General features: G+C 47.9%; 59 protein-coding genes (2 of these 59 running past the window's edge). 21 read left to right on the top strand and 38 right to left on the bottom strand.

The genetic code is table 11. The annotated features are described in order from the left end of the window. On the bottom strand, positions 1-145 hold the beginning of the coding sequence (locus ACES2G_RS13430) for a hypothetical protein (RefSeq protein ID WP_347357694.1). It extends 221 nt beyond the left edge of the window; 145 of the gene's 366 nt are visible here — the first part of the coding sequence; the start codon lies at positions 143-145; its stop codon lies off the left edge, out of view. A 161-nt stretch (positions 146-306) separates the two neighbouring features. Here ACES2G_RS13430 and wecB point away from each other — a divergent pair, with 161 nt between their 5' ends. Beyond that, complete coding sequence (wecB, locus tag ACES2G_RS13435) at positions 307-1,470, top strand: non-hydrolyzing UDP-N-acetylglucosamine 2-epimerase (RefSeq protein ID WP_347357695.1); 1,164 nt, start codon at positions 307-309, stop codon at positions 1,468-1,470. Here the strand turns inward: wecB and ACES2G_RS13440 are convergent. Further along, complete coding sequence (locus tag ACES2G_RS13440; protein ID WP_374000475.1) at positions 1,467-2,075, bottom strand: hypothetical protein; 609 nt, start codon at positions 2,073-2,075, stop codon at positions 1,467-1,469. The two genes, wecB and ACES2G_RS13440, sit on opposite strands and share 4 nt — an antisense overlap. A 292-nt stretch (positions 2,076-2,367) precedes the next feature. On the opposite strand from ACES2G_RS13440, the gene ACES2G_RS13445 reads away from it, so the two are divergent. From ACES2G_RS13445 to ACES2G_RS13465, 5 genes are read left to right on the top strand one after another with little or no spacing between them, the layout of a single operon-like run. Beyond that, positions 2,368-2,988: a hypothetical protein gene (locus ACES2G_RS13445; protein WP_374000476.1), complete on the top strand. Its 621-nt coding sequence runs from the start codon at positions 2,368-2,370 to the stop codon at positions 2,986-2,988. Continuing rightward, positions 2,988-4,370: a glycosyltransferase gene (locus tag ACES2G_RS13450; protein ID WP_374000477.1), complete on the top strand. Its 1,383-nt coding sequence runs from the start codon at positions 2,988-2,990 to the stop codon at positions 4,368-4,370. The genes ACES2G_RS13445 and ACES2G_RS13450 overlap by 1 nt, the downstream gene beginning before the upstream one ends. Then, positions 4,367-6,154, top strand: coding sequence for a DUF2334 domain-containing protein (locus ACES2G_RS13455; RefSeq protein ID WP_374000478.1), 1,788 nt, complete (start codon positions 4,367-4,369; stop codon positions 6,152-6,154). The genes ACES2G_RS13450 and ACES2G_RS13455 overlap by 4 nt, the downstream gene beginning before the upstream one ends. After that, on the top strand, positions 6,151-7,878 hold the full coding sequence (locus tag ACES2G_RS13460; RefSeq protein ID WP_347357700.1) for a hypothetical protein: 1,728 nt from the start codon (positions 6,151-6,153) through the stop codon (positions 7,876-7,878). Before ACES2G_RS13455 ends, ACES2G_RS13460 begins: the two co-directional genes overlap by 4 nt. 8 nt (positions 7,879-7,886) lie before the next feature. Further along, positions 7,887-9,155 carry a hypothetical protein gene (locus tag ACES2G_RS13465; RefSeq protein ID WP_347357701.1) on the top strand — a complete coding sequence of 423 codons (1,269 nt, stop codon included), beginning with the start codon at positions 7,887-7,889 and terminating at the stop codon, positions 9,153-9,155. A gap of 34 nt (positions 9,156-9,189) precedes the next feature. On the opposite strand, the gene ACES2G_RS13470 is transcribed toward ACES2G_RS13465, so the two are convergent. Continuing rightward, positions 9,190-10,443, bottom strand: coding sequence for a hypothetical protein (locus ACES2G_RS13470; RefSeq protein ID WP_374000479.1), 1,254 nt, complete (start codon positions 10,441-10,443; stop codon positions 9,190-9,192). Positions 10,444-10,609: 166 nt separating this feature from the next. On the opposite strand from ACES2G_RS13470, the gene ACES2G_RS13475 reads away from it, so the two are divergent. The 3 genes from ACES2G_RS13475 (at position 10,610) to ACES2G_RS13485 (ending at position 12,870) form a co-directional block, all read left to right on the top strand. Beyond that, on the top strand, positions 10,610-11,491 hold the full coding sequence (locus ACES2G_RS13475) for a pirin family protein (RefSeq protein WP_374000480.1): 882 nt from the start codon (positions 10,610-10,612) through the stop codon (positions 11,489-11,491). A 70-nt stretch (positions 11,492-11,561) separates the two neighbouring features. After that, a complete protein-coding gene (locus ACES2G_RS13480; protein ID WP_374000481.1) occupies positions 11,562-12,464 on the top strand; it encodes a LysR substrate-binding domain-containing protein in 903 nt (300 codons plus the stop codon). A 73-nt stretch (positions 12,465-12,537) separates the two neighbouring features. Beyond that, positions 12,538-12,870 (top strand): carboxymuconolactone decarboxylase family protein, encoded by a 333-nt coding sequence (locus ACES2G_RS13485; protein ID WP_347357705.1) that lies wholly within the window; start codon positions 12,538-12,540, stop codon positions 12,868-12,870. A gap of 171 nt (positions 12,871-13,041) precedes the next feature. On the opposite strand, the gene ACES2G_RS13490 is transcribed toward ACES2G_RS13485, so the two are convergent. Then, entirely contained in the window at positions 13,042-14,871 is a 1,830-nt protein-coding gene (locus ACES2G_RS13490) for a MutS family DNA mismatch repair protein (RefSeq protein ID WP_347357706.1), read from the bottom strand. An 83-nt stretch (positions 14,872-14,954) separates the two neighbouring features. Continuing rightward, positions 14,955-15,764, bottom strand: a complete 810-nt coding sequence (locus tag ACES2G_RS13495) for a DUF4382 domain-containing protein (protein WP_347357707.1) — start codon at positions 15,762-15,764, stop codon at positions 14,955-14,957. A gap of 257 nt (positions 15,765-16,021) precedes the next feature. On the opposite strand from ACES2G_RS13495, the gene ACES2G_RS13500 reads away from it, so the two are divergent. Together ACES2G_RS13500 and ACES2G_RS13505 are read left to right on the top strand one after the other, a co-directional pair. Further along, positions 16,022-17,527: an MFS transporter gene (locus ACES2G_RS13500; RefSeq protein WP_374000482.1), complete on the top strand. Its 1,506-nt coding sequence runs from the start codon at positions 16,022-16,024 to the stop codon at positions 17,525-17,527. A 126-nt stretch (positions 17,528-17,653) separates the two neighbouring features. Continuing rightward, complete coding sequence (locus ACES2G_RS13505; RefSeq protein WP_347357709.1) at positions 17,654-17,836, top strand: hypothetical protein; 183 nt, start codon at positions 17,654-17,656, stop codon at positions 17,834-17,836. On the opposite strand, the gene ACES2G_RS13510 is transcribed toward ACES2G_RS13505, so the two are convergent. Beyond that, complete coding sequence (locus ACES2G_RS13510) at positions 17,833-18,699, bottom strand: helix-turn-helix domain-containing protein (RefSeq protein WP_374000483.1); 867 nt, start codon at positions 18,697-18,699, stop codon at positions 17,833-17,835. The two genes, ACES2G_RS13505 and ACES2G_RS13510, sit on opposite strands and share 4 nt — an antisense overlap. A 7-nt stretch (positions 18,700-18,706) precedes the next feature. Further along, the gene (locus ACES2G_RS13515) at positions 18,707-19,123 is read right to left on the bottom strand and encodes an EamA family transporter (RefSeq protein WP_347357711.1); all 417 of its coding nucleotides are present in this window, start codon (positions 19,121-19,123) and stop codon (positions 18,707-18,709) included. 103 nt (positions 19,124-19,226) lie between these two features. Here ACES2G_RS13515 and ACES2G_RS13520 point away from each other — a divergent pair, with 103 nt between their 5' ends. Continuing rightward, positions 19,227-19,670 carry a hypothetical protein gene (locus tag ACES2G_RS13520; protein WP_347357712.1) on the top strand — a complete coding sequence of 148 codons (444 nt, stop codon included), beginning with the start codon at positions 19,227-19,229 and terminating at the stop codon, positions 19,668-19,670. 57 nt (positions 19,671-19,727) lie between these two features. Here ACES2G_RS13520 and ACES2G_RS13525 read toward each other — a convergent pair whose 3' ends face one another. Next, entirely contained in the window at positions 19,728-20,252 is a 525-nt protein-coding gene (locus ACES2G_RS13525) for a hypothetical protein (protein WP_347357713.1), read from the bottom strand. 205 nt (positions 20,253-20,457) lie between these two features. Here ACES2G_RS13525 and ACES2G_RS13530 point away from each other — a divergent pair, with 205 nt between their 5' ends. Next, positions 20,458-21,588 carry an AGE family epimerase/isomerase gene (locus ACES2G_RS13530; RefSeq protein ID WP_374000484.1) on the top strand — a complete coding sequence of 377 codons (1,131 nt, stop codon included), beginning with the start codon at positions 20,458-20,460 and terminating at the stop codon, positions 21,586-21,588. Positions 21,589-21,592: 4 nt separating this feature from the next. Here ACES2G_RS13530 and ACES2G_RS13535 read toward each other — a convergent pair whose 3' ends face one another. Continuing rightward, positions 21,593-21,865 carry a hypothetical protein gene (locus ACES2G_RS13535; protein ID WP_347357715.1) on the bottom strand — a complete coding sequence of 91 codons (273 nt, stop codon included), beginning with the start codon at positions 21,863-21,865 and terminating at the stop codon, positions 21,593-21,595. 5 nt (positions 21,866-21,870) lie between these two features. Continuing rightward, positions 21,871-22,767: a trypsin-like serine protease gene (locus tag ACES2G_RS13540; RefSeq protein ID WP_374000485.1), complete on the bottom strand. Its 897-nt coding sequence runs from the start codon at positions 22,765-22,767 to the stop codon at positions 21,871-21,873. A gap of 128 nt (positions 22,768-22,895) precedes the next feature. On the opposite strand from ACES2G_RS13540, the gene ACES2G_RS13545 reads away from it, so the two are divergent. Beyond that, positions 22,896-24,416: an acyl-CoA dehydrogenase family protein gene (locus ACES2G_RS13545; protein WP_347357717.1), complete on the top strand. Its 1,521-nt coding sequence runs from the start codon at positions 22,896-22,898 to the stop codon at positions 24,414-24,416. Here ACES2G_RS13545 and ACES2G_RS13550 read toward each other — a convergent pair. From ACES2G_RS13550 to ACES2G_RS13580, 7 genes are all read right to left on the bottom strand, one after another. After that, positions 24,411-25,256: a hypothetical protein gene (locus ACES2G_RS13550; protein ID WP_374000486.1), complete on the bottom strand. Its 846-nt coding sequence runs from the start codon at positions 25,254-25,256 to the stop codon at positions 24,411-24,413. The genes ACES2G_RS13545 and ACES2G_RS13550 overlap by 6 nt on opposite strands. Positions 25,257-25,258: 2 nt before the next feature. After that, entirely contained in the window at positions 25,259-26,851 is a 1,593-nt protein-coding gene (locus tag ACES2G_RS13555; RefSeq protein WP_347357719.1) for a hypothetical protein, read from the bottom strand. Between the two features lie 26 nt (positions 26,852-26,877). Beyond that, positions 26,878-28,161: a hypothetical protein gene (locus ACES2G_RS13560; RefSeq protein WP_347357720.1), complete on the bottom strand. Its 1,284-nt coding sequence runs from the start codon at positions 28,159-28,161 to the stop codon at positions 26,878-26,880. A gap of 47 nt (positions 28,162-28,208) precedes the next feature. Further along, positions 28,209-28,811, bottom strand: coding sequence for a hypothetical protein (locus ACES2G_RS13565; protein WP_374000487.1), 603 nt, complete (start codon positions 28,809-28,811; stop codon positions 28,209-28,211). Further along, positions 28,811-31,537: a hypothetical protein gene (locus tag ACES2G_RS13570; protein ID WP_374000488.1), complete on the bottom strand. Its 2,727-nt coding sequence runs from the start codon at positions 31,535-31,537 to the stop codon at positions 28,811-28,813. The genes ACES2G_RS13565 and ACES2G_RS13570 overlap by 1 nt, the downstream gene beginning before the upstream one ends. A gap of 25 nt (positions 31,538-31,562) precedes the next feature. Then, on the bottom strand, positions 31,563-32,090 hold the full coding sequence (locus ACES2G_RS13575; RefSeq protein ID WP_347357723.1) for a protease: 528 nt from the start codon (positions 32,088-32,090) through the stop codon (positions 31,563-31,565). Positions 32,091-32,292: 202 nt separating this feature from the next. Beyond that, a complete protein-coding gene (locus ACES2G_RS13580; RefSeq protein WP_374000489.1) occupies positions 32,293-35,256 on the bottom strand; it encodes a hypothetical protein in 2,964 nt (987 codons plus the stop codon). Positions 35,257-35,674: 418 nt separating this feature from the next. On the opposite strand from ACES2G_RS13580, the gene ACES2G_RS13585 reads away from it, so the two are divergent. Next, positions 35,675-36,298, top strand: a complete 624-nt coding sequence (locus ACES2G_RS13585) for a hypothetical protein (protein WP_347358331.1) — start codon at positions 35,675-35,677, stop codon at positions 36,296-36,298. Next, the gene (locus tag ACES2G_RS13590; protein WP_347358332.1) at positions 36,267-37,190 is read left to right on the top strand and encodes an HTTM domain-containing protein; all 924 of its coding nucleotides are present in this window, start codon (positions 36,267-36,269) and stop codon (positions 37,188-37,190) included. The genes ACES2G_RS13585 and ACES2G_RS13590 overlap by 32 nt, the downstream gene beginning before the upstream one ends. 3 nt (positions 37,191-37,193) lie before the next feature. Here the strand turns inward: ACES2G_RS13590 and ACES2G_RS13595 are convergent, their stop codons facing one another. The 3 genes from ACES2G_RS13595 to ACES2G_RS13605 all read right to left on the bottom strand — a co-directional run bounded on the left by ACES2G_RS13595 (position 37,194) and on the right by ACES2G_RS13605 (position 39,126). After that, positions 37,194-38,150: an HTTM domain-containing protein gene (locus ACES2G_RS13595; RefSeq protein ID WP_347358333.1), complete on the bottom strand. Its 957-nt coding sequence runs from the start codon at positions 38,148-38,150 to the stop codon at positions 37,194-37,196. Then, a complete protein-coding gene (locus tag ACES2G_RS13600; RefSeq protein ID WP_347358334.1) occupies positions 38,128-38,703 on the bottom strand; it encodes a hypothetical protein in 576 nt (191 codons plus the stop codon). Before ACES2G_RS13600 ends, ACES2G_RS13595 begins: the two co-directional genes overlap by 23 nt. Before the next feature lie 165 nt (positions 38,704-38,868). After that, positions 38,869-39,126, bottom strand: coding sequence for a hypothetical protein (locus tag ACES2G_RS13605; RefSeq protein ID WP_347358335.1), 258 nt, complete (start codon positions 39,124-39,126; stop codon positions 38,869-38,871). 260 nt (positions 39,127-39,386) lie between these two features. Here ACES2G_RS13605 and ACES2G_RS13610 point away from each other — a divergent pair, with 260 nt between their 5' ends. Continuing rightward, the gene (locus ACES2G_RS13610; protein WP_347358336.1) at positions 39,387-40,217 is read left to right on the top strand and encodes a murein L,D-transpeptidase catalytic domain family protein; all 831 of its coding nucleotides are present in this window, start codon (positions 39,387-39,389) and stop codon (positions 40,215-40,217) included. Positions 40,218-40,277: 60 nt separating this feature from the next. Here the strand turns inward: ACES2G_RS13610 and ACES2G_RS13615 are convergent, their stop codons facing one another. Next, positions 40,278-41,654 carry a mannose-1-phosphate guanylyltransferase/mannose-6-phosphate isomerase gene (locus ACES2G_RS13615; RefSeq protein ID WP_347358337.1) on the bottom strand — a complete coding sequence of 459 codons (1,377 nt, stop codon included), beginning with the start codon at positions 41,652-41,654 and terminating at the stop codon, positions 40,278-40,280. A 158-nt stretch (positions 41,655-41,812) separates the two neighbouring features. On the opposite strand from ACES2G_RS13615, the gene ACES2G_RS13620 reads away from it, so the two are divergent. After that, the gene (locus ACES2G_RS13620; protein ID WP_347358338.1) at positions 41,813-42,805 is read left to right on the top strand and encodes a lysylphosphatidylglycerol synthase transmembrane domain-containing protein; all 993 of its coding nucleotides are present in this window, start codon (positions 41,813-41,815) and stop codon (positions 42,803-42,805) included. Between the two features lie 36 nt (positions 42,806-42,841). On the opposite strand, the gene ACES2G_RS13625 is transcribed toward ACES2G_RS13620, so the two are convergent. Further along, positions 42,842-43,825, bottom strand: a complete 984-nt coding sequence (locus tag ACES2G_RS13625) for an HAD-IIIA family hydrolase (RefSeq protein ID WP_347358339.1) — start codon at positions 43,823-43,825, stop codon at positions 42,842-42,844. A gap of 95 nt (positions 43,826-43,920) precedes the next feature. Between ACES2G_RS13625 and ACES2G_RS13630 the strand changes: the two genes are divergently transcribed. The 3 genes from ACES2G_RS13630 to ACES2G_RS13640 all read left to right on the top strand — a co-directional run bounded on the left by ACES2G_RS13630 (position 43,921) and on the right by ACES2G_RS13640 (position 47,721). After that, positions 43,921-44,445 carry a TIGR03546 family protein gene (locus ACES2G_RS13630; RefSeq protein ID WP_347358340.1) on the top strand — a complete coding sequence of 175 codons (525 nt, stop codon included), beginning with the start codon at positions 43,921-43,923 and terminating at the stop codon, positions 44,443-44,445. 12 nt (positions 44,446-44,457) lie between these two features. After that, positions 44,458-46,413 (top strand): TIGR03545 family protein, encoded by a 1,956-nt coding sequence (locus tag ACES2G_RS13635; protein WP_347358341.1) that lies wholly within the window; start codon positions 44,458-44,460, stop codon positions 46,411-46,413. A 198-nt stretch (positions 46,414-46,611) separates the two neighbouring features. Beyond that, positions 46,612-47,721 (top strand): hypothetical protein, encoded by a 1,110-nt coding sequence (locus ACES2G_RS13640; RefSeq protein WP_374000491.1) that lies wholly within the window; start codon positions 46,612-46,614, stop codon positions 47,719-47,721. Between the two features lie 112 nt (positions 47,722-47,833). Here ACES2G_RS13640 and ACES2G_RS13645 read toward each other — a convergent pair whose 3' ends face one another. The 16 genes from ACES2G_RS13645 to rpsN all read right to left on the bottom strand — a co-directional run. Continuing rightward, the gene (locus tag ACES2G_RS13645) at positions 47,834-48,400 is read right to left on the bottom strand and encodes a TlpA family protein disulfide reductase (RefSeq protein ID WP_374000492.1); all 567 of its coding nucleotides are present in this window, start codon (positions 48,398-48,400) and stop codon (positions 47,834-47,836) included. Between the two features lie 258 nt (positions 48,401-48,658). Continuing rightward, positions 48,659-49,237, bottom strand: a complete 579-nt coding sequence (rplQ, locus tag ACES2G_RS13650) for a 50S ribosomal protein L17 (protein ID WP_374000493.1) — start codon at positions 49,235-49,237, stop codon at positions 48,659-48,661. A 131-nt stretch (positions 49,238-49,368) separates the two neighbouring features. Then, on the bottom strand, positions 49,369-50,448 hold the full coding sequence (locus tag ACES2G_RS13655; RefSeq protein ID WP_374000494.1) for a DNA-directed RNA polymerase subunit alpha: 1,080 nt from the start codon (positions 50,446-50,448) through the stop codon (positions 49,369-49,371). A gap of 20 nt (positions 50,449-50,468) precedes the next feature. Next, positions 50,469-51,095: a 30S ribosomal protein S4 gene (gene rpsD / locus ACES2G_RS13660; RefSeq protein ID WP_374000495.1), complete on the bottom strand. Its 627-nt coding sequence runs from the start codon at positions 51,093-51,095 to the stop codon at positions 50,469-50,471. 10 nt (positions 51,096-51,105) lie between these two features. After that, complete coding sequence (gene rpsK, locus ACES2G_RS13665) at positions 51,106-51,504, bottom strand: 30S ribosomal protein S11 (protein ID WP_374000496.1); 399 nt, start codon at positions 51,502-51,504, stop codon at positions 51,106-51,108. Positions 51,505-51,515: 11 nt separating this feature from the next. Further along, positions 51,516-51,890, bottom strand: coding sequence for a 30S ribosomal protein S13 (gene rpsM / locus ACES2G_RS13670; protein WP_011165331.1), 375 nt, complete (start codon positions 51,888-51,890; stop codon positions 51,516-51,518). A gap of 2 nt (positions 51,891-51,892) precedes the next feature. Beyond that, positions 51,893-52,006, bottom strand: a complete 114-nt coding sequence (gene rpmJ, locus ACES2G_RS13675; protein ID WP_080683743.1) for a 50S ribosomal protein L36 — start codon at positions 52,004-52,006, stop codon at positions 51,893-51,895. Between the two features lie 125 nt (positions 52,007-52,131). Continuing rightward, the gene (locus tag ACES2G_RS13680) at positions 52,132-52,767 is read right to left on the bottom strand and encodes an adenylate kinase (protein WP_347358348.1); all 636 of its coding nucleotides are present in this window, start codon (positions 52,765-52,767) and stop codon (positions 52,132-52,134) included. Continuing rightward, positions 52,767-54,095, bottom strand: coding sequence for a preprotein translocase subunit SecY (gene secY / locus ACES2G_RS13685; RefSeq protein ID WP_374000498.1), 1,329 nt, complete (start codon positions 54,093-54,095; stop codon positions 52,767-52,769). The genes ACES2G_RS13680 and secY overlap by 1 nt, the downstream gene beginning before the upstream one ends. Beyond that, a complete protein-coding gene (gene rplO, locus ACES2G_RS13690; protein ID WP_374000499.1) occupies positions 54,095-54,532 on the bottom strand; it encodes a 50S ribosomal protein L15 in 438 nt (145 codons plus the stop codon). Before rplO ends, secY begins: the two co-directional genes overlap by 1 nt. A 9-nt stretch (positions 54,533-54,541) precedes the next feature. Beyond that, positions 54,542-54,724 (bottom strand): 50S ribosomal protein L30, encoded by a 183-nt coding sequence (gene rpmD, locus ACES2G_RS13695; RefSeq protein WP_347358350.1) that lies wholly within the window; start codon positions 54,722-54,724, stop codon positions 54,542-54,544. A 20-nt stretch (positions 54,725-54,744) separates the two neighbouring features. Further along, positions 54,745-55,200, bottom strand: coding sequence for a 30S ribosomal protein S5 (gene rpsE, locus ACES2G_RS13700; RefSeq protein WP_063204846.1), 456 nt, complete (start codon positions 55,198-55,200; stop codon positions 54,745-54,747). Between the two features lie 10 nt (positions 55,201-55,210). Further along, on the bottom strand, positions 55,211-55,576 hold the full coding sequence (gene rplR, locus ACES2G_RS13705; RefSeq protein ID WP_374000500.1) for a 50S ribosomal protein L18: 366 nt from the start codon (positions 55,574-55,576) through the stop codon (positions 55,211-55,213). Positions 55,577-55,588: 12 nt separating this feature from the next. Continuing rightward, complete coding sequence (gene rplF, locus ACES2G_RS13710) at positions 55,589-56,131, bottom strand: 50S ribosomal protein L6 (RefSeq protein WP_374000501.1); 543 nt, start codon at positions 56,129-56,131, stop codon at positions 55,589-55,591. A gap of 7 nt (positions 56,132-56,138) precedes the next feature. Continuing rightward, positions 56,139-56,528 carry a 30S ribosomal protein S8 gene (gene rpsH / locus ACES2G_RS13715; protein WP_374000502.1) on the bottom strand — a complete coding sequence of 130 codons (390 nt, stop codon included), beginning with the start codon at positions 56,526-56,528 and terminating at the stop codon, positions 56,139-56,141. A gap of 10 nt (positions 56,529-56,538) precedes the next feature. After that, a protein-coding gene (rpsN, locus tag ACES2G_RS13720) for a 30S ribosomal protein S14 (RefSeq protein WP_374000503.1) crosses the window boundary here: on the bottom strand, positions 56,539-56,705 show its 3' portion. Its footprint extends 139 nt past the window's final position; only the last 167 of its 306 coding nucleotides appear in the window; the start codon falls outside the window, past its right edge; its stop codon occupies positions 56,539-56,541.

The following is a 56,705-nucleotide window of genomic DNA, read 5'->3' on the forward strand; positions in this document are numbered from 1 at the left end:
GAGGGAAAACCATGTTCGTGACCATGCAGACTTTTTGATTTGGGACGATTTGCAAAGATTCTTTCGCCAAAGCCTGAGTTCCCATCGCGACAAACATCAAGAACGCGGCCACAACGATAACTCCCAATTCCTTGAACTGCTTCATAAAATATCCTTTCAAAACTTCATTTCGTCTTTCTTATCTTAGGAGCCACCCTCTCTTATTGTGACAAAAAAAGAAACTTTTCCTCACCCGTAACGGCGAGTTTATACATGGTGGCGAGCAGATCCTTGCCTTATTCACATGTTCTGACTAGCTTAGCGGCTATGAAAACCCTTCTTGTTGTCTTTGGAACCCGCCCAGAAACCATTAAACTTGCCTCTTTGATCTTAAAAGCCAAAAGCGATCCCCGGTTCAGAATCATCGTCTGCTCTACGGGACAACATCGCGAAATGATCAAACCGCTTTTTGATTTCTTTGGCATTACACCGGATTACGACCTGGATCTGATGAAACCGGGACAAAGTCTGACGGATATTTCCATGGGCGTGATGGCCGGAGTTCATCGCATCCTGCAAGAGCAGAAAGTGGATGCGGTTCTGGTTCAGGGCGACACGGCCAGCTGTTTTGTTGGAAGCCTGGTGGGCTTCTATCACCGTGTCCCAGTTATGCATATTGAAGCCGGCTTGCGCTCGGGCGATATTTATTCTCCTTATCCAGAAGAGTTCAATCGCAAGGCGACAGGCCTTGTCACGCATTCGCACTTTGCCCCGACAGAGGCGGCCAAAGCCAATCTGATTCACGAGCACTATCCAAGCCAGGATATCTTTGTCACTGGCAACACAGGAATTGATGCCCTGCTGGAAGTCCGTAAAAAACTGGCAGACAATGCCGATCTTGAGAAGAAATTCGCACAGACCTACTCTTTCCTGCAAGGTGACAAGAAACTGATTCTGGTGACCGTCCATCGTCGCGAATCCTTCGGAACTCCGATGGAAGAAGTCATGAAAGGCCTGGTTGAACTTTCCAAGCAGGAAGATCTGGAACTGTTGATTCCTTTGCATATGAATCCGCAGGTCCGTCAATCCGCCGAAAAGATTTTCGGCCAAAGCGCTCAATGGATCGACAAAGGGCAAGCACCTGTTTCAGGACAAAGCAAAATCTGGCTGTGTGAGCCCGTGGACTATGTGCCGTTTGTCTATTTGATGAATCGTGCCCATATGATTATCACCGACTCCGGTGGTGTGCAGGAAGAAGCACCGTCTCTTGGCAAACCGATTCTTGTCGCCCGCGAAAAGACGGAACGACCGGAAGCTATCGACGCAGGAACATCAAAGCTCATCCCATTGGAAGAAAAGGCCTTTGTCCGTACAGCTCTGGAGGTATTAAGAACTCCTGAGGTTTATCAGCGCATGTCCCAAGCTAAAAATCCTTTCGGTGACGGTAACGCCAGCGAAAGAATCCTGAATCTCATTGCCACACGTCTTTAAAGAGGCGTGTACTTAAACGAGTGAATCAGAACCAGCGCATCTTCACTGTACAGCCCGAAGGTGCCTGGATGATCGTACAACTCCTGCCTTGGAGTTCGTCCGGTATAGTCCATGATAAGTTGTCTGTCCTTGTAGACTCGAAACCGCTGTCCCCTTTTATAGAAAGTCCAACGACTGCGTTCGCCCAGATGCAGTTGCGGGCGAGAATACGTGCTTAAGAAGTCCTGGCCAACTTCCTGATAAACTCGGCCAAGCTCAATCCCCGTGCGAGGCTTGGATAGAAAATAGTTCGCCTCTTTTTTTCCATTGTCTCCCATACGATAATTCCCAAAAAACCAAAAAACCTCCCACTCATTGGGATTTTCAGGGCGCAACTGTTTTTGAGAAGTCACTTCGACCTCGACAACATAGTCCTTCAAAGGTCTTTGCTCCGTGGCCTTCAGCGTGACCAGAGCCGCGTAAGTTTCTTTTTCATTCTGTGGATACTTCGGAGAGATAAGTAAATGTTTCTGTGTTTTCGAAGCAAACTCCACAGCCCCATGCCCCGTATATTGCGTGTTCCAATGCTCCGACGTTAGCGGAACCGAGACGAGCTTGTATTTCATGATTTCACTCTCATAAGAGGCGCGTGGAAAGTGAGCACACCCGCCAAGGAAAAGCAGGAAAACAGGCGCAAACCAAACACTCACCCGTTTGGGTGATGCCATATCATTACCCGGTAATTCCTTCGTAAAGAAGCATTCGCTATTGTGAAGAATACCTCGTTCAACTATAACCCGGCCACAGCTAATCATTACAGTACGTAGGTGTTTCATTACTTCAGTCAAATCTTTCCTCTCTTTTGCAACCCTGGTTGTTGCCTGTCTCAACTTACCTTCCGCTAGGGCTGAAGCCTCTGTGGGGGAAGTGTATTCTGAGACGACCTACGTTCCTCAGTACGGACTGCTGACTGAATCTTATCTGCGCTTGATGCTGGTGAAAAAGGAAAAATTCGCAACGTATGTCGGCGCGTCTATTCAAGTGCAAAACAAAACACGCTCCGCACAAGACGATCTCTACGACAAGAACCGCGCAATGGCTCTTGTGGGTGGTCGATTCAACCTGTGGAAGAATCTTTTTGTCCTGGCCGAGCTTCGCACAGAAGAACGCAGCCGTGGCGGACTGTATCTTGGAGACATGTGGCAGTACCCCGTTGCAAATCAAAATATGTTCTCTGAGTTCTATGCCGAAAGCATGATCTTGCCTTCTTTCCACAACGACCCGGTTTCAACCGCTTGGTTCAAACAAGGCCTGCGTTTCAGCCCTGCCCAGAATATCTTCCTGGATGCTTTCGTCGAACTTTACCTGCGCCGCAGTCCAGATCCTGATCTGGGGCGCGACACCGAGCAGGCTCGTGCCGGATTGCGCGGAATCTATCTGATCGACTCCTGGAGCGTAGCTGCTTTGCTTTATCAAAGCTTCCCACGCAACGAAGCTTCTCACGAAGAAGGCCTTCTGGTCATTGGAGGTTCCTTCTAATGCCCATGTTTGAATCTCTGTTCATTATTCTGGCGTTCGTCGTTGTCCTGGGGGCCCTGGTCTTCACCATGGACGACCTCTTTATCGATGCGTATGCTTTGTTCAAAAGAATCAAGCCCGCTCTGATCAATGCGGACCTGATGGCCAAGATCAAATCAGCGCCACAGAAGAATATCGCGATTATCGTCGCTAACTGGAAAGAAGCAGAAGTCATCGCTCCGATGATTCGCGGCAACCTGCGCGGCCTGAGCTATCAAAACTACACTTTCTTCCTGGGCGTCTATCCAAATGATACCGCAACCTGGGAAGCCGCCAGCAAATTGGAAGCCCTGTATCCCCACAAGGTGGTGGTCGTCGTCAACACTCAGCCTGGTCCCACCTCCAAAGGACAAATGCTGAATGAGATGGCCCGTCAGATCTTCAAGTCCGAGCAACATCTTAGCAAAAAATATGACCTGCTTCTGATGCAGGATTCAGAGGACGTACTGCATCCTCACTCACTCAGTCTGATGAACTACTACAGTTCCTTTGCTGATTTCGTACAAATTCCGGTTTTTTCTTTCGACGTGGCTCCGCGCTCGTTGGTCGGGGGCATTTATATCGACGAGTTCGCCGAATCCCACACCAAAGATCTGCTGGTGCGCGAAGCTCTGGGGGCTGCGGTTCCTTCCGCAGGCGTGGGCACTTTGCTTAGCCGTGAATTGGTTTTGTCTCTGCAAGACCTTCAGAAAGGTGATTTCTTGAAGGAAGACACGCTGACCGAAGACTATCACCTGGGCATGATGACCAAAGAGCTGGGTTTTAAATCCAAGTTCGCTTGTGTGCGCTATGAAAAAGACAACGGGCAGAAAGAGTTTATCGCAACTCGTGAATACTTCCCATCCGCGCTGAATGCATCCATGCGCCAGAAATCACGCTGGACACTGGGCATTGCCTTCCAAGGCTTGGAAAACCTGAGCTGGCGCGGTTCTTTCATCGACAAATACTTTATGTGGCGTGACCGCCGCGGTCCTTGGAACAGCATTCTGATTATACTCTCCACTCTTTTGCTGGCCATGTTCGTGATCGCTGATCTGACCGGAGATGTGCCGGCAGTTTTGCGGCACCCAGCGTTCCAACTTCTGTTGGGCCTGAATTTACTGAACATGACCGTGCGTCTGGTTCAGCGAATGATTGCCGTTTCTCGCACCAATGCCCGAGTGCATATAGCTCTGGTACCGGTGCGCTGGCTTCTGGCGAATGTGGTCAATATCGGCGCCACCTACAAAGCCTATCGGCAGTATCAAGAAAGTCAAAAAACTGGCAAACGCCCTGTATGGATTAAAACAGATCACCGCCTCCCCGAGCATTTTGGAAAGGAAATAGAGGTCCAAAACACATGAAAAAATTAATTCTGTCTTTTGTGTTACTAACGGGATTGCAGGTTCAGGCCAAAGCTCTGGACTGCGTGAACGTCTATTTCGACCGTAGCACAGACCCCACTTATTGGATGGGCAAAACCTACACCACCCTTCTGCAGAATCTTTTGGGTCATTTCCCGGAATACCAGCAGATCATCAGCCCTATTGAGCTTTATGAGCAGGGTGAAATCGACAAGTGCGCTGCCACGATTTATATTGGCTCGTACTTCAACAATCCCATCCCGGCAGCTTTCCTGGATGACTATGCCAACACCAAAAAGAATGTGGCGTGGATCGGATACAACATCTGGCAGTTGGGTGACCGCTTTGAAAAAGCCATGGGATACAGCTATTCCCACCTAAGCACCATGAACAAAGAAAAGTTGGACCCACGCGGACGCCCAAGCTTCCTGAAAAACATCCTGTATAAAGGCGAAGTGTTCTTTAAATATGGTGAATGGTCCCAAAATACCCAGGGGCTTTTTGTCGCCCCGTTTGAACAGGCTGTTCTAGTTCCGACCGAAGGTAACAAAACCGAAGTTCTGGCTTGGGCACAAAACCCGGTGACGAACGAAAAAGCACCTTACATTCTGCGCGCGAAAAATCATTTCTACGTTGCCGACGTCCCTTTGAGCTTTATGCACGAAGCCGATCGCTACCTGGTTTTTGCCGACGTTCTGTTTGACATCCTGAATGCCAAACCCAAACACAACGGTCAGTATGCCTTCCTGCGTATCGAGGACGTTCATGCGCTGGTGCCGCTGAGCTGGCTGTATCGTACCAATCAGGTTTTGAAAGAGGAAAAAGTTCCTATCAATATCTCATTGGTTCCAATCTTCTTCGATCCTTTGAATCAATACACGCGTGGCCCTTACGAAGAAGTGGTCACGATGGATCGTCATCGCAGCTTCATGAGCTGGATTGAAGACACTAAAAAAGACAATGGCAGCTTCATTTGGCATGGCGTGACCCATCAGCACAAACGCATGGCCAACCCACACAGCGGGGTTTCCGGCGACGACTTTGAGTTCTTTGATGCCGTGACCAATATGCCGATCGCCGAAGACAGTCCTCAGTTCGTTTTGAACAAGCTGGAAGACGGCTTTGAAATTCTGCAAAGAGCCGGTGTGACTCCGCGTATTTGGCTGATGCCACACTATCAGGCCAGTGCTTTGGATTATGTGATCTTTGGTGAAGTGTTCTCTTGGAATGTGGGACGCGCCATCTATTACAATCACTCTGTTAAAGGCATGCAGAAGGACCTTCTGAAAAAAGACGCCGCTACTGGTGACGACAAACGCCTGTGGTTTGAATCCCGTGACCCACAAAGCAAAGCCCTGCGTATGCAGGTCTTTAAAAACCTGACCGTGAAGTATGAGTCCATGGTCTGGAGCGGTCAGATGTTCCCTTATGAAATCTATGGTGACGTCCACGGCCAGCGATTGATTCCTGAAAACCTGGGGAACTCACAGCCCTTCGTGAATGAGCACGTGACCAGTCCCCGCACCAAAGAAGACATTATTTCTGACGCAAAAAGAAACCGCGTTCTGCGTGATGTTTGGGCCTCCTTCTTCTATCACCCGTTCCTTCTGACTTCTTATGAAGAAGGCGGACGCGGTGCCTATCCCGGAGACCCGTCCGAACTGAGATTCATCATCCAAGGACTTAAAGACCTTGGATATCAGTTCATCGATATCAATAAATTTATGGATAAAAATACGAAAGTTAAACGCCCCGAACCTATTTATAAGGAACAAACGCTATGAATCTATTAAAGAGCCTGGTGCTGATTGCACTCTTTAGTCCAATGATGTCATGGGCGGCAATAAACCTGCCTGAGCCTGCTGACCTTATGGAAAAAGCGGCACAAAGCCGTACATCCCTGCGCGACATTATCTTGGATCTGGAATTTAATATTCCAGAGATGAGAGATCCCGCAACCTTCGACAAGTACTTCGCAACGCTGGATCGCTTGCAAGTCTTGTCCGTGGAAACAGGGCTTGAAGAATATTTCCCAAATATCGTAAAGACATTGGGACTGAACATGGTCTCCAACGGCATGCGCTGGTTGGATGTGACCAAAGATTCTTCCACCAAGCTTGGATACTATATCAAGTGGATGGATGCTGATTCTTTGGCGCGCTTCCTGGGTCTTATCGAATTCCAGATGAGCGTTGTGAAGGACTCTTCCCGCCTGATGGCTCTGTCTCAAAATCTTGAGGCTGTTTTGCCATTGGTGGACGAAAAAGCTTCCACACTTCCTTATGTCCAATTGGGCTTCCGTCGTCTGGTTTCCGACGCGGCTGTAGCTTTGTTGAAGACTGAATCCTTGAGTGAGGCGCAAGTTGCGGTTTGGTTGCAAAAGATCAAAATCTCTTCTTCCTTCTCTGAATATCTGGATTACCTGAATCAGGGCATTTATTCCTTGGATCGCAACAATAAAGGTGCGGCACATATCTATTTGTCCCGTCTGTCTTTGCTTTTGATTCAAGCTTCCAATATGTCTGAAGTGGCGCCTAACTGGCTGCTTAACGGTATTGGTGACTCTTTGTCTGAAGTGATCCTGCGCATGGTTCGTTTGGAAGAAACTTTCAAAGGGGCTGAATTCAGCACTGCACTTAACAGCTTGAAAACTCGTCACCTGCAGGGCTTGGCTCAGCAGTGGATGGCTCAGGAAAAGCTGCCAAGTGATGTTTACGTTGACCACTACCTGGCCTTGTCTCGTGAATTGATCGCAAAATTGCAGGCCGTCGGCCTGAAAAAAGAAGCTGACGAACTGGCAAAATGGTTGTCCCGCGTGGCAGCTCCGGTCATGGCTCAGAAATTGGACTTGGAAGGTCACTACAAACTTACCAACGACAAAGGTGAAGTCTTCTTCCTTACTATTGCCGTTGCTAAAGAAAACACACTGATCGCGGCGATGTCTGATTCAAAATTGATGGTTGAAAGAACATTCTTCAATGTTTCCTACAACCTTAAAGATGACGGCTTCGTGGCTTCCCAGCGTGAACCGGACACAGATAGCGATATGAATCCGCCTGTGAAGTTCACGATTGATTCCAAAGGTCAAATCACTTTGGTGGATCTGTTCGTGCGCACAGGGCCTCGTACTTTGAAAGGCACTAAAGTTCAAAGCTTCACAGATCTTTGGAAAACAGCAAAACTAAGTGCTCCTTCTGCAGATGGCACTTACGTAGGCAGCATCTTCCTGCCAAATGGTACTGAGATGAAAGTCAAAGTCATCATCACGACTTTCAACGGCTACAGCATGGGCCGCTTGGAGAGCGAAGGTGGTATGGATATCGATTTGACTATCGGTTCTCAGGCAACTGACGGCGTGGTGATTTTGACTTCCGGACGTAATGTGGGAGCTTCTTGGTTCCAACTTCGTGCCAATGTGACTGAAGAAGGCCTCAACGCCTATGTCATCGTTGGTGGACGTGGTCAGGGCACAGCCTGCACATTCTTGAAAAGAATTGATAATAAGTAGGAGATGCTATGAAGTTTGTTATCTCTGCCCTGCTTTCCATTCTGGCTTTTAGCAGTATTGCTTCTGCCAGCTATGTAGCAGGATTTAATCTGACTGAAACTGATGGTTTCCTTTATGATGCAGCTCCGGCGGGAGCTGCCAAAACTTTGGCACAAAAAGCTGTGGATGAAGCCAAAGCTTTGGGCGCCAACCATATTATCCTGAATGTTCGTGCGACAATGACAGGGCCGTTCTCTACAGAGGTCATTCCGGTGACGGCTCCTGCTGAACGCTCTAAAGAAGCTGTGCGCATGGCTCGTCTGGTGAAGTACATCCAGTCTCAAGGCATGACGGCTGGACTTCGTCCGATCTTCTTCGTTGTCGGTCCGAATGGCGAGTTCCCGTACACTGAAAAGATGGGCGATGGGACTACAAAAGTTTGGTGGCATGGAAACATTCAACCACGTGACCCAAATCGCTGGTTTGAATCCTTCCGCGTATTCCTGGATGTTTACATCACAGTTGCACGTATGGCTAAAGCTGATGAGTTCACCATCGGTGCTGAACTTTACTCCATGACTGTTGGGGTTGAGGACCAGTGGAAAGAACATCCTTATGGTTTCCCAGGTCGCTGGTTGGAACTGCTGCGCTATGTTCGCGCAAAACTGCCGACAGCTCGCTTGATGTACGACATCAACTTCACCGATGACTCTGTGAATGCGGGTGGATTGACGGCTTCTGGTGGTGAGTTTGAACGTTGGCGCTATCGCTTGGTTGAGCTGGCAAACCCTTCCAACCCGGCAGAAGCAGCCATCTGGCAAGATCTGTCCAACTTCTGGAAAGAACTGGATGCTGTTGGCCTGGATATCTACCGCTCTCTGGCGTCCCACAATCAAGATCTTCCAACAGACACTCTTGAGCTGGCAGCCATGCTGAAAATCCGCTCTGACTCTTACGCAACTCAGTTGGACACGGGCTTTATGGAGATCGAATTCACATTGGATCATCATAAAAAAGCGATCATCAAAGAGATCGGCTTCCGCTCTGCTGACAAGGGCTTCATTGACCCGTTCTCTTATGCGGGATTGGGCACGACGAATGTACCTCACCAAACAGCCGCTTTCATGGCTGTGTTTGAATCCTTCTGGAAGCCTCAATGGCCATGGTTCCAAGGGATCAACTTCTGGGACATCGCTGTTGACCCGACCAAGACAGGTCCGGAAGACAATGGTTTCTCTCCGGTAGGCAAGAAACCCACTGAAGATGTTGTGAAGTCTTACTATCTGAACAACAACTAAAAACAAAAAAGGCTGATCTAAGATCAGCCTTTTTTTATTTCAAATATCGTTTCAAAACAGATTCCACCGGTTCTTTACCCAAAGGAGTGAATCCTTTGTCTGTCTTAGCCTGCGTGTCTTCATCCACCAGAATCTGCCACATCCCCATCCCCGTCATCCACGGCCAGTTGGGCGCCCAGTAAGCTCGGAAGAAGGCATCCCAAGCAGCTCCCTGATGAACCAGGCTGTACTTGCCTCCATCCTCTTCATAAGATGATGGATCCAAAAAACATTTTTCAACACTGCGATAACCCACTTCCTGGAAGAACAAGGGTTTGAGTGTGCCATCCAAAAGCGCCATCTCTGTCAAAGTCGTATCCAGCTGAGAAGCATGGGACTGAGGCCTTGCTTCCAACTGACGAACCAGGGTGGCAAAGTCGTTGGAAAAACGGTCGTTAGCGCTCGCCAAAGCCCGATAGTAATCAATCCCAATCACATCCAACAAAGACCAGAACTCTCGAAGATCTTTTTGATGCTGGATATTGGCAGGCTTCTGGAAGTTGGCCGTCATATAGTAACGCCATTGCTCCAGCTCTCCGCCCCAGGTCTTCTGGCCGTCCGACAGAACATATTGATCTGTATAGTTAATGCCGTAAGTAATCTGGGTCTGACTTCCCAAGATAGCCCGAGCCTTGTGAATCAGCTCCACCCATTGTTTTGGATAGCCCAGACGCCACTGCGGATCTCTTTCACCCAAACCCGAAGTCATCGAATGCATTTCGGCTCCGATGGAATACCATTCAGCCCCGGCACGGGCTGCAAGACGCAGATAACGTTCATGGAACTTAAAATAGTTAGCAAACCAAAGCTGCGGCTGTGTGGGTTTAATGACCCCATGCCACCAGAAGGTCTTCCCCTCGACGTAAGGGAACTCTCCGCGTGGTCCCACCACCAATAAGATAGGACGGAACGCCACTGTCATTCCCAAGGACTTGGCATAGGCAACCGCTTCCAACAGCAGACGCTCTTCTGTTTCTTGCTGATGGGCAGGAACGGTGGAGCGAATATCACTGCCTGTTCCACCAATCATGTGCCCGCGGAAGTTAAAGATAACGGTGCGAAACCCAAGACGATAGCTGTCGTCAATGATACGACGAACCCGTTGTCCCTGAGGTGTGGAATCCACCGTGAAGCCCCAGGCCTGATAAGTCACCAAATGAATGGCAGCCTTGGGAGCGGCCACCTGGGCCAAAACCTCAACCTGAAACACCGCAACAATGTAGAGTATCAAGACAGACAGGATCTTCATGTCGACTGACTACTGGAATACTAAACGAGGGTCAACTTAGTTCCACAACGCTGTACGGTGGGGGTTTTCCGGCAATTATACAATGCAATGGATAATCTTTCCACTTTATACATCTAATCAAGCAGTTCGGGTGGTGCTATAGTTAAAACAAATGAAAGGGACTGTTATGAAAAAACTCTTATTCTCTCAACAAAGCAATGCCCGCCACTGGGTTGGCGATGGTTTTCCAGTCCGTTCGATTTTCACTTACAATGATATCGCCCGGGAAATGACACCATTCCTTCTTATGGACTATGCCGGTCCGGCAGTGTTTCCTCCCTCTGAACATCGTCGGGGGGTGGGTGAACACCCTCACCGCGGTTTTGAAACTGTCACTATCGTCTATGAAGGCGAAGTGGAGCATCGAGACTCTGCCGGAGGTGGTGGCATCATCCGTCCTGGGGATGTGCAATGGATGACAGCCGCATCCGGCCTGGTGCACGAGGAATTTCACGGTGCTGATTTCGCCAAAAAAGGCGGCGCCTTTGAAATGGTTCAGTTGTGGGTCAATTTGCCTAAGAAAGACAAAATGTCCAAACCCCGCTATCAGGGTTTGATGAATGCTGAAATTCCTCAAGTCACTTTGCCCGAAGGCGCTGGTCAGCTACGCGTGATTGCAGGTGAATTCCAAGGCGCAAACGGCCCGGCTAAAACCTTCACTCCGATCAACCTGTGGGACTTGCGCCTGCAGGCCGGACACAAGGTGGAATTAAATCCTCCGGTGGGTCATACGGCAGCGATCTTTGTTCTTAGTGGCGAGGTCACCCTGGGTTCTGGAGAGCGATTGAAAGAGGCCGAGTTGGCGGTGTTGGATCGCGAAGGCACAAACTTCACTCTGACTGCGGGAACTGATGCAAAAATTCTGTTCCTGGGCGGTGAGCCGATCGAAGAGCGCATTGTTGGTTATGGTCCGTTTGTTATGAACTCGGAAGCCGAAATCCGACAGGCCTTTGTCGACTTCCAAGATGGCAAAATGGGCCAGATCGGAACCATCGAAGGATCACGTTAATAAAGAATCCGAAGGGACTTCCCGTCCCTTCGGATTTGTTTTTCAGAAAAGGCTCAGGCACAATTCACCCATGGACTTGAATGAAATCGCCATCTTTGTCAAAGTCGTGCAAGCCGGCAGCTTTTCTGCTGCCGCCAAGCAATTAGAAATGCCCAACTCCACAGTCAGTGCGAAAATATCCTCCTTGGAAAAACGCCTGGGCGTCACCTTGCTTCATCGCACGACACGCAAGCTGCAAATCACTCAAGCCGGACAACTTTTCTTTGAACGCTGCCAAATTGGAATCGATGAAATCAAAGCCGCCACCGATGAAGTCACACAAGGCCAAGGGGAACCCCAAGGACTTTTAAAAGTCACCGCCCCCGCCATCATCGGAGCCAGCCTGCTGAAAGATGTCATTGCCGAGTTCCGCAGACAGTATCCCAAGATTCAACTGGAACTGCTGCTGACGGACCGCCGGGTGGACTTGATCTCTGAAGGCATTGATCTCGCCATTCGCGCTGGTGAACTGAAAGACTCTTCTCTTATTGCCAAAAAGCTGGGACTTAGTTATTTCGCTCCTTTTGCCAGCCCGACGTATTTGAAAAAAAATGGCACACCTCTGCACCCGAAGGACCTGCGTGAACATCAGTGTCTGCAATTTACACCGCTGGGCAAAGACCACTGGGAGTTTCTGAACAAAAGCCGCAACAAAATCACTGTCAACCTGCCCGGAAATCTTGTGATCGATGATCTGAATATGATCAAGGACCTGGCGTTGGCTGGTGAAGGTATTGCCCTGCTACCGACCTTCCTTTGCGGGCCCGAATCGAAAAATAAAAAACTGGTGCGCATCCTTCCCGAGTGGCGCTCGGACCTGCGTCCGGTCAGTTTTGTCTATCCACCACAAAGATTTCCCCAGCCCCGTCTGCAGGCCTTTATCACCTGCACCAGTGAACTTCTTAAGGAACGCCTCAAAGAATTGGAACTGTAGCTGTCAGGATACATATCAATCCCCTCTGCCCGTGGCGGCCTCCCTCTAATAAGCTCTACGGCAAGGAGTTTGTATGCTTGATTGGAAGACCTATCTGATGGAAGTAAAATCCCGCATCGCCGGGATCGCAAAAATGCAGCCCGATCTGATCAAGGGCTATCGCATGATCTCGGACTCAAAAGCACAATCCCCGGTTTTAGATGGCAAAACCCGAGAGCTGATTGCCCTGGCCGTCGCCATCACCACTCGTTGTGATGGTTGTATTTCCGTGCATATTGAAGCCGCCAAAAAACATGGCGCCACTCGAGAAGAAATTCTGGAAGCTCTGGGAGTTGCCGTCGGTATCAATACCGGAACGGCCCTGATCTTTTCCGCCCGGGCCATGGACGCCTATGACAATATTTAGGGCTAAAAATGGAAACGGGCCCCGACCCTTCGGCCAAGTCCCGTTTCGGACGACCCCTAAAAGATGGAAGGCGAATTCCTACTTCCGGATCGTTTCTTAGCCAGTATAGCGCACTCTTACGGTTGTGAACCCAGGATTGCCAAGAAGCAGATACATTTATCCGAATAAACTCTAAACCTCATCGACCTTAATCCCCTCGGCGGCCATGATACGCAAAGCATTCGTCGTGGGACACGGGCCAGAACGCAAATGGTAATGGAAAATCATTTTCCCGCTTTCATCGATATCTTCACGGAAGTGCAGATTCAGCAAAGTGGGGTTGCTTTTTTCCAAAGCCGTCAGCTCCAGATCGTGGGTTGAAATAAAACCCATGGCTGATTTTTCCTGCGCCAGCGTCTGAATCACCGCACGACTTCCTATCTGACGTTCACGGTTGTTGGTCCCTCGGAAGATCTCATCAATCAGATACAAGACGGGCTTACCCGAGGCTGCCGTATTCAAAATATCCTTCAGCCTGCGCACCTCTGCATAGAAATAAGAATACCCATCACGCAAAGAATCACTGACCTCAATACAAGTTTCAATCTGCAACGGCACAGTGACAAAGTGATCCGCAAAAACCGGAGCCCCCATATTCGCCAGCGTCTGATTCACCCCCAAGGTGCGCAGGAACGTGGACTTGCCGGACATATTTGACCCCGTCAACAACCCCAGCGACTTTGCTCCCGGAAACTCGAAATCATTCGCTACTGCCCGGCTTCGATCCAACAAGGGATGAAAGACGTTCTGGCACTTCAGCGCTCGTTCAGAAGAAAATTCCGAATAACACTGTGTTTGATATCTATCAAAGATCAACAAGGAGCCCAGAACTTCAAACTCTGAAAGCTCTTCAACACAGGCTGGGAAGTCCTGAGCCATTTTTTTTCGCAATCGCTCCAGGAAATAAACAGACACCACCGTCCACGGCAGTAGGGCATTCAGAACAAAATGCAGGATCGGATTGGTCTGAGTTCCCAGAAAGCCCAAAATCGTTTCCAGCTTCTGGGCCATTCGAGACGGTGATGATTCAAAGATCTTCGGACACAGTTCTTTCACAGTTTTATCACTGGCCGCTTTCTTTTCGATGGACTCCAGCACCGGAGCCAGCGCACTAAGGTGATGGGACAGTCCCGTGCCTTGCAAGAAAGCCGACCCGACTGAGCCCAAGCTCACCAGACTTAACAAAGGAAAGGCCATAAGTAATATGGACGGTAATGTCATCCCCGTCATACTAGCAACCGCGACCATTGCCACGGTCGCTCCCCACAAAATCAGATTGGCCAGCAAAAGCAGGCTGAAGCGGGAGCCGACAAAAGAGTTTTTAAGGAAATCCTGAATCTGCAAAGTGGAAAGATTCAAATCATTGGAATTCGTTTCAATACCCAGACGAGTATAAAACCAAACCTGGGGACGCAGTTTGCGAATCTGTTCCTGACGTTTCTTAAGCGCCGAGGAATCCGCAGGGGCACGACTCATCCAATGCAGGAGACGGCGCAAGCCCCCTTCGGAAAGAGTCTCATCCACCAAAGTCCACAACGAGTGTGCGCCTACCAAACCCAGGTCACGAATCAACGGAAACTCGGCCGAGGTGTCAAAGGCCTGTTTCCAAGTACGCCCTGAAGGCTGTCCCAAGAGACGTTTGTGCTGTCTTTGCAAAAACTCATTCCAACGCCCAAGACGCTGCACGTGGCGATGAATGCGACGGGTACGCACCACCAGGACAATAAAAATCACCAGCAACACCGCCGGAACGGCAAAGCCTGCGCGCGCATTCGGTATCATCGACAGAACCACCAGACTTCCCGCAAATACCAACGCAGTCAGAAGGCGGATATTTTGATGTTGACGAAGACGCTGCTGCCAAATCTGCAAAAGCCCCTGCATTCGTGCTGTTTTTTTCTGTACCTTTGCTGCTGTTTGCAAAGATCGGCTCAATGTGGTGGGAACGGCATTGTGATTCATGCTTCTCATGATGCCGGGGCGTTAAAGTCGAGGCAACTTAAAACCCCGGACTCTCGACTGAGAGCCCGGAGAAAGTCATATGTTTATAAAAGCTGAGAAAGCTCTTCTTCAGTCACGACAGGATATTCTTGACCATCCACAATAGGCACATAGCCATCATCAGAACCGTCGTTCGTATCAGGTACAGTCACAAGTTCTTCGCCGGGTTGTTCAGGAGTTGGTTGTGGCTCAACCGCACCGGAATCACCGCCACCATCGGTTCCAGTACCAGGCTCTTCTTCTCCTGACAATTCCTCAGCCGGTGTTTTCAGAACTGATTTTAATTTCAGGACTGGCTTCAGAAGGCAACCACCGTTGCCTTGAACGACAACAGACTTTAAGGCATCGAAGTCCACGACGACCTGATAGTTATGACCCGCTTCAAATTCCACTTTGTTCGTCAGGATAATTTTAACACCTGTTTTTTGCGCACTGGGCGTCTTCAACTCACAGATGGAATCATCACCCTTCACTGCATAATGCCCCTCATGCTTAAGAATCAAGCGGATCTGCTGAATACGCAATCCCGCCGGAGCCACAATATCCTGCAGTGGCAAGGTCACACCATTTTGCAACTGCAGCAGATCCACCGGGCCCAAGCCTTGAGCCAACTGCAGACGCCCCGACTTACCTGCTCCGCCAACAAGCACCTCCATATGGTCGATATCCACAACGACGGACTTCAGGTCCTTATTCGGTGCATCGGTCAACTTGAAGCTGATTGTGCTCATGCCGCTTTTATATTGATTCGAGGTAACGCCACCTTCAGAGCCAGATTCGCTCACTGTGCGACTGCAGGCGGAACTCAGCAGCACAGCCCCTAGACATATAAGCTTTACAGAAACACTCTTCATCTTACCCTCCTGGTAATTCTTACGTTTACTGTACACCCCACTAGTCAAAGACCCAAAAAAGTCCTCCTTGAGGCGATCAAACTGAGAGCGCTGTCAAAGACTTGAGCATTTTATCCAACATTTTGTACTCCTAACCGCACGACGCAAACCCTCCGCCCCCGAAGGCAAAAATATAAACCTCTTCATATTGCAGACTTCAATTTGCCATTTACACATTTCTCACATACTGTGGGGCCGCACAACGCACTGGAGACGCTATGGCCTTACTTCTCGTCAGCATATGCCTTGCCGCGGTCATCTATTTATACTTCAACAACAATCCTCTGAATCACTCGAAAAAATTTATCTTCAGGCGCTTCGTAAACTGGTTCCCCCTTGGCATGAGCTACGCCTTCCTTTACATGGCTCGTTACAATCTGAATGTTTCCAAAAATGCCATGGGCGACATGATGACCAAAGAACAGTTTGGGATCATCTTTGCCGCCGGAACGATCGTTTATGGCCTTTCGTTTCTGATCAATGGTCCCCTGGTGGACAAAATAGGCGGCAAGAAAGGAATTCTGATTGCCACGCTGGGCTCAGCCCTGATGAACCTTCTTATGGGGGGCGCGACCTATCTGTATCTGATGGGCCGCTTAAAGACCGACATGGTTGTGGCCTTCTCAGTTCTGTATGCGATGAACATGTTCTTCCAAAGCTATGGAGCTGTTTCCATTATCAAAGTAAAAGCCTATTGGTTCCACGTCCGTGAGCGCGGCGTTTTTGGTGCGATCTTTGGAACGTTGATCTCATTCGGTGTGTATTTTGCGTTCGACTGGGGGCAAGCTATCGTCGATGCGTCCAAGCTGAACATCGAAGGTGAAAAAACCGCCTTCCAAAAGTTCATCCAGCATATCTTTGCGATTGATACCGGAGCCACCGACGCAACCTGGCTGGTCTTCACCATCCCCGCCTTCATCCTGATTGTTTGGGCTTTGATCGATATGGTGCTGTTGAAAGACTCTCCGAAAGAAGCCAACTTTGACGACTTCGATACCGCTGACGCTTCTTCGACAGACGATGATGAAAACGTCAAAATGACGATGACGTTGATCCTGAAGAAAGTCTTTTCCAATCCCGTGATGATCACCATTGCCATGGTCGATTTCACTTCCGGTGTTTTACGCAATGGGATTATGCAATGGTATCTGATCTTTGCCAACGAAACCAAAGACATCAGCCCGGCTTTTTATGCTGGATCTGAATTCTTCATCAAGAACTGGGGACTGTTGCTGTGCCTAACAGGCGTGCTGGGTGGTTTTATTGCCGGCTTGGTTTCAGATCGGGTATTCCAGTCCCGTCGTGGGCCTCCGGCTGCAATCAATAATGTGGTGATGATTCTGCTGCTTATTGTGATGTGCGTATTCTTAACCAAAGACCCCACTATCTTTGGTTTGGCGGCTGTCTTGATGACACTGGCGGTGATCGGCGTGCATTCTTTGATGTCAGGAACAGCCGCCGCTGACTTTGGCGGCAAGAAAATGACAGCGACAGCTTCGGGTATTGTCGATGGCTGCGTCTATCTTGGATCAGGCCTGCAATCTTTGTCGATCGGATATCTGTCAGCGAAAAACTGGCATTACTGGCCTCTTTTCCTGATTCCTTTTGCCGTGCTAGGTCTGATTCTGTCGCTGCGTATGTGGAAAGAACTTCCGGAAGCCACCAAAAAGTACATTCTGGAAGTGGAAAAAGCAGAAGCCCTTAAACAACAGCAGGAGAACTAGAGCCCTTTCCAGATCCACCTAGCCCAAAGGTCTTTTCTGTTACCTTTGTGCTATCGAATGTGAAAGGCGTCTCTGGCAAAAACTTCCAATATCGTCTATATTGGAAGACGTAAAAGGAGGCATGCCATGGAATTATGGTTCATACTTGGTTTTTTAGCAGTGGCGGGGATCTCCGTAATTGTCTATTTCTCTTTGATGGTGTTCTTCCCCGAATGGGTGGGTATCACTGGAAAAATCGCCCTGGATGCCGAGCGCAGCCACAAAGAAGGCGCTTCCGAAGATACCGGCGACACTCCTTTCAAAGGCTAATCCAGCTTACTATAGCGGTCCCGGAACTGCCCGGGACTCAATCCCAGCTTAGCCCGAAAGAAGCGGCTGAAATAATTGGGGTCCTGAAAACCCAACACATATGAAACTTCCCCAATAGGTAACGTCGTGTAAGCCAGATATCTTTGGGCTTCCAGCAAACAACGTTCATGAATCATCTCACGCGCGGATTTATTCAACAAGCGCAACACCCGCATCGTCAAAGCCTTAGGAGAAATTCCCAAAGTCCGGGCATAGAAATCCACGTTGTGCTGTTCACTGAAATTTTTTTCGATTAATCCCTCAAATTCCCGCATAAAGCTTTCTTCGGCCTTCTTCGCCTTCGTAGATTTGGCTTCTGTTGTGCGCAGCAGTTGCAAAGCCAGCAAACTCAGCAAACTGCGCAGGGCTTGATCTCCACCTATTTTCTTTTCCGAAAACTCCACACACATTTTCTCACAATAAAAGCGCAGCTCTTTTTGCAAGTCGGCTCCCGGGCGGAACAAATCCGGAGCATCATACAGACTTTGCAGAGAGGCTTTTTCCAATAGATCCAAACGCAAAGAATCCAGATAGAACTCGACGACATAGCCTCGCGTTCCTTTTGTCAGATACCACTGATGGACCTGACCCGGTTTGACTACAAAAATATTCCCGGCCTTCAGAGGATAACTGTTAAAATCGATATTGTGCTGTCCCTTACCTGCAGTGACGATCACCACCTGAAAGAAATCATGGCGATGTGGAAAGGGCACCTTGGGATTTATCCGCTCTTCCAGGCGCTCTGCACGAATGTCCCCCCTTTGGGCTGTAACAACCCCCAACGCATCCATGGAATGAAGTTTGGAAACATTTCTTCCCGGCATAACTATCCTAAAGAGCCAACACTAAAGAACCGGCCACAACCAGCAGCCCGCCCAAGGCAGTTTTTAAAGTTAAAGGTTCTCCTAAAAAGACAATCGCCAAAACAATGGCAAATGCCACACTCAACTTATCCACAGGTGCAACCTGCGAGGCAGGCCCCAACTGCAACGCTCGATAGTAACACAACCACGACAGTCCCGTAGCCACGCCTGAAAGAACCAGAAAAAGATAAGTCTTAGAGGAGGCCCCCTCATTCTGCTGCCATTCTGAACGATACGTAATGATCGCTGCGGTCACGATCATAATAACAATCGTGCGAATGAAGGTTGCCAAGTTGGAATTAATCCCCTGCACTCCCACCTTTCCCAAGATCGCCGTCAATCCAGCGAAAAAAGCTGACGCGAGTGCGTAGGTCTGCCATCCCATATTCAATCCCCTTCTTTGTATAAGCTCAAAGTCCCGTCTTTTACTTTGTCCCTTTCAGCATACCCTCGGTATAAAAACTCATCAACCAATGGAGGGTCCCTTAATGAAAAAGTATTTTCTATCTGCGTCTATGATTTTACTCTCGGCACTGCCAGCAATGGCAGCGGAGATCACCCCAGGCACTTTGGTAGGCCGCTATAAGGTGGAAGCTCGTGCCGGGTTCCAAAAGGTTTACGCGAACTTCCGCGTGCTGAGCACCACCGAGTTTGAAGTCCAAAGAACGTATTCAAACGGTGCGGAAGATGAGGTTTGTAACGGAAACTACAATCTACTGAGCAGTGTTAGTTGGGATGAGACTTGGCTTCTAGCAACGTCCAAACAGTTCAAGGGCACCTTTACCTGCCCTAGCAACCGTTCTAAAACCATCACCTTCAACGTCGATTTTGGTTCCAACAAAACGGAAGATCTGGCTCGTGGCACACAAGTTGTCGTCACCAGTTCCATGGCTCCGGGCATGAAGCTCAATGCCTACGTCAAGAAGCAGTAATAAAAAAAGCCCTTCTTTGTAAAGAAGGGCTTTTTCTTTCCGTTCTGACGTTTAAATCTAATCAACAGCTGTAATCGTCAGCTTATCAATACCAACCTGCACGCCCAAGCCATGCAGAAGTTGCAGAGAGATATTCATCGCCAGTTGTGGCAGGCCCACTTTCACAGCTGTGAAGGCACCAACCCCGCCAATAATCGCCGCTTCACCCTGTGCCACCAGATACTTTCCAAGAATTACTTCTGGAGAGGAGTTGAAGAGACTGATTTCTGAAGAAGCTCCGGCCAGTTTGAAATAGCCGATACCTGCAGTTGGACCAATCCAATGGTGTCCGATGGTCACTCTGACATCTTGAGAATAACGAGTTCCTTTGATGCTCTTGCACTTCAAGGTGCCATAAGCCACTGTTTTAAAGTGCCCAACGATCACCTTAATACCTTTCGATGTGCCCTTGAAAGCCAGGCCGCAAGCCCACAAACGATTACCGGCGATACCGGCCTCATCGTTCATTGACACAGCCTCGGTATTGGCGTGAGCAAAAGCTCCTGTCAAACCAAATGCCAGAAATAGAATCAACTTCTTCATACCTTCCTCCTTGCTTGCGCAATTCATGTTTGCTTCACTTTATTCGGAAGGAATTCGCCATCAGTGGCAAGCCAACGGATGAAACACATACTTTACACATCCAAACTCTGTGCATTCCCACGGTTTCCGCCCAGAGTCTGCTGGACTCCTGTTACTTTGCAATGATATCGTCACCTGCAAAGCTTGGTAATTTTGTGGAGACGTTATGATCAATCAGTGCAAACAATGGCTTTCCCAGGATGTCCTGCCTCTTTGGATCAGCAAGGGTGTGGACTGGCAGAATGGTGGTTTCGTTGAGTCCTTCTCTTTGGAGGGAGAACCGCAGGATGTGCCCCGTCGCTCTATGGTTCAAGCCCGTCAGATTTACAGTTTGCGTATCGCGATGGAGCTGGATCTTTGCGACAAAGAAAAAGCACTGAAGGCGATTGAACTGGGTACGGCTGCTCTGATTAAAAACTATTCATTGCCTTCAGGTGGCTTCATTCACTCGGCCACCAAAGATGGAGTCGCCCAAAATACCACGCCGGATCTTTACGCTCAGGCCTTCGCTCTTTTTGGTTTGGCCCATGCCTATGCCGTTATTCCAAAAATAGAATACAAAGAACGCGCACGTCAATTGGTGCAGTATCTCTACAATGAACGCCATTTGCCTCAAGGCGGATTCACCGAGCTGACCGACAAAGGTGTTCAATACGAAGCCAATCCTCACATGCACATGTTTGAATCTGCAGTGGCGTGGATGGCGATCGACAAGGACCCACTTTGGCAAAAGCTGGCTGATGAAATTGCGCATCTTTGCCTAAACAAGTTCATTGATGCGAAATCAGGAACTTTAGCAGAACATTTCAATGCCGACTGGTCCCCGATTCTTGAAGGTGGCCGTTTTGTTTTTGAGCCCGGTCATCAATACGAGTGGGCTTGGCTGTTAGGGCTTTACCAAAACCTGACTGGCAAAGACCTGACTGCCGTGCGTGAAAAGCTGATCGTCCTGAGCGAACAGTTTGGTGTCTGGCCAGAAAGAAAATCTGTCTTTGATGAAGTGTGGAGTGATCTGTCGGCAAAACAGCGCTCCTCCCGCTTCTGGCCTCAGTGTGAGCGCATCAAAGCGGTTCTGCAGATGGGCCTGGAAAACCCAAGTCAACGGGCTGGTTATGCCAAGGCCGCTGATGAAGCCATGGCGACGCTATTTAAGTTCTTTGAAACTCCCCAAAAGGGTTTGTGGTTTGATACTTGGCTCGAAAGCGGTGAATTCAAAATCCAACCCGCCAAAGCCAGCTCGCTTTATCACATCACCGGCGCAATCAACGAATACGTGCGCCTTAGACCTCAGCTCTAATTTATTATTTAATTCGAGAGACAATGTCGTCAGCAACACTTTCAACTGTGTTGCTGCGACTCATTTCCATGCGGTTGGCAACAACCATCGACATTCTTTGAGGCGGACAGAACCTCATGCAGGATGTGGTCGATACAGACCACTCAATGTCCGGGCGGAGTTCCTGCAGCCGATTTTGCAGCTTTTCCAGGAACTCCCTCTTAACGATCACCGAGGACCCCTCTTCCCCGGAAGATCTCACAATACAGCCTGAGCAAATCTCAACCAGCTGTTTCATGCGTTTTAGCGCATCTTAGGCATCGTCTTAGTGATCCAGTCTTTGTAGTAAACCGCATTGGTATAAACACCGGTGTTGTCACACAAAGCACTGCCACGGCTGGTAACGCCAAATAGATACATTTTTCCATTTTGCTCAACATAAGCCGGACCGCCAGAATCACCAGCACATGTGCCGTGACCTTTGGATTCATCCAGACGAACTTCTGTTTCCTGAACTCCTGCAATCGGAGCTTTTGTTTCGCGCAGCAAGCCGTCCCCGGACATATCCACTTTCAGGCAGTTTTTCAGGTCGTCGTCACACATGACTTCGCCGTATTCCAAGGCTTCTTCCAGATTTTTTACTTTTCTAGGGTCAATCGGTTCGGTTTCAACTTCAGAAACTCCGTAGCCAGCCACGGTCACAGTCAAACCACGCTTAAGAATACTGTCATCCTGAAGCATTTCCACTGGCTTATAACCTGGAGGCAAAGTCCCACGGAACTTAATAAGAGCGATATCGCCCCAGTCCGTCTCTTTATCTTCCTGAGTGTCCGGGTTGTAGCTGGAATGAACTTTGTAATCGCTCACGCCGCGGGTGTAGGTCTGAACAATATCCTGCTCACGAGCATTCATAAGATTGTCCATATCCACGCCGAAAATCAGACGAATTTTACCCGGCTTGATACCCCAAACACAGTGTGCCGCCGTCAAAACATAGTTATCTGCGATGAGAGAGCCTGTGCAAATCGCATTGTTTTCAAGATCATAGATCCCCACAATACCGGACGCCATGGCGCTGTTTTCCGCAACATTTGTTCCGCCCATAATACCAGTGGAATCCTTAGCGCTGATTTGTGGACGCGAAGAAAGTCCACAGGACGCCAAAACAATGGTCGCCAATACCAATAAATATCGGTTCAAGAAAGCCTCCCCCTAAAAGAGCGGCTCTTATATGTAGGACGTTACCAAACGGCAACATATTTTTGAAAAAAAGACGGGGTTCCCGACATATTCTTGAACTCCGCCTCTAAAAGCCTAAACTTTGAGGTATGAAAAATTTTTATCAAGAAGGCCCAAGCCTTTCGAACACTTTCCGTTCCGATGAAACTCTTCAGAAAATTCTTAAAACCTTGCTGCCTCCCGAGGCCCAAAAAGAGGCTCTTCCCCATCTGGATCATCTGGGCGAACGCGCTGTCACAGATATGCTGACTTGGGCGGAAGAGGCCGAATCTCAGCCGCCACAACATATTCCCTTCGACCCTTGGGGGCGTCGCATTGATGACATCAAGACCTCACACGGCTGGAAAGCCCTTGAACGCGTCGCTGCAGAAGAAGGCATTGTTGCCACGGCCTACGACCGCAAGTTCGGCCCAGCTTCTCGCGTTTATCAGATGGCGCTGCTTTATTTGTACTCTCCAAGCTCTGCGATTTTCTCCTGCCCGTTGGCCATGACCGATGGTGCCGCCCGCGCTGTCGAACTTTATGGTGACATCGATCTGAAAGCCCGGGTTTTGCCTCACCTCTTATCCCGCGATCCGAAAAACTTCTGGACGGCCGGTCAGTGGATGACAGAGCGAACCGGTGGCTCAGATGTCAGCGGGACTTCCACGGATGCCCACCCGTTCACGGGCACCAGCGCTTTTGGTGCGACCCATTCCCTGCATGGAACGAAATGGTTCACCTCGGCGACGACATCGCAGATGGCATTGACACTGGCTCGTCCCGATGGAGCTCCGACGGGCTCTAAGGGCTTGGCTTTGTTCTTCCTGGAGCTGCGCAATGATCAAGGACAACTGAACAACATTCAAATTCACCGCCTTAAAGACAAACTAGGAACTAAGGCCCTGCCCACCGCTGAGCTAAGTTTGCAAGGAACTCCGGCGCGCATGATCGGCAGCGCCGGTGAAGGTGTGAAACGAATTGCCAGTGTTTTGAATATCACCCGCATTTACAATTCCATCTGTGCTGTGGGACACATGCGCCGCGCTTTGGATCTGGCACAAAACTACTCCCGCAAACGCCAGGCTTTTGGAAAGCTTCTGATCGATCATCCTCTGCACAAGATCACTTTAGAATCATTAGAGACTGACTTCCGTCGTTGCATCACCTTCAGTTTTCTGGTCGCGGATCTTTTAGGTAAAGAAGAGGTCGGCGAAGCTTCGGCTTCTGAAAAAATCCTTTTGCGGGTGCTGACACCGATTCTAAAACTTTATACGGCGAAAAAGTCCATTCATATCTCCAGCGAAGTGGTCGAGATGTTTGGCGGTGCCGGTTATATCGAAGACACCGGGATTCCCCGTCTGTTGCGTGACGCCCAGGTTTTTGCGATCTGGGAAGGCACGACGAATGTGCTTTCGCTGGATATGCTCAGAGCCTTTGAAAAAGATCAGGCTTGGCAGGTTTTGGAAGAGTTCCTGGAGCGAGCGATCGACTTCACCAATGAACTGACGAAGCTCAAAACTTTGCAAAATCTTGGCCCTGAAGAAAAAGAACAGCACGCTCGCGAAATCGCTTTCCTGATTGGAGACCTTGTCGCCAATGTGGCGATCAAAAGATATCAAGGCTCATAAAGAGCCTTGATAAACTGCCAGATTTCCACGGAATGAGGTTGCTCCGGATGGGTCCCTTTTAAGATCCTTCCCTGAGCGCTCCTTAAAGCGCACTTCGATCACACAGAAGCGGGGCACTTCATTTGCCAGTTGATTTAAAGCCAGACGAACCTGCTGAAAACCGATCTCTTTCGGACTCTTGTCGTCTATGCGCCTATAGATGTTTTCTTCACGCAGAAAATCCGCGTACAGGTCATCATAGTTGGGATTTGAATTGGGCTTGCGGGCCGTCCCGCTTTGCCCCCTATTACGCAGATCACAGGCGTACTTGATATCCACGGACTCCAATGCCACGGCATAAGCACTTCCCTGTAACGTGAAATCAACTAAATACTGTCCCAAAGACCGATCCATTCCCTCTGTGGCAAAAGGACCTTTATAACAGTAAGTAAAGCCATACTCGGCCCCTAAAATTTCACTGCCAAGTTCAACCTCCAAACTGTTCAGCCGGCCGGAGAACAAGTCATTCCCGGAAGTAAATTGCTGCCACTGGGAGGTACTATGAATGGCGCGAATCTTTCCATCCGCGCCCGTCGCGACGATCTGATTGCCGATCATCTCTTTGGCATAACACTGACAGGGACCATCCGTCGGCCCCACTCTGGTCGGATCGCACGCACCTCCGGTCCGCAAATCCACGCAGATTTGCTCGGTCGATGTCGAAGCACTGCGAATCTTGGCATTGCAAGCATAAAGCTCTTCTCCCGTTGCCGGATTCACCGCTGCTCCCAGAACACTGCCGGTCGCAGCCATGGTATTCACTCCCAGAAACATTAAAAGGATAAATAGAAGATGCTTCATGTCTATCTCTCGCAAGTCAGAGAGGCAAAGCCACTGGTTTTATTGTCATAGTTTCCACCCAGGATACCTCTTTTGGAAATAGACAGATTACGCAGAATCATTGCCCCGGTTTCCAAATCGGCACCTCCAGCAACGAAATCCACAATGAACTTCTGATGGAATTTCTTATTTCCAACCTTCATGCAGGAGGCCTGGTCACTACAGACACGCTCATAGTACGGCGGCCAGATCTGACTCTGAATAATGCCGTCCAAGCCTCGAACAATATCGCCTAATGCGACACCTTGATTGTGGCGCACCAAGGTCCCAATCCCCCCAAATGTTGGCAAGGTGCCCAAATTGCTCAATGAAGAAATATTGGGGAAAATATCAAATCCAACTTGGGCTTCGGCGGTATCGTAGGTGGCCACCAACATCTGCCTGAACCCAGTAAGGAAGATTGCATAGTCATCGGTAGGATTCTGGAAAGTCACTACCACACGGTATCGTTGTCCTTCTATTAAAGGTCCTTCCGAAAGCCTGAATTTCATTCCCGGAACCAACCCTTGCCAGTTCGGCGGCACCAGTCCCCCGTCCCACCACTCATCAACCAGGGTTTGTCTTGTTTTTCCAATATTGTACAACTCGACCTGACCAAAGAAAGGCTGAGTGTAGTTGGATATGCTGGCACACTGCGGGCCCGCACATTTCTTTTGCGCGAAGTTTGAAACCAGGAATTTCAATTGAAGTTCCGCCTGATCGGCCTGTTGCTTAATCTCAATTCCCGCGATGTCCGAATCCACACTGTAGTCAGTGGTAAATCTCGGCATCATATTTCCATAATCTTCAGTCAGGTTTAAAAGCTTCGAAGATGGTGCAATATTTAAATGCAACAGTCGGCTTCCTATGTGAGTCAGATCCTGACTGTTTCCGGTATCATCACCGGCGATCAAAGTATTCAAGCTGGCATACATATCCTGAGGCTCAATGCCGAGTTCTTGCAAGTAAGATGAATCCAGACACTTGCGTTTAAAGACCGGCTGGATCGCAAATTTATTTCGGGTACGGACCTTCAGGAAACACATATCACCAGTCAGCGTCAGGGCTCCGTCCTCCTCGCGCTTGATCTGGCAGAACTCTTGATTCTCTTTCGCAATCAAAGGTTCCCCGCCAACATCGACGACACGGACGTCAAAGCATGATCGAAGAAATTTGTACTGACGTTGAAGGCTTTCCGTAGCCAGACTTCTTTTGAACTCCCCTAAAACTTGGGAGTTATTAATGCTGCAATTTCTTGCAGTGTGATCACCAAAGATACTGGTGTTCATACCAGTATTGGTCGTATCCCAGAAAGAGGACCCCAGGCTGATCATCAAAAAACGACCTGCATCCTTTTCGCATTTATCCACCAAAGTGGAAGGAATAAGCTGATTTCCAGAATAATCCCCCCAGCTTTGTGTCGCCGGGGAAATTTGAATTTGAATTTTCTCATCAGAATCGACCACGCACCCCGAGGATGCGTGCGCCGAGTTCAACATAGTCAAAGATCCTATCAGAAGGAGCAGATGTCCCAAGATCCGTAACTCACTTTTTAAAGAACCACCAATATTAGTCATATCTGACTCCTTCCAACTAGAACTCACTATTTACAGTTAGGGCAGTTGCCGTCCAGATCTGCCATCTCGATTTTCGTATGAGTGCAGATATTCGCGCCGTGCTTCTGCCATTTGCGCAGTTTCGGATAAGAGCTCAAGCCATCTTTTTCTTTAAAGATGTAACGAATCTTACAGAACTTCGCCGCTGCACCTTTGTTGTATTTATCAAGATAGATCGGCGGTGCGACCTTATTAATTGACTGAACAAATGCAGCACCATTGATCAGTTCCTTGACATCACCAGCAAGATACTTGGTGTGGTCACTGACTGGATCATTGATGTCATAAAGATCTTTGCTGAACTGAGGAGTGTTGCCACCATTTGGATTCTCGTCAGTATCGCTGCAGTTTCCGTCTTTGCAATCTTGTTTCTGTGATGTACAGATCAAGTGTGCTTGAACTTCAAGGTCTGCAAAATCGCTGTAACCTTTACCGTTGTATTTGTAGCCAATATCAGTCAAAGAAGCCTCAGCAACAACTTTGTAAGCTGCTTTGTAGTGGCTGTAGTCGATCTGAGATCCGCGGTAGCAGATATCAACAAAGTAAGCTGCATTGTATGTTTCACTGCCCAAGTTGAAGGACAACTTGTCAAGAACACGGTCAAATGCATCAACTTCACCGAACAGAGTTTCGAAGTAAGGACTTACACCGGAAACTTTATCCGTGTGTGGATCTTGACGATCTTCCCACTTAGTCCAGCTAGCGTGAACGTAGTTACCGAACTTACGACCATCTTGAGTGGAGCACACGCAAGTATTGCCATTGCCGCCGTTGTCGCCGTTGTGTGGATTGGAGCAGGTTCTCTCTTGAGAATTGAATACGTTGCCTGCTGTCTTACAGCTGACATCGCAATACACGAATTTACCTGGACCAGCCTGATCTTTTTCATAGCCAAGCACTCCGGAAGGAACGTTGTTGGCATGAGTTGGAGTACCAACCCAATTACGACCGGCAGCCTCACAACCAGCTTTTGTGTTCAATGCCGGAGTGGACATGGTATTCAAATTCATGAGAGCAAATTTCGGTTTTGGAGCTCCACCCTCACAATCCAACCCATCACACTTCGGGGTACAGGCTGTGTTCGTGCCTTCATAATAACAGATCTTTTTATCACCGTACGTGTCAGCCTTCGTCAGCAAACCGGCATTACACGGATAGATACTTGGACCCGAGCTGTTCACTCGGAAGCTGTAGTTGACCTGAATTGCATTCGCCTGGAATGCCATCAGGGTGACGGCAGCTGTTGCAACCGCCTTAACCAAACGTTTCATGTTGTCTCCTTTTCCCACTTAAGGGTGTTGTTGTAAAAACTGATTTCTCAGTTCAAGTTAAATATTAATGGGGCGGTCAAAGGACGACTTCCCATGCCCGGCTGACGAGGCTTCACCTCAAAGGCAGAGGTTTGTCCGATATTGTTGCGACAAAGCACATAACTTAAAGCCATCGGCTGATGAACCTCATCCAGCTTTACAGCCAACAGCGCGCTTTCCGCAGCATCACCGCAGAAGAAGCCAAGCTCTTTCCCGAAAGCCTCGCCTCCCACTGGTGTGTAGTAGTTAAAGACACTCTTGATATCCAAAAGAACGTACTTTTCAGTTGCCAGATATTTCACCAGCATCTGCCGGTCATTTAGCTCCTGAGAAATTGCATAGGATTTGGAAATCTCTGTGAATAGCTGGCGAAGCAGCGGCGACGTAGTTCCGGCACAATTACGGCAATAGGGTTCTGGCCGCTGGCACGTCGTTGGATTCTGACACAGCGTTTGACAGTCTGACGACGAAGCCGTGTCACAGGTGACCTTTGTCACCTTCACATATTGCCCACCCGCTTGCTTCATATAACTACTTTCCACAAGAAAGGCCGAGGCCTGATTGGCAATCAGAAAAACTGATATCAGTAAAACACCCATCCACTTTTTCACTAGAAGCCCCAGATGTTATGGCCGATGGTTTGACGGCAATCCTTGCTCATGCCGTACATGCCACCGAACTTTTCAAATGTTTTGAACTTTTTGCCGTCCTCAGAACAGCTGTAGCGAACCCGCACCTTGCCGTCACAATAGTCGGATTGAATGATCACGCCAGATGATGGCACGATATTGCCGTTGCCATCTGTCAACTCTTCCAGCTCCAGGTGTTTGACTTTTTCACCGGTGTAGCGCTCGAAATAGTCGGCAGCCTTCGCCGCACAGATATTCTGATAGCAACCCACACCCGCGCCCAACTGATCCACACAGTGATCAGGGATGCCGCCGTAGCGTTTGTAAGTCGCCACGACTTGATTGACGTCAATTTCCTGCAGACGAGGAATGTTCACCTTGTCTTTTTTGGCGGTGATGTAGCGATGGATACTGCGGAACAGATACACACCCAATTTGATCGGATTCAATGGCATGCCACCGCTGGAAACAGCCGCACCACCAGCCACACCGACGAAATTGATAGAGCAACCTCCACAATAAGACTTACTATTCGGCGGAGTACTGACCATCTCGCCAGGAGAACGACCGACAACATCACCACCATCACGAATCTTGCAATAGTTTACTGAAATTCCGTTAAACGCATAGAAGCTGAAATCCTTGGCGCTATTGGGTGCAATCGAGACTGCGCATGGAGCCCCCAACAAAGGGCCGAAGTCCGCAAGCAAAGCCACTTCCATTTTTTCTTTTTGAATTTTCGGATCAAACTTCACAGCGCCATTTCTGATCAGCGCATTCAAACTGGTGACTTTGGGTGGTTTGAAATCAACATCGATATAAAGAGGTAAGGCGTTCCAGCCAAACAAAGCCGTACTAGCCAGATCCGCCACCAGACGTTTGTTCGCACGACGAGTCTGGAACCAAGGGTCATAGACCTTGCACGCCTTCAAATCCGCATAAGGATTGAAAACATCCGGAGTAGAAACAGTGGAATTCACCGGCAGAAATGCATCGGCATACTTGGCTACCGCATAGAGGTCGACCATGGATTTGATCAACTTACGAGAACAATCAATTGCCGAAGCACAAATAGAATTACCTGGATCGCTGACCCGGGACGCATCCCAGACCAGCAGGGGCGCTCCGAACTTCATAGGCTGCACATCTGCAGCTGCAATTGTGGCCGGAGGCGCGATTTGCAGAAGCTCCCGGGCCCAGGCATGGAAGCCACTTCTGTTCACTGTATAACCAGAGACATTCCAGATTTTCTCACGTTCAAGGCTGTCACAGAAAGAAACAATATTTTCGGCCACTTTGTCGAAGTACCGAGTCGCGTCGGCAAGCTGCACCTGTGAGCCCTGGAAAGAGCGCTGCATGACCTCCAGTTGTTGAACCTTATCGATGCCCGTTTTCATAAAGTCCAGGCGCTGATCCCCCGCCAGACGGGCTTCAGTACAAAGATAGTAAAGCTCGTCACGGTGCTGACTGGAGTATGTTTTAGCAAAGGCCAGGGGTCTGACGAACTCGGTCAGTTCTGCGGGAGTCATCGCTCCGCCAATGATATTAAGGAACTGAATGGCGCTTTGAACGCGATTTTTCATGGAACCACGGGCGGAAACATAGTTTTTACGGAAGTTCTCGACCCAATCAGAAGCATCATCAAAGCTGCGCGTACCCAGAAAGTCGTCGTTTACATCACGAGCACCACGGTTTACCACATCGTCTTCCGGACCACGGGGAACTTCTTTTTTGTGTTCGGTGTTATCCCCATCTGGCCGTGCCAGCTCGCGGATGCTGTTCATGGAAAGAGTCGCAGCATCACACTCGGGTTTTTCGATACTTTTACAACCGTTCGGAATCATCATGATAGATTCTTCAAGCGCGATAGAGCGGAACATCTGACCGTATTCGGGCGCCACTTGAAGTGGAATATTGGAATATCTCCACGCGAAAGACAGATAGATTTTGACGCTATTCCAAAAATCAAAACCGACAGAGCCAAACTCAACTGCACGTGGAATTTTTAAATCAAGCTGGATGATGGAATTGCGTGAATCAAGTGTTGTATCAGCGCTTTCACAATCCGTTAGATACTTTTCTTTTGCCAGGGCGGCCTGAGCCACAGAAAGAAGAACAGATTTGTCCACTTCAACAGAGTTCAATTGTTCCTGCAATGCCGAGAATCTTTTGACATAGAAACAGGCCACCCGGTCTGTTTTCTTCATGGACATGAAGTGATTGCCATTGAATTTATCAAGGCTTTCCCAGCCCAATCCGGCCCCTTCTGAGTTGTCCCAGATTTTTGAAAGATAGCCATTCAGTTCAGGACAATAGGTTTTGTTCTGACACTTTTCCGCAATAGCGTTATAGCCCGTCAAAGGGGAGTTCTTAAGATTCGTCGGAAGAAGAGGCAACTGTCCGGCCATCAACTTATTCATGATCACTTTAGTCAGACGAGTCACCGCGATGCGGAACTGTTGCATACCTTCAGTACTCATTGTCTCGGCATTAGCGCCGATATTTTTCCCAAGGGAATAGACCATCTTTCCAGCATTGTACCCGTCAACCACGATAAATGCGGACTCTGTTGGAATCTCAGAGTCTACGGCACACTGGGCCCGGTTGGTTATTCGCAGCTTATTCAACGCTGTAGGCGAAGCCACTTGCGCAAAAGCACCCGTTGCCATCCCAAAAACCAGTAAACTTAAAATTAAACTTTTAGCCATAGACTCTGTCCCCTAAAAAACGTTCTTAGTTCATGCCGCTGCCGCAAGAGCTGACTTTGTTCAACATCGTCGTATAGAAAAGAACGACAGTCTGATCCGCCGGAGAGAAATTTCTTTTCACAGATCCGTCAGAGTTCACCATGTTGTAAAGATAGGTATTCACAAAGCGATAGACCGCGGGTGTCACGAGAAGGTTGGAACGGCATTTATAGTTTTTGTATGTGACTGTGATACTGGCGAAACCGTTGTTAGTATTGCCACCATCATAGTCGCCAATATAAATGGTATCGCCATTACCGCCGTTAGCACGGCCATAGCCCACCTGGAATTGCACGTTCCAGCCAGATCCGCTGCTGTCCTGCCCCACAATTTTACAAAGATTGCCAGAACACGCCACGGCCATCTCGTTTTCGATTTTTTTCTGAAGCTCCGCCTCAGAGTATTGAGGTAGAGGACGTGGAGTAAACTCGTCGCTGCCGCTGTCAAACTCACTCGCACTAACCTGCATTGACGTCACCAGAAGCAAACCACCAAGAAGCATCTTGATATTCATAATTTCCCTTTCTGATTTCCTTGATTGGAAAAACAAAAAAACTTTTTGAGTAATTACTTCTACCTGCCGTTTTCAAAAAATCACAAAATACGAATCTGCAATTAATGGATTTGTAACTTTACTTCCCTCCACCCCCAGGAATGAGAAAGGCCGCTGGTTTCCCCAGCGGCCTCTTCAGAGTTTCTTCTTTTTATTCGAACAACTAGAACGTCACAGGACTCATGTGTGGCACTTTGCCTGCATCGGAATTTCCGATGATCATACCGCGCACTCGAGAGTGACGAGTTGCTGGTTCGAACGGCAGACCTTTGTATTTAGGTGACTGCATCGCTGGAACCCAACGACCGGATCTGTCGACAGTCCACTCGCGGAAGTACATGTTGATATGTGTACCTTCCACCAGATAGTCGATCGCTGCGCCCGGACCCGCCAACTGCATAGCTGCACGGAATGTGAACAAGTTCTCGGACATGCCTTCACCGAACGTGCCGTAGGCAGATGCAAATGCTTTAGGATCTGAATTCATGGTTTTGTACATGGTCTTCAGAGCATAGTACATTTTACTTGCAGCCTCAGCCGTTTTACGAATTGTCGTATTCAGGCAGGAACCTGGCAGACGTCCACCACCATCAATCATGCACAAATCATATGGATCGTTGCGCTCGTTGAAGTATGGATAGATCATATCTGTTGCCTTGTCGATAAAGGCATCCTGACTCAAGCTTTGCGCAGCCTTCATCAAATTCATTGTGTTCGTGTCATCGAAGTTCACGTTGAACTCGATGCCTGTGTAGCCCAGATCGTGATCCGGAACACCGACCATCAACGAATCAATACCTGTTTTCTTCACAAGGGCATAGATACCAGATTTCAAGCGGCTGCCGTTACTTTGCTCATGCTTGAAGGCATAAGAGTAAGTACCGAACATGCTTTCCATACGGGCCTTGCTGTCCCAGTTCTGAACAGAGTATTTCGCGCCGTAGAACATAAAGTCTTTTTCTTTATGTTTGAACCAGAAGCGAGAATCCTCGGAATCAGAGAAGATACCGTAATGCACAACCGCGGTATTGCGATCCAAATGCATATCGGATGTTGTGAAGGAGCTGACTTTGCCTTTGCTGTATGTTTTGTCCCAGATAATTGGGATAGACAGCGATTTGCTGACCACACGGCCTGTAGAGACAGAGCGGAATGTTTCCACTTTCAACACAGGAGCACGTTCCACCAGATTTTTTGGTTTTTGTGTCGCAAAGTTTTCGGATGCCAGAACGTTTCCGCGAATAACGTCTTCATAAGCCTTACGACCCGTGTCGGAAGACAGGTCAAACAGGAATGAGAAGCCATCATCAGCATAACGGAATTCATTCAAGCTCAAAGTCAGGATAGAAACGTTTGTGAACATAGAGAAGCTGTTCAGCTTACCTTTGGTCATTTTCACGTACGCCTGGTCAGAGCCCACTTTTTCGACATAAGTTTCCCATGTACCATTGGCAAGTTTAGCTACACCCGCTCCGATTGGTCCGAATCCGGCCCCGGCAGAGAAGATAATGCCACCATGTCCAATGTACGTGATGCTATCACCTGGATCCCAAGCATCCAGATCACTTGCATCTTTAGGAATCTGCCAGCGTCCACCCATATTGCGGGCTTTTTCCAGAGTACTGACATAACGAACAGACTCTGTTTCTTTACCCATAATTGGCAGAACTCCGACATAGCCCCAGAAGTGCTGACGCAAGCCTGATGCATTATCGAACCAGAAGCGCACCTGAGCCCCCAAGCCCACTTCGATGGAACCATAGACAGTTTTTTGGAAACCATCACGATAGTCACCATAGATCAAAGTGTCGGCGCTTGGTCTGTAATCGTACTTCACGATGGACTTCGGCTGAACGTTGCGGAAGTGTGGCGTCAAGTTGACGATGTATTGACCATAGTCAAAACTCAAGTGGAACAAAGGTTTCAACTTGGCCTTGAACTCATTTTTATCCTCGTCATCGAAACCAGTGGACGAGCTGCTGCTTGCACTGGAAGTCGATTCCCCCGTCGAGGAGGAAGAAGTTGAAGTGGACGTCGATGTCGACGTGGACACCGTATCTTCACCACGAGTCGTTGCAGTCGAAGTAGACGTCGGACCATAAGTGGTTGCCGTCGACGTGGATGTTGGACCGTAAGTTGTGGCTGTCGTTACAGTGGTATACCCAGTGCTATAGGTCGTATGACCTGTAGAATGGCCAGTTGTATAGCCCGTAGAGTACCCTGTGGAATGTCCCGTCGTGTAACCCGTAGAATAGCCGGTAGAGCCATGGTTCCCCTTGGTTCCGTTGTTCCCGTTGTTACCGTTATTCCCGTTGTTACCGTTATTCCCGTTGTTTCCGTTATTCCCGTTGTTTCCGTTATTCCCGTTATTCCCGTTATTCCCGTTGTTTCCGTTATTCCCGTTGTTCCCGTTGTTTCCGTTATTCCCGTTGTTCCCGTTATTCCCGTTGTTCCCGTTATTCCCGTTGTTCCCGTTGTTCCCGTTGTTCCCGTTGTTTCCGTTATTCCCGTTGTTCCCGTTGTTTCCGTTATTCCCGTTGTTCCCGTTGTTTCCGTTATTCCCGTTGTTTCCGTTATTTCCGTTGTTACCGTTATTTCCGTTGTTACCGTAACTTCCGTTGTTTCCGTTATTTCCGTTATTCCCGTTGTTACCGTTATTCCCGTTATTCCCGTTGTTTCCGTTATTACCGTTGTTGCCGTTATTTACGTTATTGCCGTTATTGCCGTTATTCCCGTTGTTTCCGTTATTACCGTTGTTGCCGTTGTTAACGTTATTGCCATTGTTGCCATTATTTACGTTGTTACCGTTATTCCCATTATTAACGTTATTGCCGTTGTTACCGTTGTTAACGTTATTGCCATTGTTGCCATTATTCCCATTGTTCCCAACGGCCTGAATGGACGGCGATCCCTCACACGGAACCCATGCCTTGTTGATCAGACACATACTTTTCGCACGGCTGCCTGACGAGTTGAGATTTACAAATCCACCCTCCCCTTTTATATCCGAAAGTACATGCCGCGTTTCATTCTTTGCGTTTGTAGTTGCCGACGTTTTCGCAAATGCGACGTTTGCCAGCATCGACAATCCCGCCAAGAAAACAACCTTCCTTGACTTACCAATCATTGCGTTCTCCTTTTTTTTAACACCTCATTGTGAAGTCGCGACCAGCAACTCCAATCCCCCGGGGTGTTCTATTTTTATAAACTGACTAATTTTTTTAGAACGCATGGGTTTTTTTGGACACTTACATAAACAATAATTTCAGCCATTTAATTGACACATCCAGGTTTGCCTAATGACACAGTGGCATCCCCAGTCTTACCTAGAAGCCCAAAGCCAGGCATTAATTTGACATTTTTCAGAGTGAAAACACGCTCAACAAACAAGTTGCTCTTTCCCCAAAAAGCTCACTGAAGAGTGCGTTTCTTGCCAAACAGAAATGTCTTTCCTCGGTAGAACCCACCGAGCTTGCAAAAGCGTAAAGCACGTTTTCAAATCTTCTATGTTAATACTCAAGACCTTAAATCAACGGAGAAAGCCTATGAAACAACTGGAAACGTTACGTACGTTAATTCCTCCGATTAAAAAGGTTCTGATTCTAATTTTCTTCACAGTAAATGTGGGAATCATGATTGCCGACGGACTTCCCGATCAAAGTGCGCTAGGAAAAAAATTCATCTCTTTGGTTTCGCGCTATCAGGCTTTGGGAATGCTGTATCAGCCTTGGTCCATGTTTGCTCCAAACCCCATGAACACCACAGCCTTTATCGAAGCCGATCTACTTTTCGATGACGGCAGTTCTGGTGTATGGAAACTGCCCCGCCCGAATGAAATGCCTCTTTATAGAAAGCTTCTGACCGGCGACCGCTATCGTATCCTGGGACAGGAAACCCTGCTGCCTGAGCACAACGACTTGGTCTGGTTCGATCTATCCCGTTACATCACCCGTGAAGTGATGCTACAGGAGGTCAGCAAAAACTCCGGTCGTACCCTAAAAGAAATTCAATTCAAACGTTTTGAAAGTCGCGTTCAACTGCCACCTGAGGGCGCATTTATTCCTCACGGGCAGCGCAGCAAACGATTCGATGTGACCCAAGTCTTCCACTATGTCCCAACTTACGAGAGGATCCGCTATGAAGCTCAAAACAATCAGCAAAGCCATTGATGAATTTCTCTTTGCTCCACAGCCAGTTTATAGCGTGGCCTTGCTGCGTATCGGACTGGGGATACTGCTGCTGCTCAATTGGGTAATGCTTTACACCGATATGGATATTTTGTATGGACCTAATGGCATGGTTTCCCTGCAAACCGCGCAGCAGTTTGGCAATCCCCTGCGCTTTTCTTTATTCGACTATTTACCAAACAGCGCCAAGGTCACCAGCACTCTGGCCTTCGTAAATCTGCTGGCAGTCCTGGGAATTATCGTCGGAGCCCGGACTCGCACATCCATCTTTTTTGCCTTTGTCACACTGATTTCATTCCATCATCGCAATGGGTTCATTCTGAACAGTGCCGATTCAGTGCTTCGGATCTTTTTGTTCTTCCTCTTTTTCACTCATTGCGGTGACTGGCTGTCGGTGGATCGCTGGCGCCTGCGCCAACAAGGACGCGCCCCTGAGGTGCCACTGGAAAAGAGTCCCTGGGCCCTGCGCTTGATTCAGATTCAATTCTGTATCATCTATATAGCGACTGTCCTATTTAAAATCAAAGGCGACCGCTGGGTCGATGGCACAGCTGTTTACATCGCCACTCGTTTGGATGATTTTATCCGCTTCGAACTTCCCTTGCTTAACAGCATGCTCTTTATCAAACTGTTAACCTGGTCCACTCTTGCTATCGAGATCGCCTTGGGAACCCTGGTGTGGATCAAAGAACTACGCTATTGGATTTTACTGGCTGGAGTTGGCTTTCATCTGGGTATCGAATACACGATGTCGATCCCGATCTTCGAATGGGCCATGATTGTTTTAATGATCAGCATGGTGGACTCAAGAGACATAAGGATTTGGATAGACCGTCTTCAAGCATGGCGCCTGAAAACGATCACAAACCTTTAAAGGCTATTTACCCTTAGCAAGACGCAAAGACCAGGAAGGCCAGTGAATTCGCTCGAACAAACGGCCTTCCTTTGCGGACCGCAACCATGACTGAATATCGCGAGAATCCACCATACACAGCATGGAAAAGATCATCACCCATTCAAACATTGGGATGTTCATGGTGACCTCAATACCGAGATGCAATCCCATGCCCGCTAAAAGCACCCAATAGCGCAATTCTTTGATCCAAACCAGGGTTCCCAAGGCAAACTCCACCGCCAGCGTGGACCAAGTCAGGAACTTGACAATGACCAGGTTATTCAAAAGCTCCAATGGCATTCTTACAAACTCATCCAAACGAGTCGCAATGTAAACCGCCGTGCCGTCGGCCCACATTGTGCCCTTCATTTTAAACATCACTGTCGCAATATAGATCAAGCTGAACTGAATCTGCATCAAGCGCAGGGCCCAGGGACTCTTTTCAACCGGTATCCGTGGCACTGTCCCCCGCTTCACCCCAATCCAGCGATCCAAAGAATACAGATCCGCACATGGAGTGAAAAACAGCAGAAAGACAAAGTTCCTGATTACAATATCAGAACTGTTTAATATAAAGACGTTTCTGTTGTGGAAGGATAGCAATGTAAAAAAGGCCAGCGCAATAGAGGTTCTTGTGAACAACCCAAAAAAGACCCCAAGAGCTGCCACCAAATTCACCAGTGCCAGCAATATCGGAACCCGGGCATCCGGTGGCAATAACTCAAACAGGCTGAATCGATAGGGATGACTGTACCTCAAAGCACTTTCCATCGAAAACAAGCCGTCAATTCCCCAGAAGGTTTCCAGGTGGCTCCAGATCATATACCAATTAATCAGCAGGACTGCGCCAAAAAGAATTCTCATCAGAGCCACACTGTGAGCTGGCTGAGGCTTAAAGAAGAAATCATTCAGTGATTTAGTGATTGTTGCTAGCTTCATAGCGGGGCCCTCCCGTGGGCTTGAAGTGGAAGACAGTCTCAGTATTGTATTGGGTGCTCAACTGACCATGTGGAATAAATGCCTGTGCTGGCGGCTGCACAACATTGAAGTGACGATAGAAATAAAGCTCCTGCAGCTCACGTCCGCGCCCCTGCTGCTCGATGGCTGCAACCTCTCGGGCCACATAGCGGGACAGATCGAACCACAGCTCTTCCTTTTCCATCGGCAAAAGATTTTCCTGCTGGTATTTGCGATACCGCTCACCCGCAGTAAAACGCTCCATCGCCTCAAGTTGCGAAGCTCGTGGAAAGGTCCACCGTTCCGTGGAGCCGTCCTTAAAAGTCAAAGTCGCTGTCAAATAAGAGTTCACAGAGGCGGGATTAGGGGCAAACATGCTCCATGTCTGATCCAGGCCAAAGAAGACCTGATAGGGAGACAAGAACCTCAAAACCTGATCCCCAACCGCACTTCGATCGGGAAGGGCTGCAGTAACCATCATGATCACATGAACCGCAATAAACGTCGAAATCAAAGACTTCTTAAGAATCGCCATTGGCACCTACCTTGATTTATCAAGCATCAGAATAGATATCCGACGTGGGATTCTCCTAGCAATCTCGTTTGCTGTAAGATGAATTACGTTTCGATCAACTAGATTTCGTACTGGCAACAAAGCTCCCAACCCCGACAACACATCAGGGTGGAGCTGATCACAGGACTACTTCTTTTTAGAAGTGGGCTTCACTTCCACCGCATCGGCGGCCATGGTGTACTCAATGGTCACTTTTTCTCCGACTTTCAAATCTCCCGTCACGCGCGTGTTGGGGTTGCGTTCGATTTCCCAGCGATCACTCCCCTTCTGAATGACGATTCTTGAATCCGACAATTCCAGAATCGGCCCCGTCACCTGATAGGTCTTCGCGGCCATACTCATACTTGCAAAAAGGGTCATTGCTATCACTAGCAAGGTTTTCATAAATGCTCCTTTTAGGGTTTCGAACATTCATATCTCCAGCCCCGGCGGGGCCTCAATCACGAACTCGGAAAACTGTTTAAGAGCATATTGCCAACCCTGAAAACCCCTGACTATCTTCTGCACACAGAGCCCAGATACGGCACCCCAGCCAGGATCAGCTCAAAATAAGGGGGTCCATAAGCCCCCAAAGCATGGCACGTGCCTTGTATAGAGAAAAACCGGAATCGTAACCGAACGTAAGTGGAAAGTTGGGACCTGAAATGAATTTGCAAAAGATAGTCACAGCCCTTGTAATCACCCTGATCAGCTCACAAAGCTTTGCTGAAAGCCTGTATGACAGGAAGGTCAAAGACGTTCGCATCTATGATATGTTTGTCAAACAGGGAGTCCCCGAAGCCGCCGTACAAAGAACCTTCGAGTTCCTGGATGTTAATGCCGGAAAAACCATCAAAGTCCGCTCCAAAACCCGTGGCAAAGAAAAGACCTTCATGGATGACCGTGAAGTTAAAATTCGCAATGAATTCGTAGCGATTATCGATTTCTCCAAACCCTCCAGCGAAAGACGCCTGTATGTGATGAATCTTAAAGACGGCGCTATTTCCAAACACTTTGTCGCTCACGGCAAAGGATCTGGTGTTCGTGTTGCTGCCAAGTTCTCAAATATCGATGGATCTAAAATGTCTTCCCTGGGCATGTACATTGGTGGCAATACTTACTTCGGTGGCCACGGTGAATCTTTGAATCTGTACGGCCTGGAAGCCTCTAACAGCAAAGCTGCAGAACGTGACATCGTCGTTCATGCTGCTAACTATGTTTCTGAAGATTATGTAAAAGCTCAAGGCCGTTTGGGCCGCAGCTGGGGCTGTCCTGCCGTTGCTCCAGGGATCATCAGAAAGATGCTGACCAACTTCAAAGAAGGCGGCCTGATCTATGCTTACCACAAAGATCTGATCTCATCTGCAGTGCAAGATCCAACGGTTCAGGAAGTTCAGCCAACAGCGGCTGAAAAGGATGATGAAGACATCGACTTGCCAGATGAAGAGGAAAGCGTAAGAAAAGGCCAAACAGCCGTTTCCGCTCCAGCTAAATAATTAAGGCTTAACTAAAATAAAAAAGGCCCTCTCTTCAGATGGGCCTTTTTTTATTTCTTATTAGTTTCTTTTGTAGTCGTCCTGGTACCGGACGATATCGTCTTCACCGAAGTAGGTTCCCAATTGAACCTCGACAAACTCCAACATTTCGCCAGAGTTGTTACGCATACGATGTTTTGCCCCCAGTGGAATATGAATGTGACTTCCCGCTTTCACCGGAATCACCTGATCGTTCAGCACCACTTCCCCCGAGCCCTGTGTAATGGTCCAATGCTCTTCTCGTTTGGCATGGGATTGATAAGACAACTGGGAATGCGGATTCACGCGAATCACCTTGGATTTAAAGTTCTCGGTATCTTTCAGAATCTCAAAATAACCCCAAGGGCGATACTCAAACACATGCTCTTTCACCAAAGGCGACTGTTGCTGTGTTAGCTTCTCAACCACATGGCGCACATCCTGAGACTGGCCTTTTTTAACCAGCATCAAGGCGTCCTTGGTATCCACGACAATCACATCCTCCATGCCAATCATGGAATAGTTCTTCGCCGGATCGCCAAAGACAAAATTTTCCTGACCTTTGACGTTGATAATGTCCTGGCCCTTTTGCAAAGCTGCAACAGCATCCCAAGAGCCCACATCATTCCAGCCAAAATCCGCCGGAACGCATGCTAATTCCTGATCATTCAGCTTTTCCATAATCGCATAGTCGATGGAAATACTCTGCACCTGAGCATAGACTTCACCCAAATTAGAGGCATCCGCCTTCAACACAGAAATCTGCTTCCATAATTCCGGCTGATGTTTTTCAAACAGGCTGACCATGTGAGACACTTTGAAAACAAAGATTCCCGCATTCCAACTGAAACTGCCCTGAGCAATAAACTCTTTGGCTTTCTGCAGATCCGGCTTTTCATGAAACTTCACAACAGAATAAGCCTTCAACCCCGGACCATCCTTCAGACTGACTGCTTTGGTCTGAATATAACCATAGCCCGTTTCCGGATAGGATGGAGTAATCCCCAACGTGACGACGCGATTTTCTTGCGCCACAGCTGTTGCAAACTCCACGACCTTCAGGAAGGTGTCATCTTTGGCAATCAGATGGTCCGACGGAAAGATTCCGACAACCTCGGAACCTTTGCCCTGTTCAAGTAAAAGCTTGCACAAAGCCGCGATTGCAGGAGCCGTATTCTTGCCCACAGGCTCATAAACGACTTGCACGTCTTTGGCATTGTTCTGTTTAAGATTCAGCTCTGTCAGGGTCTGCAACGCCTTGGAAGTCACAATCCACGGAGTCCCCATACGCAGGCATCTTTTCAGGGTCAGGGTCTGCAAGGGCTCACCAAAGATATCGCAGAACTGCTTTGGCATCTGCTGACGAGATACGGGCCACAATCGCGTTCCACTGCCACCGGATAGGATTACTGGTATCAAGACGACCTCCAACACTGGAAAAACCCCATTTTTATCACTGAAGCCTTCTTATGAGTATTTTATAGTCATCTCATGGCTCGATTGGTCAAAAAAACCGAGCTTCCCTAACAAGCCATTTTTCTGGAGTTCTGCCCTGTTTTCAAGTAAGACAAACCCCTATGGTTAAACACACCAAAAAGCTCCTGGTTCAAGCTTCCAAGATTCTTTTCTCGGCCGGTATTATCTATTGGCTGGTTCAATCCGGAAAATTGAACTTTGCGGCCCTTAAAAATCTTCTGACTCCAGCCGCTGCTTCGGTGGCCTTGCTTTTGGTGGTTCTGAACCTTTTCCTGGCCAGTGAACGTTGGCGCGCCCTGATCAAGTCTCAGGGGCTCCAAGCCAGTCCTTTGAAGGTTTTCCGTTTAAGCCTGATCGGTTCCTTTTTCAACTTTGCAATGCCCGGCGGGGTCGGCGGCGACGTTATCAAAGCTTTCTACTTTACCCGTGAAAATCCTGGGTCCAAAGTAGTCGCCGTCACCAGCGTTCTGATGGACCGGGTGCTTGGGCTGTTTGCCATGGTTCTGCTGGCACTTCTGGTGATGGTCTATGACCTGAACCACATCTTGACCGTGCCAACACTGACAACTCTGTTCTGGTTTATCCTAAGCCTGTTCTTTGCGTTTATCGTGGCACTGGCTTTGATCTTTTCACAAAAGATCTATGACCGATCGATCTTGAAGAAGATCATCCACAAATTGCCACTCTCTGAAAAGTTCATGAAACTTTATGAAAGCATGCATCTGTACGGCAAAGATGGAAAACGCTTCATCCTGGTCTTGTTCCTCAGCCTGATGTCACAAGCGTGCTCCATCCTGTTCTTGATCCTGGCTGGCAATGCCGCGGGTTTCACCGATATTGCATCGAAAACCTACTTCCTGGTGGCACCACTGGGTTATATGGCCACAGCGATCCCGATCTCTCCAGCCGGTGTTGGCGTCGGGCAAGCCGCCTTCTATTTCCTGTTTAATCTTTATAACGGCAATACTTCTGAAGTCGGGCCGACAGTGATCACAGCTTTCCAGGTAACGACCTTCGTTGTCAGCTTGTCTGGGGCTTTCTTCTATCTGCGTATCAAAGAACGCGTCAGCACGTCTGCTTTAGAAAAGATGTAACCAGATGGCCGGGCGAAATCCCCGGCTCAAGAATTTTTAAAGCGAAATATCCGTCAAATTTTCGACAGTTTGATATTGAAAATCCGAATGCAAAGCCTGATAGCTCTTGAGGCTTTCCTGGTGCTTTGCTGTTTTATCCGAGGCCAGCAAATAAAGCTTCTTCACTCCGGCGGCGTGGGCTGCCTTTAAGTCCGAAGCGCTGTCCCCGACCATCACTGACGCCGCCATATCGGCCTTCAACTTATCATTGATTTTCAAAAGCATCCCATTGCGGGGCTTTCTCATTCCGGCCAGCAAACGTCCTCGCTGCGTGCCTGCCTCACTAATAAACGCCGACCACTCGCAGTCATCAATCCAGGCTTTTTGTTCGGCCAAAAGACGCAGCATCTGCTGATGCACAGATTGGTATTCATTCCAAGCGATCCGACCGCGCCCCAAACCAGATTGATTGGTGACCAGGGCCACCCAAAAACCCTTCGCGTGCGCCTTGTTGATCAGCTCCCCAATCCCCGGCATCAGCACCACCGCACTGGCGTCCTTGTTATAAGGAACATCCTTAACCACGACATTATCACGATCCAGGAACAGACATGGAGCCTGGTGCTCCCCTGGCAGCCCCTGTATCACAGAAGCCTGTTCCCATTGCATTCTCAGGTTCTGCAAAAGTGTCTGCCATACAACGGACGTCACATCCGTGAATACAAAGTCCCAGGAATCCTTCAGTCGAGGCGCTGACTCAGAACCCAACAACACTCGCTGCCCGGAAAGCCCTGCTTCCAGACTTTCCATCAGGGATTCTTGTTCAGAGAACACCAGAAGCAAGTCTTCGGACCTTGTCACAAAACGTCTTGCCAGCAAGTCCTGAGCGCGTCTGACTGCGAAAGGAATTTCTGCCCCAAAGTGTTTCTGCAAAGAAGCGGTCCATTCCGGCAACGAAGACGGAGCTTTATCTGCAAGGAAGACAAGACTTCCCCCCAGTTGAACTGTTTCAAGAATCAAAAGCTCCAAGGGATGTGACATAGGGCTCCACTTTACAACAGACCAATTCCCGTGTCCTCGGGTTTCTACTTGCCGCCTTGCATTTATGCTTATTAAAATCGCTGCAGGAGGAATCCATGACAGCGTTACTCAAGCAGCTTTTCAACTTTCTGAAACTCCTCAACTCGGACACCGGCACCAACCAGTTGGCCTGGGGACTTTCACTGGGTCTGGTTCTGGGCTTTGCCCCGTTCATATCCATCCAAACCCTTTTGGTCTTCGCTTTGATTTTCATCTTCAGAGTGCAATTGGGGGCCGCTTTTATTTCCGCGTTCTTCTTTAAGTTCGTCGCTTTCTTGTTCGACCAACCTGCACACTTCCTGGGTAAAGGCGTTCTGGAAACTGAATCCCTGCGCCCGCTGTTTGTAACAATGTACAACATGCCGTTTGTGCCCATGACCCGTTTTAATAACTCTATCGTCATGGGCTCTATGATTGTTTCCATTCTGCTTCTGCCCTTTGCCTTCTTTGGCTTTAAGATCGCGATCCTGAAATACCGTGCGACAGTGGTAGCAAGATTCAAAGGCACCAAGTTCTGGAAGGCCTTCACAGCCACGAAGCTTTATAACTGGTACTGCACTTACGACAATCTTTACGGATAGGACGACAGCATCATGACAACACCAGAAACAACACCCGTAAAAAAGAAAAAAGAAAAAGGCCCGATCCGCTGGGAAGCCATCATTCCTTTCGTGATCATCTGCGCATTGATTGGCTTGTATTTCCACTTCTTCTTCGACACACATCTTCGTCGCGGAATGGAGTGGGCTGGATACAAAGCCGTCGGCGCTGAAGTGAATATCGCAGATGTGAAAACCAGCTTCTTCAATGCCAGCTTGCGCATTCAGGGCATCGAAGTCACTGACGCCGAAAAGCCGACTCACAACTCAATCAAAATCGGCGACATTCGCTTCTCAATGTTGTGGGATGCCCTGTTGCGCGCCAAAGCCGTTGTGAATGAAGCCGCCGTGGAACAAATCGAGTTCGGCAACAAAAGAAAGCACCCAGGCAAGGTTGCGCCACCAGAGCCCGTATCCAACGAACCCGGTATGGCCGAAAAAATCAAAGAACAAGCCATTCAAGAAGCCAAAGAACAAGCTGGCGACAACGTTCTGGGTGACGTGATCGCCATGCTGACCGGCACGGATGCCAACGTGCAACTGCAAAAGCTGCAGGAATCATTGCCATCCAAAGCAATGCTGGAAAAATTTGAAAAGGATTTGAAGGCCAAGCAAACCGAATGGGATGCCCGTCTTAAGACTTTGCCTCAAGGTAAAGACATCGACGCTTTGAATGCCCGCCTGGGCAAAATCAAAACCAAGGACTTCAAGACGCCTCAGGAGCTTCAAACTTCTTTGCAAGAACTGGATAAGGTCTTCAAAGATGGCGATGCCATGTACAAACAAGTTCAGGCCACAGGCGACGATCTGAAAAAAGATCTGAAGGCCCTGGAAGCTCAGTACAAGGAAATTGAAAAGCAGGTCAAAACCGACATCAAAAGTTTGGAGCAGCACTTCCGCATTCCAAAATTGGATGCCAAGTCTTTGTCTATGGCGATCTTCAATCGCTACCTAGGCCCTTACAAGGCCAAGTTCTTCCGCTACAAAGCGATGGCTGAAAAGTACATTCCACCAAACCTGATGAAGAAGAAATCGCCAGAAGAAGCCGAAGTGGCCATTCAGCCGCATCCTCGCGAAAAAGGGATCAGCTATGAATTCGGCCGCCCGAACTCCTACCCGCTGTTCTGGATCAAGCGTACTGGTGTCAGCTCTCAAGCTGGCCTGACCCCGGACGCTGGCAACATCAAAGGCGAGATCCTGAACATCACTTCCAATCAGGCGTTGATTGGAAAACCAACTGTGGCGTCTTTAGCCGGGGACTTCCCTTCAAAAGAAATTTTCGGTTTTCTGGTGCGCCTGTCTTTGGATAACACCAAAGCCGACAGCGTGATCGACTATAAATTCAAAGTCGACTCTTACTCCATTGACGGCAAAGATTTGGTGAAAACACCGGATGTTGAAATTGCCTTCAACAAAGCCAAGGGGGCTTTGGGCATTGAAGGCAAGTTGGTGGCTTTGAAGAACATCACCGTTGCGATGGATAACAAGTTCACGCAAATCGACTATAAGGTGTCCTCTAAAAACGACATCGCGGATCAGATCCTGAAGGCGGTCTTTAGTGGCATCCCCGTCGTGACTTTGACTGTGGACGGCCAGGGTGTGTTCCCGAATGTGCCTTTGTCCATCAACTCGAATTTAGGTCCCGAGCTACAAAAAGGCTTTGAAAAGCAGATTCAAGCCAAGATCGATGAAGCCCGCAAGAAGATTGAAGCTTACGTGAACGAAGAAATTGGCAAACAGAAGGCCCGCGTAGAAGCCGAGATCAACAAACTCAAAGGTCAGCTCGACGGCGAAGTCAAAAAAGCCGAAGCTCAGTTGAATGAGCAGAAAAAACAGGCCGAAGCCCGCATCAATCAAGCCAAGAAAGATGCAGAAAACCAAGGCCGCAAACAACTCGAAAAAGAAGGACAGAAAGCTGTCGACGAGTTGAAGAAAAAATTCGGCTGGTAAATTTTTTCAGTTTTCTGACTAGCTCTCAAGCAGTCACTTTTCTCTCTGTCTTTTTCGTCGAAGCTTTCAACAGGTCCTGTCGAAAGCTTCGACGCTAACTCGTAACTTCCTGTTTTTACTTATCAATTTTCCTCGCTTTTTGATATTGCCTCTATTTTAAGCATTCATTTTCATGCTAGTCTTGACGAAGAGGTAGGTATGAAAGCATCGCTTAATACACATTTTATAGTTCTGGGTTGTGTGGTTCTGACTCTAACCGCGGGATGCGCGAAGATGAACTTCGCGCCCGTTCCGGAGCAGGACAAGGCGGCCGTCACGCCTCCCACTCCTCCACCGCCGCCGAACAAAACTGTCTCCACAACAGAAGTGGTGGCCTATGGAAACAAACAAGTCGACTTCCTGTTTGTCTTGGATGATTCCAACTCCATGCTGCCTGAGCTGAAGAAGCTGGCGGCTCGTATGTCGACCTTCGTGAGCTCATTGGATGCCAGCAACATCGACTGGCAGATGTGTTTGACGACTACACGCGGTCTTTCTTCCGGCGGAAGCCTGGTCTATGGCAGTCCTTATAACTGGGCGAATTACACGCCCCCATCCGGCGCACCGGCGTATCTGCTGAAGAAAGGCACTGGCAACCTGAATACGATTTTCACCTCCACCATTGATACCTTAACTATTGGTGGCGGCAGCTCCGGGGATGAGCGAGGCATTAAGGCGGCCCATGATCATTTCGTCAATAAAGATGCGCATGGATGCTATCGTGAAGGAGCTGCGATTTCTGTGATCCTGATTTCCGACGAAGACGAACGCTCTGTGGGGGGTGTTGCTTCCCGCGTGAAGGCCAATGATGCCGCGGCCGTGCTGCAACCAATGGAGACGGAAGATCGCCCGGAAAACCTGGTCGCTAAATCCAAATCCGTCTTTGGTGAGGATATTCGCTTTACCTTTAGCTCTATCATCGTAAAACCCGGTGATGCAGTCTGTGAGGCCGAGCAGGATAAAGACACGTCACCAAGCCATCCAGGTCATGTCTACGAAGAGCTTTCCAAGCTGACCGATGGTGGCGTGGGCAGTATCTGTGACGCCGACTACAGTGCCAATCTGAACACGTTCAAGGATAAGATCGTGAATTCTCTGTCCCACCTGACATTGGAATGCCAACCGGTTCCTTCTTCCCTGAAAGTCAGCATTGATGGGCTTTCTATTCACAACTACAAAGTGGATAAGAATGTCCTGAAGTTCACCTATTCATTGATTGAGGGAACAAAGATCGACCTGCAATATGACTGTATAGAGGGAATTCCTTAGATCGAGGGCTTTATACGGTCCTCTCTAAATCGACTCACAAGACGTGGCCATTATTAATAGACCCTTGAAACGACAAACGGCCAAGAATGGCCGTTTTGTGCGTTTACAGAGGCTATTGCGTCTTCTTTAGCAAAGACTCGATGTAGGCCACAGAGTCCTTGTTGTACCATTCAATAGACCCTACAACTTTTTTGGCTAGCTTATGATCTGTTCCCAATACCAGAGACTCAGGGAGTCTTGCGACCTGAAACTTCTTCATCAAAGAACGATCCTCATCAAAGACGATATGGATATTCTCGCCCTTCATTTCTGGGAAGGATTTCATAAAGACATCAATGTCAGCACGACTGCTATCACCTGAGATCGCAATCAACTGCACGTTGCCCTTGAATTCTTTGACTAGCTTGATCAGTGAAGGAACTTCCTCAATACAAGGACCACACCAAGAAGCCCAGAAGTTCAGGATAACCACTTTGCCGTTGTAGTCCTGAAGCTGAAACTCTTTGCCATCCAGGTTCTTCATCGCAAAGCTCGCCACACCCTCTTTTTCCATTGCCTCAATTGTTGAGTAATCAGAAGGCGTCTGATTCAACTTACTGGCAAAGTAAGTGCTATAGGCCCACAGTCCTGCCATGGCGAGAACCGCGACAATAACAAAGGCTTTCAGATGTTGTTTCATAGAACCTCCAGCAGATAGACAAGAACCCCTTCAAAATAGAAGTCCCCGCGATGGTTGGCAAGACGCAGTCCAAGGAAGCCCTTGCACTGCTCAGGCATTCTCTGCCTTTTATTAAGATTCATTTGGAAGATTTGTGACGATCTATCGCAGAAAAGAGCCCGTTTTGTCTGCTGAGGTAACTGACTCAGAAAGATCTTCAAAAAGAAAAAGGCCCAAGTTTCCTTGAGCCTTTTTAAAAGATCTATCTTTGAGTCTCAATTAAGCGCGAGCTGCTGCTCTTGCTTTCTTTTGAGTCTTTTTAACAGCTTTTTTCTTCGCTGCTACAAGCTTAGTAGAAGCTTTTTTTGCTTTAACTGCCGGTTTTGCAGTTTTAGCATCAGCTTTTTTCGCTTTCGGAGCTGCTTCTTCAGTTTTCGCAGTTTTAGCTTCGAAATCGTAGTCTACGAACTCAAGGAATGCCATCTCAGCAGTGTCACCAGGACGACGACCAATCTTGATGATACGAGTGTAACCACCAGGACGTGTTTTGAAACGTGGAGACAAATCTTTTACGATAGTCGCAACTGCTTCTTTATTTGGGAAACGAGAAAGCAACAAACGAGTTGTAGCCAAGTCACCTTTTTTACCAAGTGTGATCGCTTTTTCAACGTGACGACGTACTTCTTTAGCACGGTCAACAGTTGTAGTGATACGGCCGTGCTCGATCAAAGAAGTCACAAGACCTCTCAACAAAGCTTTTCTTGGGCCAGATTTACGATCAAAATGTTTTACTCTTCTTCTGTGTGAACTCATTTTATTCTCCGGTTTAAACGTGCTGACCGTATCAGGTATCAACACGATAGAACACTCTTTTGGTCAATTTGGTCGAGTGTTGCTTTTTCAGGGCTCCGAGCCCTCGCAGCCCCGCAGGGCCGCGTGTTCAAGCACCATTCATGGTGCCGCTTTTAGATTGTTTCGGGCTCCTGCCCTCAACCCCCTGCGGGGGCTGATGCGATAAAATACCTTAGTGGTATTTTATTACTGTTGAGTCTCTCTCTTTGAGGAGGTTGACTTGGGTCCCAACCAGCTGGAGGCCAGCCTTCGATCTTCATACCCAAACCAAGACCCATTTCGCCCAAGATCTCTTTGATCTCGTTCAAAGACTTACGACCAAAGTTTTTAGTCTTAAGCATTTCTGCTTCAGAACGAACAACCAACTCACCGATGTAGCGGATGTTAGCGTTTTTCAAGCAGTTTGCAGAACGAACAGACAGCTCAAGGTCATCAACAGAACGGAACAAGTTCTCATTCAATGTTGGAGAACCCATTTCGCGAGCTTCTTCAGCAGGCTCCATAGTCTCATCGAAAGTAAGGAAGATTTGCAGTTGTTCTTTCATGATTTTAGATGAAAGAGCTACCGCTTCTTCTGGTTTCAAAGAACCGTCAGTCCAAACTTCCAAAGTCAAAGCATCGTAGTCAGTTCTTTGACCAACACGTGCATTGGAAACATTGTAGTTTACCTTTCTGATAGGGCTGTAAAGAGCGTCAACGCCGATAAAGCCAACTGGAAGATCAGTTTCTCTGTTTTCTACTGGAACATAGCCACGACCGAAACTAACAACGATTTCTGCATTGAAGTTTGCATTCGCGCCCAAAGTAGCAATTGGAAGATCTGGGTTCAAAACTTCGATCTTATCTGTAGTTTGGATATCAGCTGCAGTTACTTTACCTGGACCTTTTTTAGAGATCTTCAAAGTCAAAGAGTCTGCAGTATATTGTTTGAAGCGCACTTCTTTGAGGTTCAAGATGATGTCAGTGACGTCCTCAAGAACATCTGGGATCGTAGTGAACTCGTGCAATACGCCTTCGAACTTAACAGCTGTAATTGCAGAACCCATCATTGAGCTAAGAAGAATTCTTCTTAGGGAGTTACCAAGAGTAACCCCAAAACCTCTTTCGAGGGGACGGATAATGAATTTAGCGTAGTCATCACGAAGAGTATCACGATCAACCTCAAATCCCTTTGGTTTGATCATCTCTCTCCAGAACTTATAATAGTGCTCTTGCATGCTTCCCCCGAGAGGTAAAATTATCTTGAGTAGTATTCAACGATCATGTTCTCTTCAACTGCTACTGTTACATCTTCACGGTTTGGAAGATCTTTAACAGTTCCAGTGAATTTCGCATGATCAGCTTCAAGCCAAGCTGGCACAGATCTACGAGCAACTGATTGAACAGCAGCTTGGATCTTAGCAACTTCGCGGCTTGATTCCGCAACTGTAATAACGTCACCCTTATTTACAATGATGCTTGGAATGTTAGCTCTCTTACCATTCAACAAGAAATGGTTGTGTTTAACAAGCTGCCTTGCTTCACGACGAGAGTTAGCATACCCCAAAGAGTAGACAACGTTATCAAGTCTTGTCTCGAGGAACTTAAGAAGCGCAGTACCAGTCAATTCTTTTGAACGGTTGGCTTCAGATACATATTTTACAAATTGTTTTTCAGAAACACCGTAGTATCTCTTAGTTTTTTGTTTTTCACGCAATTGAAGTGCAAATTCAGAGAACTTCAAACGAGATTGACCATGTTGTCCTGGAGGATAAGGTCTTCTTTCGAAAGAACACTTATCTGTGTAACAACGATCACCCTTCAAGAAAAGTTTCACGTTTTCGCGACGGCAAAGCTTACAAACGCTTTCGTTAATGCAGCTCACGATATACTCCTTAGATTCTTCTACGCTTAGGTGGACGGCAACCGTTATGAGGAACAGGTGTGATATCTTTAAGAGACAAGATTCTCATTCCTGTAGCAGCTAATGCACGAATTGCAGGCTCACGACCAGCGCCTGGTCCTTTCAGATAAACGTCCACAGATTTCATTCCTGCTTCCATAGCCTTCTTTGCAGCGTCTTCTGCCGCGAATTGAGCTGCAAATGGAGTACCTTTACGGCTTCCTTTGAAACCGAGGTGTCCAGCAGAGGACCAAGACACCGTAGCTCCGTTTGGATCAGTCATCGTTACGATAACGTTACCGAAACCAGCTTGGATATAGCAGTTCCCTTGGGGAACGTTTCTTTTAACTTTTTTCTTAGCAACAGTTTTTGCTTTATTATCAGTGTTCATTTACACGACCTTTATACGGCTTTTTTCTTGTTAGCTACCGTCTTCTTAGGACCTTTGCGAGTACGTGCATTAGAACGAGTGTTCTGACCACGAACAGGCAAGCCTTTACGATGGCGGATACCACGGAAGCAGTTCAAATCCATCAAACGTTTGATGGACTGACCGATTTCACGACGCAAGTCACCTTCAACTTTGAAGTTAGCTTCAACGATACTACGGATTTTAGCAATGTGCTCATCAGTCAAACCTTCAGTTCTTAGTTCAGAAGGAATGCCAACTTGCTTGCAGATCATAGCAGCACGAGGACGGCCAATGCCGTAGATATAAGTCAACGCGATTTCAACGCGCTTATTTCTAGGTAAGTCGACACCAAGGATACGTGCCATGATTAGCCCTGCCTTTGCTTATGTTTAGGGTTTTCACAGATAACGCGAATAACGCCTTTTCTTTTAATAACTTTACACTTATTACAGATCTTCTTAACTGATGGTCTTACTTTCATAATGTCTTCCCATACGCTATTTTTTTCACTTCAAAAAAGTGAAAATTCCAGCAAAAATACGAACGCGGTTCGGCACGCTAACACCGATAAACAACAAAGTCTAGAGATAAAAATAATACAGCCGTCTATTTTATTATTTTTTCGATCTCTTTATAGACTTCCTCGGTATTCCTATTTCCGTCCACTTCAGTATATTTGCCTGATTTTTTATAAAACTCTTTTAGGGGGCTTGTGAACTCTTCATAAGTTTTAAGACGGGTTTCGATAACCTCCGCCTTGTCATCATTCCGTTGAATGACCTCACCACCGCACAAATCACATTTACCCTCTACTTTGGAGGGCTTACTGACTACATGATAGACAGCGCCGCAATTTTTACAAACACGTCTACCAGTCAGCCTATCCATCAGGATTTTCATAGGAACTTCCAAGAAAATCGCCTTACCGATAGATAGATTCATTTTTACAAGTAATTCATCTAGAGCCTGGGCCTGAGCCACAGTTCTAGGGAAACCATCTAAAATAAAGTTATTTACACCTTTTTGGAGAACTTCCTCGACCATGCCGATAACAATGCTATCTGGTACGAGTTGCCCTTTATCCATAAACTCCTGAGCTTTTTTACCAAGCTCCGTCTGCCCTTTGATGGCAGCTCTGAATAGGTCGCCAGTGCTGATTTGCGTCATACCCTGGCTTTTAATCAGAAGTTCGGATTGAGTACCTTTACCGGCCCCTGGGGCTCCAAAGAGGATCAAGTTCATTAAAACTGAACCCTTCTGCTGCGGATCTTAGCTCCTTTTAGGAAGCCCTCATATTTCTGAGTAATCATATGAGACTGAATCTGCTGAGCAGTATCCAAAGCAACACCGACCAAGATCAACAAGCTCGTACCACCGAAGTGGAATGGAACGTTGAATTGGTTAACCATGATGCCTGGAAGAATACAGATTGTGCAAAGATAGATACAACCAAGAACGTTTACACGCTCAAGAACCTTTTGAATGTAGTCAGCAGTAGATTTACCAGCACGAACGCCTGGAACGAAGCCACCGTACTTTTTCAGATTATCTGCAACATCGTTTGGATTGAACACGATCTCTGTATAGAAGAAAGAGAAGAATACGATCAAAGCCACGAACATGATATTGAAGATCGTTCCTGAAGGATTCAAAGAATCCTGCAAAGCCTTCAACCATGGTGTGTTCACGAACTGCGCCATTGTTGCCGGGAACATCAGCAAGGAGCTCGCGAAAATTGGTGGGATAACCCCAGAGATATTGATTTTAATAGGAAGATGAGATGTCGGAGTTTGCATAGACTGCATTCCGCCGCCGCCTTGTCTTTGAGAGTACTGAACAGTGATTCGACGTTGAGCCACTTCCATATAGATAACAGCTGCGATGATCGCAACCATGAAAGCCACCAACAATAAAGCCAGTGCAAAGCGCATTTCGCCAGTACGAACAAGCTCCCAAAGCTGTTGAGCACCACCTGGGATCGCAGCAGCGATACCAGTGAAGATGATCAAAGAAGTACCGTTGCCGATACCACGTTCAGTGATCTGCTCACCCAACCACATGATAAAGCAGGTACCTGCTGTCAATGTGATGATTGTCATAATTTGGAACGGAAGGAATGCCACAGTCGGAGCAATCACTAGCGGATGTCCATCTGGGCTTGTGGAATTCATCAACCATGTGCTGATCCCGTAACCTTGGATAACGGCCAAAGCAACAGTCGCATAACGAGTGTATTGGTTGATTTTACGACGACCTTGCTCCCCTTCTTTCTTAAGAGCTTCTAGGTATGGAACCGCAGAAGTCAAAAGTTGGAATATGATGGAAGAGGAGATGTAAGGCATGATTCCCAGTGCAAAGATACTGAACTGAGACAAGGCTCCACCGGTAAAGGTGTTAAATAGCCCGAAAATCCCACGGCTTTGTGCCTGGAAAAATGAGAGCACCGCAGATCCGTCTACTCCAGGAGTCGGAACGTGTACACCAATTCTGTATATGGCCAAAAGAGCCAATGTGAACAAGATGCGTTTACGAAGATCAGAATTCTTTGCGATGCTCTCAATTGCAGACACTACTTAATTACCTCGACTTTGCCGCCAGCAGCTTCAATAGCTTTCTTAGCGCTTTCTGAGAATTTATGAGCTTTTACAGTCAACGCTGTTTTAAGCTCGCCATTTCCCAAAATCTTAACAGCGCCTTTTGACACAAGTCCAGCAGCGTGTAGAGATTCAGGAGTTACTTCTCCAGAAAATTTAGCAAGTTGTCCGATATTGACAATCTCAAAGTTGTTAGCAAACGCGACGTTGCTAAAACCGAACTTAGGAAGACGACGGTGCAAAGGTGTTTGACCACCCTCAAAACCACGACGTACAGTTCCACCAGTGCGAGCCAACTGACCTTTGTGACCTTTTGTCGCTGTGCCGCCCATACCAGAACCGATACCACGACCGATTCTTTTTGGAGCGTGCTTGGATCCTGCCTTAGGTGCCAATGTTTTAAGCAAGCTCATGGCTTCTCCTTACTTAACTACAACATCAAGAAGATGTTGTACTTTCATGATATTACCACGTGCTGCTGCAGAATCTTTCACCTCAACAGTTTGGTGAAGTTTCTTAAGACCAAGAACGCGAACCGCGTCCTTTTGGTCTTGAGTGCACTTGATAGTTGATTTTTTCAAAGTTACTACGAATGTTTTAGCCATTTTTGCCACCAGTCCGCGAATTAAAGCTGTTTCAACTGCTTCAAGCCGTCGATTGTTGCTCTTACAGCGTTGTGAGGGTTACGAGTACCAACACACTTAGTAAGAATGTCCTTTACGCCTACAGATTCAAGAACGGCACGCACCGCACCACCCGCGATAACGCCAGTACCAGGAGCTGCAGGCTTCATGATAACTTTTGCCGCACCGAATTTACCGATAACTTCGTGAGGGATTGTACGTCCTTCTTTCAAAGCTACAGATTTAGCAGATTTTTTTGCAGATCTGCTTGCTTTACCGATAGCCTCAGGAACCTCACCAGCTTTGCCGGAACCGAATCCAACATCACCAGCTTTGTTACCCACAACTACTAGAGCTGCGAAAGAGAAGCGACGACCACCCTTAACAACTTTCGTTACACGGTTGATCGCTACTACACGCTCTTCTAATTCAGCTGCTTGAGCTTGAACTTTCTCCACACATCACTCCTTAGAAATTAAGGCCGCCCTCACGAGCGCCTTCTGCTAGAGATTTAACACGGCCATGGTACAGGTAACCGTTACGGTCGAAAACCACGTTCTTGATATTTTTAGAAGTCGCTGCTTTAGCTGCTTCCATACCAACAAGTTTCGCCATTTCGATACCAGACTTGTCCTCTTTACCAAGAGAAGAAACCGCTACTAGTGTAGTGCCTTCAACGTCATTGATGATCTGAGCGTACATGTGCTTACCGCTACGGAATACGCAAAGACGAGGTCTTTCCGCAGTACCGTTTACAGTCTTGCGGATTCTGATCTTCTTCTTGAGGCGATTTACTTTTCTTTCGCTTGTATGTTTACTAAACTTTAATTTCATATCTTACCTCAATTATTTACCAGCCGACTTACCAGCTTTACGTCTGATATGCTCACCTGCATAACGAACACCTTTAGCAAGATAAGGCTCAGGTGGACGGAATGAACGGATTTTCGCCGCTACTTGTCCAACTAGCTCTTTGCTTGGGCCAGTGATTGAAAGGGCAGTTTGCTTGTCAACTTTGATTTCGATTCCTTCAGGGATATCGAAGATCACTGGGTGAGAGAAACCTAGAGAAAGTTCCAATTTTTTGCCAGTTACGTTTGCACGGTAACCGACCCCATGAAGTTCAAGGCCCTTAGTGAAACCTTTAGTTACGCCAGTTACGGCATTTTGAATAAGCGCTCTGTAAAGACCGTGCAATGCGCGGCTTTCTTTAGAGTCATCTTTGCGAGTCAAAACAACTTTGCCACCCTCTACTTTTGCAGAGATAGCTGGTTGCATTCCGATTTTCAAAGAAGACTTCGCACCTTTAACGACAACTTCGTTAGCAGGTGAAACGCTTACTTGTACTGTGTTATCAAAAACAACGGGTGCTTTTCCAATACGAGACATAATTCACCTACCAAAGTGTCGCAAGCAGTTCGCCACCAAGCTTTTGCTCTGTAGCTTGCTTACCGCTCATGATCCCTTTGCTCGTGCTGACGATGGACATGCCCATACCAGAACGAACAGTTGGAATCTTGTCAGATTTAACATAAACGCGACGACCAGGACGGCTTACACGGTCAATATTATTGATCGCGTGGCCACCAGCTTCGTCATACTTCAAATAAACACGCATGATGCCTTGTTTGCTGTCTTTAGCAACTTTGAAGCTTCTGATGAAGCCTTCGTTTACCAGGATTTGAGCAATACCAGCTCTCACTTTGGAAGCAGGAAGATCCACTTTTTCGTGTTTCGCTGCTCCAGCGTTTCTGATCATTGTAAGGAACTGAGAAATTGTATCCATAGTAAACCTCTTACCAGCTAGCTTTCGTTACGCCAGGCAATTTACCGTCAAGGGCCAATTGTCTGAAAGCAATACGAGACAAACCGAACTTTCTGTAGTTACCACGAGGGCGACCAGAAATCTCACAACGTGTGATTGTACGGTTTGGGTTTGTGTCACGAGGAAGAGCTTGCAGCT

Source organism: Bdellovibrio bacteriovorus (assembly GCF_041888015.1).
Taxonomy (GTDB): Bacteria; Bdellovibrionota; Bdellovibrionia; order Bdellovibrionales; family Bdellovibrionaceae; genus Bdellovibrio.

Excerpts from the sequence above, each read along its gene's own strand:
- rplF (WP_374000501.1), bottom strand. The coding sequence starts at position 56,131 with ATGTCTCGTATTGGAAAAGCACCCGTTGTTTTTGATAACACAGTACAA.
- ACES2G_RS13585 (WP_347358331.1), top strand. The coding sequence starts at position 35,675 with ATGAAACAACTGGAAACGTTACGTACGTTAATTCCTCCGATTAAAAAG.
- ACES2G_RS13465 (WP_347357701.1), top strand. The coding sequence starts at position 7,887 with ATGAAGTTTGTTATCTCTGCCCTGCTTTCCATTCTGGCTTTTAGCAGT.
- ACES2G_RS13470 (WP_374000479.1), bottom strand. The coding sequence starts at position 10,443 with ATGAAGATCCTGTCTGTCTTGATACTCTACATTGTTGCGGTGTTTCAG.
- ACES2G_RS13600 (WP_347358334.1), bottom strand. The coding sequence starts at position 38,703 with ATGGCGATTCTTAAGAAGTCTTTGATTTCGACGTTTATTGCGGTTCAT.
- ACES2G_RS13645 (WP_374000492.1), bottom strand. The coding sequence starts at position 48,400 with ATGAAACAACATCTGAAAGCCTTTGTTATTGTCGCGGTTCTCGCCATG.
- ACES2G_RS13630 (WP_347358340.1), top strand. The coding sequence starts at position 43,921 with ATGACAGCGTTACTCAAGCAGCTTTTCAACTTTCTGAAACTCCTCAAC.
- ACES2G_RS13480 (WP_374000481.1), top strand. The coding sequence starts at position 11,562 with ATGGACTTGAATGAAATCGCCATCTTTGTCAAAGTCGTGCAAGCCGGC.
- ACES2G_RS13560 (WP_347357720.1), bottom strand. The coding sequence starts at position 28,161 with ATGAAACGTTTGGTTAAGGCGGTTGCAACAGCTGCCGTCACCCTGATG.
- ACES2G_RS13620 (WP_347358338.1), top strand. The coding sequence starts at position 41,813 with ATGGTTAAACACACCAAAAAGCTCCTGGTTCAAGCTTCCAAGATTCTT.
- ACES2G_RS13555 (WP_347357719.1), bottom strand. The coding sequence starts at position 26,851 with ATGACTAATATTGGTGGTTCTTTAAAAAGTGAGTTACGGATCTTGGGA.
- rpsH (WP_374000502.1), bottom strand. The coding sequence starts at position 56,528 with ATGGATACAATTTCTCAGTTCCTTACAATGATCAGAAACGCTGGAGCA.
- ACES2G_RS13655 (WP_374000494.1), bottom strand. The coding sequence starts at position 50,448 with ATGCAAGAGCACTATTATAAGTTCTGGAGAGAGATGATCAAACCAAAG.
- ACES2G_RS13545 (WP_347357717.1), top strand. The coding sequence starts at position 22,896 with ATGAAAAATTTTTATCAAGAAGGCCCAAGCCTTTCGAACACTTTCCGT.
- ACES2G_RS13635 (WP_347358341.1), top strand. The coding sequence starts at position 44,458 with ATGACAACACCAGAAACAACACCCGTAAAAAAGAAAAAAGAAAAAGGC.
- ACES2G_RS13590 (WP_347358332.1), top strand. The coding sequence starts at position 36,267 with ATGAAGCTCAAAACAATCAGCAAAGCCATTGATGAATTTCTCTTTGCT.
- ACES2G_RS13595 (WP_347358333.1), bottom strand. The coding sequence starts at position 38,150 with ATGAAGCTAGCAACAATCACTAAATCACTGAATGATTTCTTCTTTAAG.
- rpsM (WP_011165331.1), bottom strand. The coding sequence starts at position 51,890 with ATGGCACGTATCCTTGGTGTCGACTTACCTAGAAATAAGCGCGTTGAA.
- wecB (WP_347357695.1), top strand. The coding sequence starts at position 307 with ATGAAAACCCTTCTTGTTGTCTTTGGAACCCGCCCAGAAACCATTAAA.
- ACES2G_RS13510 (WP_374000483.1), bottom strand. The coding sequence starts at position 18,699 with ATGCCGGGAAGAAATGTTTCCAAACTTCATTCCATGGATGCGTTGGGG.
- rplO (WP_374000499.1), bottom strand. The coding sequence starts at position 54,532 with ATGAGCTTGCTTAAAACATTGGCACCTAAGGCAGGATCCAAGCACGCT.
- ACES2G_RS13550 (WP_374000486.1), bottom strand. The coding sequence starts at position 25,256 with ATGAAGCATCTTCTATTTATCCTTTTAATGTTTCTGGGAGTGAATACC.
- ACES2G_RS13525 (WP_347357713.1), bottom strand. The coding sequence starts at position 20,252 with ATGAAGAAGTTGATTCTATTTCTGGCATTTGGTTTGACAGGAGCTTTT.
- ACES2G_RS13475 (WP_374000480.1), top strand. The coding sequence starts at position 10,610 with ATGAAAAAACTCTTATTCTCTCAACAAAGCAATGCCCGCCACTGGGTT.
- rpsK (WP_374000496.1), bottom strand. The coding sequence starts at position 51,504 with ATGAACACTGATAATAAAGCAAAAACTGTTGCTAAGAAAAAAGTTAAA.
- ACES2G_RS13625 (WP_347358339.1), bottom strand. The coding sequence starts at position 43,825 with ATGTCACATCCCTTGGAGCTTTTGATTCTTGAAACAGTTCAACTGGGG.
- ACES2G_RS13440 (WP_374000475.1), bottom strand. The coding sequence starts at position 2,075 with ATGAAATACAAGCTCGTCTCGGTTCCGCTAACGTCGGAGCATTGGAAC.
- ACES2G_RS13530 (WP_374000484.1), top strand. The coding sequence starts at position 20,458 with ATGATCAATCAGTGCAAACAATGGCTTTCCCAGGATGTCCTGCCTCTT.
- ACES2G_RS13495 (WP_347357707.1), bottom strand. The coding sequence starts at position 15,764 with ATGAAGAGTGTTTCTGTAAAGCTTATATGTCTAGGGGCTGTGCTGCTG.
- ACES2G_RS13505 (WP_347357709.1), top strand. The coding sequence starts at position 17,654 with ATGGAATTATGGTTCATACTTGGTTTTTTAGCAGTGGCGGGGATCTCC.
- ACES2G_RS13520 (WP_347357712.1), top strand. The coding sequence starts at position 19,227 with ATGAAAAAGTATTTTCTATCTGCGTCTATGATTTTACTCTCGGCACTG.
- ACES2G_RS13460 (WP_347357700.1), top strand. The coding sequence starts at position 6,151 with ATGAATCTATTAAAGAGCCTGGTGCTGATTGCACTCTTTAGTCCAATG.
- ACES2G_RS13500 (WP_374000482.1), top strand. The coding sequence starts at position 16,022 with ATGGCCTTACTTCTCGTCAGCATATGCCTTGCCGCGGTCATCTATTTA.
- ACES2G_RS13610 (WP_347358336.1), top strand. The coding sequence starts at position 39,387 with ATGAATTTGCAAAAGATAGTCACAGCCCTTGTAATCACCCTGATCAGC.
- ACES2G_RS13605 (WP_347358335.1), bottom strand. The coding sequence starts at position 39,126 with ATGAAAACCTTGCTAGTGATAGCAATGACCCTTTTTGCAAGTATGAGT.
- ACES2G_RS13580 (WP_374000489.1), bottom strand. The coding sequence starts at position 35,256 with ATGATTGGTAAGTCAAGGAAGGTTGTTTTCTTGGCGGGATTGTCGATG.
- ACES2G_RS13455 (WP_374000478.1), top strand. The coding sequence starts at position 4,367 with ATGAAAAAATTAATTCTGTCTTTTGTGTTACTAACGGGATTGCAGGTT.
- ACES2G_RS13450 (WP_374000477.1), top strand. The coding sequence starts at position 2,988 with ATGCCCATGTTTGAATCTCTGTTCATTATTCTGGCGTTCGTCGTTGTC.
- rplR (WP_374000500.1), bottom strand. The coding sequence starts at position 55,576 with ATGAAATTAAAGTTTAGTAAACATACAAGCGAAAGAAAAGTAAATCGC.
- ACES2G_RS13515 (WP_347357711.1), bottom strand. The coding sequence starts at position 19,123 with ATGGGATGGCAGACCTACGCACTCGCGTCAGCTTTTTTCGCTGGATTG.
- ACES2G_RS13490 (WP_347357706.1), bottom strand. The coding sequence starts at position 14,871 with ATGAATCACAATGCCGTTCCCACCACATTGAGCCGATCTTTGCAAACA.
- ACES2G_RS13485 (WP_347357705.1), top strand. The coding sequence starts at position 12,538 with ATGCTTGATTGGAAGACCTATCTGATGGAAGTAAAATCCCGCATCGCC.
- ACES2G_RS13575 (WP_347357723.1), bottom strand. The coding sequence starts at position 32,090 with ATGAATATCAAGATGCTTCTTGGTGGTTTGCTTCTGGTGACGTCAATG.
- ACES2G_RS13680 (WP_347358348.1), bottom strand. The coding sequence starts at position 52,767 with ATGAACTTGATCCTCTTTGGAGCCCCAGGGGCCGGTAAAGGTACTCAA.
- ACES2G_RS13570 (WP_374000488.1), bottom strand. The coding sequence starts at position 31,537 with ATGGCTAAAAGTTTAATTTTAAGTTTACTGGTTTTTGGGATGGCAACG.
- rpmD (WP_347358350.1), bottom strand. The coding sequence starts at position 54,724 with ATGGCTAAAACATTCGTAGTAACTTTGAAAAAATCAACTATCAAGTGC.
- ACES2G_RS13640 (WP_374000491.1), top strand. The coding sequence starts at position 46,612 with ATGAAAGCATCGCTTAATACACATTTTATAGTTCTGGGTTGTGTGGTT.
- rpmJ (WP_080683743.1), bottom strand. The coding sequence starts at position 52,006 with ATGAAAGTAAGACCATCAGTTAAGAAGATCTGTAATAAGTGTAAAGTT.
- ACES2G_RS13535 (WP_347357715.1), bottom strand. The coding sequence starts at position 21,865 with ATGAAACAGCTGGTTGAGATTTGCTCAGGCTGTATTGTGAGATCTTCC.